The sequence below is a fragment of the Streptomyces sp. NPDC033216 genome, from assembly GCF_055577115.1.
Genome location: NZ_JBVIQK010000040.1, coordinates 1 through 42,552 on the forward strand (window position 1 = coordinate 1; position 42,552 = coordinate 42,552).

Sequence of the window (42,552 nt, forward strand, 5' to 3'; positions counted from 1 at the left end):
GGGTGTGGGGGTTTGTGGGAGTGCTCTTCCTCTTCCTTCCCTCCCCCCCCCCCCCCCCCCCCCCCCCCCCCCCCCGCCCGCGGCGCCGTCCGGACAGGCTCCGCCATATGCAACGACCCCGCACCCAGGTCGGAGACGATCGCCGCGGACGCCCGCCGCGCCGAGCGCAGCGCGCCGCGGACCGTACTGGTGTCCCGGTGGTCGCCACAGACGTACAGCCCGGCCAGCAGCCGCACCGGCCGGTGCGGGTCGTGCGGGGCCCGCATCGCCGGTACCGCCTCGGCGGTGTGATGCACGGCCAGCGTCTCCCACCGCCCGGTCGAGGTGCCGTACAGCCGCGAGAGGTGCATGCGGACGGCCGTGTCGACGCCCTCCGGTGGCGGCCCGAGCACGGTGGAGGAGATCAGCGCGCGCCCGGCGGGCGCCCGGCTCGGGTCGACCTGGCTGGTCACCGTCGTGTGGGCGACCGGCCCGCCGCGGTCGGCGTCCAGCAGCAGCGAGGCCCCGGTCGTCGGCGGCTCGTCGGTGGTGTGGTGGAGGACCGTGACCGGGTGGAAGCCGGGCACCCGCAGTCCGGGCAGCAGCTCCGCGGCGGTGCGCGCGTCGGTCGCCACCAGCACCGCGCGGCAGCGGAACTCCCCGTGCTCGGCGGTGGTCACGGAGGTCGTGGAGACCGCGGTGGCCCGCACCCCCGTGTGCACGGTCCCCGGCGGCAGCGTCCGCGCGAGCAGCTCGGGCAGGACGTCGGCCCCGCCCTCCGGCAGACACAGCCGCCCGGCCGCGAAGGCGCGCAGCGCCAGGTCCGCGCACCGACTGGACGTGGTCAGGTCCGGGTCGCAGAGCAGCGCGGCGAGCAGCGGCCGCAGAAAGCCGTCGATCGTGCCGGCGGGCAGACCGCGCGCCGCGAGCGCCTCCGCGGCGGGCGCCTCGGGCCGGCGCAGCAGCCGTTCGGCGGGTGTGGCCGCGAGCCGGGTGAGTGCGGCGCCGAGCCGGGCCTGGTCCACGGCCGAGCCCAGCGGCGCCCCGGCCCGCACTCGGGGTGGTGCGGCGGTCGAGCCGGTGCGCGGTCGCGGCAGCCCCCCGCTCCGGGGGGCGCCGGCGAGGGCGCGTACGGCGTGGAGCGCGCCCTTCGCGCCCCCCGCGAGCGTTTGCGCGCCCGCGCGATGGTGGCGTCCGTCGCTGTGCAGCAGGATCCCGGGGGCGAAGGGACGCAGGGTGAGCGCGTCCAGTCCGGGCGTCCGGGCCAGTTCGGGACACGAGGTGGACAGCAGCTGTCCGATGCGGTCGAGCCGGAAGCCGTCGACCTTCTCGGTCGCCATGCGGCCGCCCACGCACGGGGCGGCCTCCAGGACCGTGGTTGTCACTCCTGCGCTGGTCAGCCGATGCGCCGCGGCGAGTCCGGCGATCCCGGCTCCCACGATGACGACGTCCGCCTGGTACGCGGGCTCAAGCACGTGCCCCTCCTCGAGGTTGCGCGGCCGGTGGAGACGTCATGCCCCCGACTGGCGTCCGGGATACCCGAGTTCGGATCGAGGGTAGGGCCCGGACCGGTCGGGAACAGTCGCGCATGGACAGGGCACGGTCGCACGGCGGTCGCATACGGTCCCGACAGCGGGTCAGGCGGCTCGGAGGGCGTCCTCGATCCCGGGGAACGCGAAGGTGAATCCCGACTCCAGCAGCCGCTTCGGCACCACCCGCGCGCTGCCCAGCACATCCCCGGCCATCTCGCCCAGCACCCCCCGCAGCACCGCCGCCGGCACGGGGAACAGCGTCGGCCGGCGCAGCACCCGCCCCATGGCCGCCGTGATCTCACGGTTCGTCAGCGGCTCGGGCGCGGTCAGATTGAACGGCCCCGACAGATCGTCACGGTCCAGGAGATGCCGGATCGCGGCCACCTCGTCGTGCAGCGCGATGTACGACCAGTACTGACGCCCGTCGCCCATCCGCCCCCCGAGGCCCGCCGTGAACAGCGGGAACAGCCGCCCCCAGGCGCCGCCGCCGCGCGCCACGACCAGCCCGGTCCGGGTGAACGCCGTCCGCACCCCGGCCGCCCGCGCCGGTTCCGCCGCCGCCTCCCACTCCACGCACAGCTCCGGCAGGAAGCCCCGGCCGGCCGGGGCGCTCTCGTCGACGACCCGCCGGCCCGTCTCGCCGTAGTAGCCGGTCGCGCTGCCGTTCACGAACACCCGCGGCCGCTCGTCGAGCGAGGCGACCGCCTCCGCGAGAGCGGCCGTCCCGTGCACCCGGCTGTCGTGGATCCGGCGCTTGTACGCGTCCGTCCAGCGCTGGTCGCCGACCCCCGCACCCGCCAGGTTCACCACGGCGTCGCATCCGGCGAGCCCGGCCGCCTCCACCCGCCCCCGCTCGGGATCCCAGCGCACCTCGTCGGCCCCTCGGGGCGCGTGGCGCACCAGGCGGACCACCTGGTGCCCGTCGGCGGTCAGGGACCGCACCAGGGCGCTGCCGATGAGACCGGACGCGCCGGCCACCGCGATTCGCGTACGTTCCATGCGCCCATCCTGCCGCGTGACGGCACAAAATCCCCGCCTGGCCGGCGCGCCCGCGTCGTAGGGTGCCGCGCATGACCCATGCGCTGAAGCAGACCGACGCCCGCATACGCCCCGCCCGGCCCGAGGACGCGGAGACGCTCGCCCTCATCGACCGTCTGACCTGGTCGCACCTGCACGCCGTCATGCCCCGACCGGAGCCGCCGTACGGCTCCTTCTTCGACGAACGGCACCACCCCGAGGAGCACCTGGTCGCCGAGATCGACGAGCGCGTCGTCGGCTACGTCCGCCTCGGCCGCCCCACCGAACTCGCCGTCAACGCGCATGTACGTCAGATCCAGGGCCTCGCCGTCTCCGACGAGGCCCGCGGCCGGGGCGTCGGACGCGCACTGGTCCGGGCGGCCGTCGAGGAGGCCCGGCGGCTCGGCGCCCGCCGTGTCACCCTGCGCGTCCTCGGCCACAACACCCCCGCCCGGCGCCTCTACGAGTCCGAGGGCTTCACGGTGGAGGGCGTCCTGCCGGAGGAGTTCCTCCTCGGCGGCACCTACGTGGACGACGTGTTCATGGGCCGCCCCCTCCCGCGGACCCCACCCGAGGCCCTATGAGCCGACCAGTTCGCCGGTGTCCACGGCCGCCGTCGCCGCCGCCGCGCGCTCGGCGTCCTCGGCGACCTCCGCGGCCGTCAGGACGTACCCCGTCTCGGCGTCGGAGGTGGAACGGGCGAACACGACACCGAAGACCCGGCCGTCGGTGGTCAGCAGCGGACCGCCGGAGTTGCCCGGTCGGACGGTGGAGCGGATCGAGTAGATCTCGCGGGTGACGGTGCCGTCGTTGTAGATGTTCCGCCCGGTCGCGTCGACCCGGTTCGCCACCGTCGCCGCCTGGAGATCCAGACCGCCGGCCTCCGGATAGCCCGCGACGACCGCGGAGTCCCCGCGCGAGGCGTCGTCGTCGAACCGCAGCACCGGCGCCCGCAGTCCGGGAACATGGAGCACGGCCACGTCCTTGGCCGGGTCGAACAGCACCACGCGCGCCTCGTAGGACCGCCCCACGCCACCGATCCGTACGGTGGGGTCGTCGATGCCCGCCACCACGTGCGCGTTGGTCATCACGTGTTCGCGCGCGTACACGAACCCGCTGCCCTCGCGGCCCTGGTCGCCCGAGACGCCCTCGATCTTCACCGTGCTCAGCTTGGCCGCGTTCGTGGCGGCCGGGGTGACGCTGTCGCCGGTGGGCCTGGCGACCTTCGCCGTCGACTCGTTCTCGAACGGGTTGAAGACCTGCGGGAAACCCGCCTCGGTGAGCGCGGACGTGGCGCGCGAGAACCAGGCCGGGGTGGTGTCCGGCATCGTGTTCTGCACCGTCTCCAGCAGCCGGGAGTCCCGGATCGCCGACGTCACCACCGGCGTCGAGGACACGGCCAGCACGCTCGCCGCCACCCAGGCCACGATCAGCACCGCCACCGAGTTGGCCACCGCCCCGCCGACCCCGTCGGCCACCCTGAGCGGCCCCCGGTCCAGCTCCCGGCGCAGCCGCGACGCCAACCGCCCCGCCAGCTCGTGTCCCCCCGCCGCCGGGACCAGCACGGTGAGCACCGCGGTGACCGTCGCCGCCGTCGTCCCCGGCGTCACCAGGCCCATCACCCACGGCAGGATCCACACCCCCACCACCGCGCCGCCCACGAAACCGGCCAGCGAGACACAGCCGGCCACCAGTCCGCGCCGGTAGCCCGAGCCGGCGTACACCACGATCACCAGCACCAGCAGGATGTCGAGCAGGTCCACGGAGCCGCCTTTCTCTCGGACCCCTCAGTACGCGGGGGACGGGCCCGGTGATCAGCCTCGCGCGCGCGGCCCGCCCACGACCGGCCACGCACGCGTGTACCCCGGAAACGCCCTGGACCGGGAGGTTGGTTCCACCGGGTGGCACAGCACACATCGCGGGCGGAACGGAACCGTCCGACAGTGGGCTCATGCGTGCCATCCGACAGGTCCTCCTCCGCGCGCGGAGGGTCGCGGCGAGGTCGTGGGGACGGCGCCCGGCGCGGCTGCCGCGCCCGCTCCTCGTGGCCCTGGCCTGCCTGCCCGGCCTCGCCGCCGTCGCCGCCCTGGTGCTGTGCGCCGGTGCCGTGGAACACGCCGCCAGCGCGTCCCTGGCCTCCCGCCCCGTGCAGCGCGGGGCACAGCCCCCGGCGCACTCCGCCGCCCGGCCGCGCATCGTGCCCCGCTCCGTCTGGGTCGCCGACGCCGTGCGCGCCCAGCCGCCCCCGCGGTACGACGACGAGGTCGTCGCCGTCTTCGTCCACCACACCGACTCGCCCAACGGCTACGACTGCGCCGACGCGCCCCGCATCATCCGCCATCTCTACGCCGGCCAGACCGGTGGCCGCGACTGGGACGACATCGGCTACAACTTCCTCGTCGACCGCTGCGGCACCATCTACGAGGGCCGCGCGGGCGGCATCGACCGGGCCGTCACCGGCGCCCACACGCAGGGCTTCAACCACCGCACGACCGGCATCGCCGCCCTCGGCACGTTCACCTCCGGCGTCCCCGTCCCGCAGGCGATGGTCGACGCGATCGCGGCCCTCGCCGCATGGAAGCTCGGCCCGGCGGACATCGACCCGCGCGGGAAAGTCCGTCTGACCTCCAGCAACAGCGGCAGCCGGTACGCGACGGGCGCCACGGCCGCCCTGCCCGCCCTCGCCGGCCACGAGAAGGCCTACATGACCAGCTGCCCCGGCGCGGCCCTCAGCGCCCGGCTGCCGGAGATCCGGCGGACGGCGGCCCGCCTCCAGGGCCGGACGGTCCAGAGCCGGGCCTCCACAGGAACGCCTTAGGCGCCGTTCAGGGTCCTCCCATCCCCCTACGGTCATGCGCACCACGAGCCGACCGAGGTGGGAGTCATGAACGGCACCACGAGCACCACGAGCGAGCAGCACGAGCACCACGAGCGAGCAGCACGAGCACCACGAGCAGCACCGACAACACCCCGAGCAGCCCGAACCCCGCGAGCGTCCCGGACAGGGGGCGGAGGGCGGCGGCCGGCCGGCGGCGGGCCGCCCGCGGCCCCTGGACGGTGGTGTGCGCCGTCGCCGCCGAGGTCCTCCCCGGCCCCGGCCGCGGCCACCGCGTCAGCCCTGGAGCAGGCCAACAGGGCACCGCTGCACCACCTCGCGCGGGCCGAGCAGCAGGCCTGCATCCCGACGGAGGCGAACCGCCGCCGTACCGCCGTCTGATCCCGGCCCCGCCCCGTTCGCGGCTCCCCGAGGGGAATCAGCCCCTGAAGCGCGCCCACAGCCGCGGATACCGCTCCGCGAGCGCCCGCTCGTTCTCGAAGTCGACCGGGGAGCCCTCGGGTTCCGCCGGAGGGGGCGCGATGCCGAGCTCCGGGGCGACGGTCCCGGTGAGCTGCTCGTAGGCCTCGTCGGCCGCGTAGCCCAACTCCTCGCCGTCGCCGTCGATCTCCTCGTCGAACTCGCCCAGCAGCTCCGCGAGCGCGTCCGGGTCGTGCACGGCACCCTCGTACGCCTCCCGGCCCTGACCGATCAGCCAGCACCGGAAGAAGTCGAAGGCGTCGTCGCTGGCCCCGTCCAGCAACACCCAGGCCGCGCCCCACAGATCCCAGGTGTACGCCCGGTTGTAGCGGGCCTCGAAGTGACGGGCGAAGTCCAGGACCATGTCGGGGTCCAGCTCGAGCAGCCGCCGCACCAGCAGGTCGGCCTGCTCCTCCGGGTCGCCCTCGGCGGCCTCGCGGGTGGCGTCGACCAGCTCCCAGAACTCCGTCTCGTCCATCACGCGTCCCAGCATCGTGCCTGGACGGGTGGGCCGCACCTGGAGTGCGGACGATTGTTATGGCCGGTACAGCGCCGCCAGCCGGGCCGCGTCCTCGGCGAAACGGCGGCGCAGCGGCTCGGGGCCGACCACCTCGACCTCCGGCCCCAGCGCGGTGAGCTGGCCGTGCGCCACCTCCTCGGACTCGACGCGCAGGGTGACCGTGACCCACCCCCGTGCGTCGGGCCGCCCGGTCGCCGCCAGCGCGTCCCGCGCGGAAACCGGGTCGACGGCGTACGGCAGCCGGCGCACCCCCGCCGGCGAGAGCCGGACGACGACCTCGGCGCGCAGGATCGACCGAGCGAACCGCTCCGCCTGTCCCGCCCAGAAGCCGGGCAGATCGAAGTCCTCGGCGCGGCTGAAACGATCCTCGAGCGGTCGCGTGTGCGTGAACCGGTCGATCCGGTACGTCCGGAAGGCTCCCGCGCCGGTCACCCTCGCGCACAGGTACCAGACACCCGCCTTGAGAACGAGCCCGTACGGCTCCAGCTCCCGCAGGGCCTCCGTCCCGCCCCGCCGATACCGGGCCGTGAGCCGTCGGTCGTCCCACACCGCGTCCGCGATCACGGGCAGCAGCGGGGGAGTCTCCGGCTCCTGGAACCAGGCCGGCGCGTCCAGATGGAACCGCTGTGCCGCCGTCCTCGGTGCGTCCCTGAGGGACGGCATCAGGGCCGCCGACACCTTCAGGCGCGCCGCCGACGCCGTGTCCTCCAGGCCCATGTCCCTGAGCGCCCCCGGTACGCCGCTCAGGAACAACGCCTCCGCCTCACCGCGGGCCAGACCGGTGAGGCGGGTGCGGTAGCCGTCGACCAGGCGGTAGCCGCCGGTTCGCCCGCGCTCGGCGTACACCGGGATGCCCGCCTCCGACAGGGACTGGGCGTCCCGGGTGACCGTCCGCTCGGAGATCTCCAGTTCACGCGCCAGCTCGGCGGCGGTCATGCCGGGCCGGGCCTGGAGGAGCAGCACCATCTTGATGAGCCGGGCAGCACGCATACCCGCATGATGCCGGGTGCCACCGACAGGCGGCTCCCGCCCCCCCCGGGCCTCCCGGCCTGGCGGCTGCCGCACCCGGACGCCCGCTGCCGGCCGAACGGCCGCGTCCCCGATCGCCGGACGGGCGGGGACACCGGCACAGGCCGGGACGCCGGGGGCGGCAGCCCCCGGCGCCGTACCGCCCCGGGCCTACAGCCCGTACCGCTCGCGGGCTTCCTTCACCGCCGTCGCCCTGACCTCGCCGCGGCGGGCCAGCTGGGCGAGGGCCGCGACCACGATGGACTCCGCGTCGACGCCGAAGTGGCGGCGCGCGGCGTCACGGGTGTCGGACAGGCCGAAGCCGTCCGCGCCCAGCGACGAGTAGTCCTGCTCGACCCACTGCGCGATCTGGTCCGGGACCTGGCGCATGTAGTCGGAGACCGCGAGGACCGGCCCCTCGGCGCCCTGGAGCGCCTGACGGACGTACGGCAGCCGCTCCTCGCCGCGCAGCAGCGCCGCGTCGGCCTCCAGCGCGTCGCGCCGCAGTTCGGTCCAGGAGGTCGCGGACCAGACGTCGGCGGCCACGCCCCATTCCTCGGCGAGCAGCTTCTGCGCCTTCAGCGTCCAGTGGATCGCGGTACCGGAGCCCAGCAGCTGGATGCGCGGCGCGTCGGCCACCGGGGTCAGGCCGGCCGACTCCGCCGTGTTGAAGCGGTACAGGCCCTTGACGATGCCCTCGTCGATGCCGGGGACGGCCGGCTTCGCCGGCTGCGGCATCGGCTCGTTGTAGACGGTCAGGTAGTAGAAGACGTCCTGGTCCTCGCCCGGGGCCGCCTCGCCGTACATCCGGCGCAGCCCCTCCTTGACGATGGCCGCGACCTCGTAGGCGAACGCCGGGTCGTACGTCAGCGCGGCCGGGTTGGTCGCCGCGATGACCGGCGAGTGGCCGTCGGCGTGCTGGAGGCCCTCGCCCGTCAGCGTGGTCCGCCCGGCCGTGGCGCCGACGAGGAAGCCGCGGCCGAGCTGGTCGCCGAGCTGCCACATCTGGTCGGCCGTGCGCTGCCAGCCGAACATCGAGTAGAAGATGTAGAACGGGATCATCGCTTCGCCGTGCGTGGAGTACGCGGTGGACGCGGCGATGAAGTCGGCCATCGAACCGGCCTCGGTGATCCCCTCGTTGAGGATCTGGCCGTTCTCGGCCTCCTTGTAGTACATCAGCTGGTCGCGGTCGACCGGCTCGTACGTCTGGCCCTTGGGGGAGTAGATCCCGAGCGAGGGGAACAGCGACTCCATGCCGAAGGTGCGCGCCTCGTCGGGGACGATCGGCACCCAGCGCTTGCCGGTCTCCTTGTCGCGGACCAGGTCCTTGACCAGACGGACGAAGGCCATGGTGGTGGCGACGTTCTGCGTGCCGGAGCCCTTGTCGAAGGACGCGAACGCCTTCTCCGCGGGGGCCGGCAGCGGGGCCGACGCGTGGGTACGGCGGGCCGGGGCCGGGCCGCCGAGGGCGGCGCGGCGCTCCTGGAGGTAACGGACCTCGGGCGAGTCGGCGCCGGGGTGGCCGTACGGCACGACCCCGTCGACGAACTGGCTGTCGGAGATCGGCAGGTCCAGCAGGTCGCGCATCGCCTTGAACTCGTCCACCGAGAGCTTCTTCATCTGGTGGTTGGCGTTCTTCGACGCGAAGCCCTCACCGAGGGTGTGGCCCTTGACCGTCTGGGCCAGGATGGCCGTCGGGGCGCCCTTGTGCTCGACGGCCGCCTTGTAGGCCGCGTACACCTTGCGCGCCTCGTGGCCGCCGCGGGAGAGGTGGAAGCACTCGAGGATCTTGTCGTCGCTCAGCAGCTTCGCCATCTCGACGAGCGCCGGGTCGGCGCCGAAGAAGTCCTGGCGGATGTAGGCGGCGTCGCGCGTCTGGTACGTCTGCACCTGGGCGTCGGGCACCTGGCGCAGGCGGCGTACGAGCGCGCCCGTGGTGTCGAGCCGGAACAGCTCGTCCCAGGCCGTGCCCCACAGCGTCTTGATGACGTTCCAGCCGGCGCCGCGGAACTGGGCCTCCAGCTCCTGCACGATCTTGAAGTTCGCGCGGACCGGACCGTCGAGGCGCTGGAGGTTGCAGTTGATGACGAAGGTGAGGTTGTCCAGCTCCTCGCGGGCGGCGAGCGCGAGGGCCGCCGTCGACTCGGGCTCGTCCATCTCCCCGTCGCCGAGGAACGCCCAGACGTGCGAGCTGGAGACGTCCTTGATGTTCCGGTTGGTCAGGTAACGGTTGAACCGCGCCTGGTAGATCGCCGAGAGCGGGCCGAGGCCCATCGACACCGTGGGGAACTCCCACAGCCAGGGCAGCCGCCGCGGGTGCGGGTACGACGGGAGGCCGTTGCCGCCCGCCTCCTGGCGGAAGTTGTCCAGGTGGCTCTCGCTCAGTCGGCCGTCGAGGAAGGCGCGGGCGTAGATGCCGGGGGAGGCGTGGCCCTGGATGTAGAGCTGGTCGCCCGAGCCGTCGGCCTCCTTGCCCTGGAAGAAGTGGTTGAAGCCGGTCTCGTACAGCCAGGCCGCGGAGGCGAAGGTGGCGATGTGGCCGCCGACGCCGTGCTTCGCGCCGCGGGTCACCATGGCCGCCGCGTTCCAGCGGTTCCAGGCGGTGATCCGGGCCTCCATCGCCTCGTCACCCGGCGTCGCGGGCTCGGCGGCGGTGGGGATGGTGTTGACGTAGTCCGTCTCGAGCAGCTTGGGCAGCGCGATGCCGTTGCCCTCGGCGCGCTCCAGGGTGCGCCGCATCAGGTATGCGGCACGGTGCGGCCCGGCCGCCTGGGCGACCGCGTCCAGCGAGGCCTGCCATTCGGCGGTCTCCTCCGGGTCCCGGTCGGGGAGCTGGTCGAGCGCGCTCGGCTGGATGGCGTGGGGGTCGGTCATGTCGCCGCCTTCCTCAGTCGAAGGGGGTTCCCTCATAAGGGTTCGGGGTTGCCCTTTGTCTTTGGCAGGACAGGGCGGTGGGCTCCGACGTGGCGTCGTTGTACGAACACCGCGGCGCGGCCCGTCGGCGACTGTAACCCCCTGATCGATGATCGATCAAAGGGTTGAGGGGCAAAACCTCTTGATCGCGAGAAAGTCGGCACGCGGTGTCTCGGGCGAAGGCACCGGGTGCCGCGACGGGGGAAGGGTTTTCGCAGGTGGGACGACGTATGAGCGAGCCTGCGCTCAGGGGCTCAGGCGCGCTCCGCCCTCGACGGTCACCACTCAGGCCCGCGGCGCGCAGCCGAGCACATGCGCCTTGACGATCTCCGCGATCCGCGGATCCTCCCGCTTGAAGGCCGCCACCAGTTCCTCGTGCTCCTCCGCGTAGGACTGCTGCACCGTGCCCAGCCAGCGGATCGACAGCGCCGTGAACACCTCGATGCCGAGTCCCTCCCAGGTGTGCAGCAGCACGGAGTTGCCGGCCGCGCGGACCAGCTCACGGTGGAAACCCACCGTGTGGCGCACCTGGCCGGTCCCGTCCGACGCCCGGTCGGCCTCGTACAGCGCCGCCACGTGCGGCTCCAGCGCCGAGCAGTCCTCGGCCAGCCGCCGTGCCGCGAGCTCCGCGGCGATCGCCTCCAGACCGGCCCGGACCGGATAGCTCTCCTCCAGGTCGGCCGCGGTCAGGTTCCGTACCCGTACGCCCTTGTTCGGCGCGGACTCGATCAGACGCAGCGACTCCAGCTCGCGCAGCGCCTCCCGGACCGGTGTCTGGCTGACCTCCAGCTCGGTGGCGATGCGTCGCTCCACGATCCGCTCGCCCGGCTTCCAGCGCCCGCTGACGATCCCCTCCACGATGTGCTCGCGGATCTGCTCGCGCAGCGAGTGGACGACGGGCGCGGTCATGAAGGCTCCTTAAGGAGGGGCCGCCCATCGGCCCCGGGGGCGTTTGACGTTTAGACAATAAGGCCGGTCCGCTCCCCGGGTGGAGCACGCGGGCACGCTTCGGCGCAGGTGAGACGAGACTTACACGTTCATTACGCCGCGCCCCGCCGGAGGGCTCCGCCCCAGGCCCAGGCCTGGGCGCGCCCAGGGGGAGGGCAGCCCGTCCGGCAGGTGAGGGCGAGGCCGTTCAGGGCGAACGGCGGGGTCCGGGGCTACGGCGCCCTGGGCTCCGGACGGGAAAAGCGGCGGGGGAGAACGCCACTTGGCGCACCACACACGGCGCCCCCGCCCGGAAGACCCGGGCGGGGGCGCGTAGGACTCTGCGTGCTGACTACAGGCCGAGCTCGACCTCGAACTCGCCCGCCTCCAGAATCGCCTTCACCGCGGTCAGGTACCGCGCCGCGTCGGCGCCGTCCACCAGCCGGTGGTCGTAGGACAGCGTCAGGTACGTCATGTCGCGGACGCCGATGGCCGTACCCTCCTCCGTCTCGATGACGGCCGGACGCTTCACCGTGGCCCCGATACCGAGGATCGCGACCTGCCCCGGCGGCACGATGATCGTGTCGAAGAGCGCACCGCGCGAACCGGTGTTGGAGATGGTGAAGGTCGCGCCGGACAGCTCGTCCGGGGTGATCTTGTTGCCGCGGACCTTGCCGGCCAGCTCGGCCGTGGCCTTGGCGATACCGGCGATGTTCAGGTCGCCCGCGCCCTTGATGACCGGGGTCATCAGGCCCTTCTCCGAGTCCACCGCGATACCGACGTTCTCGGTGTCGAAGTAGGTGATCGTGCCCTCGGCCTCGTTGATCTTGGCGTTGATGACCGGGTGGGCCTTCAGCGCCTGCGCGGCCGCCTTGACGAAGAACGGCATCGGCGAGAGCTTGACGCCCTCACGCGCCGCGAAGGAGTCCTTCGCCCTGGCGCGCAGCCGCATCAGACGGGTGACGTCGACCTCGACGACCGACGACAGCTGGGCCTGCTCGTGCAGCGCCTTGACCATGTTGTCGCCGATGACCTTGCGGATGCGCGGCATCTTGACGGTCTGACCACGCAGCGGGGAGGCCTCCAGCGCGGGGGCCTTCTTCGCGGCGGCCGGGGCGGCGGCGGCCGGAGCCGGGGCGGCGGCGGCCTTCGCTTCCTCGGCGGCGGCGATGACGTCCTGCTTGCGGATGCGACCGCCGACGCCGGTGCCCTTGACCGAGCCCAGGTCGACGCCGTTCTCGGCGGCGAGCTTGCGCACCAGCGGGGTGACGTAGGCACCCTCGTCGGTGGCCTGCGCGGCGACGGGAGCCGGGGCGGCCGGGGTGACCGGAGCGGGGGCGGCCGGCGCGGGCGCCGGAGCGGCCTGAGCCGGAGCGGCGGCCGGGGCGGGCGCGGGTGCCGGAGCGGCGGGCGCGGGCGCGGGGGCGGCCGGAGCCGGAGCCGGGGCCGGAGCGGCGGGCGCGGGGGCGGCCGGAGCCGGGGCCGGGGCAGCCGCGGCGGGGGCCTCGGGAGCCGGGGCGGCGGGGGCGGGGGCCTCGGGAGCCGGGGCAGCGGCGGGAGCCGCACCCGGAGCGCCGATGACGGCCAGCTTGGCGCCGACCTCGGCGGTCTCGTCCTCACCGACCGTGATCTCGAGCAGCACACCGGAGGTGGGCGCCGGGATCTCGGTGTCCACCTTGTCCGTGGAGACCTCGAGCAGCGGCTCGTCGGCCTCGACGGAGTCGCCGACCGACTTCAGCCACCGGGTGACGGTGCCCTCGGTGACGGACTCGCCGAGCGCGGGCAGGACGACGTCCGTGCCCTCGGCGGAGCCGCCGCCGGCGGCGGCCTCCGCGGTGGGAGCAGGGGCCGGGGCCGCCTGCTCGGTGGAGGGCTGCGCGGCCGGGGCCGGCTCGGGGGCCGGCGGGGCGGCCTGCTCGGCGGCCGGGGCCTGCTCGGCCGCGGGGGCCTGCTCGGCGGCCGGAGCCTGCTCGGCCGCGGGGGCGCCGGTGCCGTCGTCGATGACGGCCAGCTCGGCGCCGACCTCGACGGTCTCGTCCTCGGCGACCTTGATGGACGCCAGGATGCCGGCGGCGGGCGAGGGGATCTCGGTGTCGACCTTGTCGGTCGACACCTCGAGCAGCGGCTCGTCGGCCTCGACGCGCTCGCCCTCGGCCTTCAGCCAGCGGGTGACAGTGCCCTCGGTGACGCTCTCACCGAGCGCCGGAAGGGTTACGGAAACCGCCATGGTTTCGGTTGCTCCTTACGAATTGCGGAAGTCTGTGTCGTCGCGGAGTCGCTTCGTCGACCGAGGGTCAGTCGTGCGAGTGGAGCGGCTTGCCGGCCAGGGCGAGGTGGGCCTCGCCGAGCGCCTCGTTCTGCGTCGGGTGGGCGTGGATGAGCTGCGCGACCTCGGCCGGCAGCGCCTCCCAGTTGTAGATCAGCTGGGCTTCGCCGACCTGCTCGCCCATGCGGTCGCCCACCATGTGGACGCCGACCACGGCACCGTCCTTCACCTGGACGAGCTTGATCTCGCCCGCGGTGTTGAGGATCTTGCTCTTGCCGTTGCCCGCCAGGTTGTACTTGAGAGCGACGACCTTGTCCGCGCCGTAGATCTCCTTGGCCTTGGCCTCGGTGATGCCCACGGAGGCGACCTCCGGGTGGCAGTACGTCACCCGCGGGACACCGTCGTAGTCGATCGGGACGGTCTTCAGACCGGCCAGACGCTCCGCCACCAGGATGCCCTCGGCGAAGCCGACGTGCGCGAGCTGGAGCGTCGGCACGAGGTCGCCGACGGCGGAGATGGTGGGGACGTTCGTCCGCATGTACTCGTCGACCAGGACGTAGCCGCGGTCCATCGCGACGCCCTGCTCCTCGTAGCCGAGACCGGCGGAGACGGGCCCGCGGCCCACCGCGACCAGCAGCAGCTCGGCCTCGAACTCCTTGCCGTCGGCCAGGGTGACCTTGACGCCGTCGGCGGTGTACTCGGCCTTCGAGAAGAAGGTGCCCAGGTTGAACTTGATGCCGCGCTTGCGGAACGCGCGCTCGAGGAGCTTGGAGGAGTTCTCGTCCTCGAGGGGGGCGAGGTGCTTGAGACCCTCGATGATCGTGACGTCCGAGCCGAAGGACTTCCACGCGGAGGCGAACTCCACGCCGATGACACCGCCGCCCAGGATGATCGCGGACTTCGGTACGCGGTCCAGGACGAGCGCGTGGTCGGAGGAGATGATCCGGTTGCCGTCGATCTCCAGGCCCGGCAGCGACTTCGGCACGGAACCGGTCGCCAGGAGCACGTGGCGGCCCTGGACACGCTGTCCGTTGACGTCGACGGAGGTCGGGGAGGACAGGCGGCCCTCACCCTCGATGTACGTCACCTTGCGGGAGGCGACAAGCCCCTGGAGGCCCTTGTACAGGCCGGAGATGACACCGTCCTTGTACTTGTGGACCCCGGCGATGTCGATGCCCTCGAAGGTGGCCTTCACGCCGAACTGCTCGCTCTCGCGGGCCTGGTCGGCGATCTCGCCCGCGTGGAGCAGAGCCTTGGTGGGGATGCAACCCCGGTGCAGGCAGGTGCCGCCGACCTTGTCCTTCTCGATCAGGGCGACGTCCAGGCCCAGCTGCGCCCCGCGCAGGGCCGCGGCGTAACCGCCACTACCACCGCCGAGGATCACTAGGTCGAAAACGGTGCTGGCGTCGTTCGCCACGTCACGTCCTCCATGCATGTGCGCCGTACGCCGGTCTCCAGTGACCGGGCGGCGGCTGGTGTCCGGCCGCTCTTTCTTCGGCCCTGTGGTGGGGGCCCTGTCCTGCCGAGCCCCATCTTCGCACTTGTGGGAGGCGAACGAGACGCCGGGCTGCGGTGTGAGACACCCCACGTGCACCCGCCCCGGTGCGCGGGGCCGTGCCGATCCGCGGCCGCACCGCGCGGGCGGGCCCGGCCGAGTGATCGGTCGCACCGTCCGCGCGAGTCGGTGCGGAGCCCTGGCGTCCGGCCACGATGCGGCCGGACGCCAGGGGCCCGCGAGCCCGGCAGGCTCTCCGGACGAGAAGGCCCTGAGGCTGGTCGCGACCGTCCCGTCCGCCCCGTGACGCCTCCTGGCACGCACTCCCCCGGAGGGGGCGCCCCGGTACAACCGGTACCGGGGCGCCCCCTCCGCCTCGCGATCGCCCGCGCCGGACGCCGCCGGGGCAGCCCTGCGGGCGGGCGACGCTACGGTCGAAACACGCCCTAGCCCAGATCGCCCGCCGCGGTCAGCTCGGCCAGCCGGACCAGCGTCCGCACGGCCGTACCCGTACCGCCCTTGGGCGTGTAGCCGAACGGCCCGCCCTCGTTGAACGCCGGCCCCGCGATGTCGAGGTGCGCCCAGGTGATGCCCTCGCCGACGAACTCCCGCAGGAAGAGACCGGCGACGAGCCCGCCGCCCATCCGCTCACCCATGTTCGCGATGTCGGCGACGGGGGAGTCCATGCCCTTGCGCAGGTGGTCCGGCAGCGGCATCGGCCAGGCCGGCTCGCCGACCTCCTCGGCGGCCTCGTGCACCGCGGAGCGGAACGCGTCGTCGTTCGCCATGATGCCGAACGTCCGACTGCCGAGCGCCAGCATCATCGCGCCGGTCAGGGTCGCGACGTCCACGATGGCGTCCGGCTTCTCCTGGGAGGCGGCCCACAGCGCGTCCGCGAGGACCAGTCGGCCCTCGGCGTCGGTGTTGAGGACCTCGACCGTCTTGCCGCTGAACATGCGCAGCACGTCTCCCGGCCGGGTGGCGGAGCCGGACGGCATGTTCTCGGCGAGTGCCAGCCAGCCGGTGACGTTGACGTTCAGGCCGAGACGCGCGACGGCGACCACGGCGGCGAACACCGCCGCCGCGCCGCTCATGTCGCACTTCATCGTCTCGTTGTGCCCGGCCGGCTTGAGGGAGATGCCGCCCGAGTCGTAGGTGATGCCCTTGCCGACGAAGGCGAGGTGCTTCTTGGCCTTGGAGGAGGTGTACGACAGCTTCACCAGGCGCGGGGCCGCCGCCGAGCCGGCCCCGACGCCCAGGATGCCGCCGTAGCCGCCCTTGGCGAGGGCCTTCTCGTCGAGGACCTGCACCTTGATGCCGTGTTCCTTGGCCGCGGTCCGGGCGACGGCGGCGAAGGCCTCGGGGTCGAGGTCGTTGGGCGGGGTGTTGACGAGGTCCCGGGCGCGGTTGAGTTCCTCGGTGACGGCGGCGGCGCGCACCAGGGCGGCCTTGTGGGCGGCGTCGCGCGCCTTGCCGCCGAGCAGGACGGCCTCGGCGAGCGGGGCCTTGCCCTTCTTCGCCTTGGCGTCCTTGCCCTGTTCCTTGTAGGCGTCGAACGAGTAGGCGCCCAGCGCGACGCCCTCGGCGATCGCGCCGAGGTCGGCGGCGTCCGCCACGGGCAGGGCGAAGGCGGCCTTCTTGGTGCCGGCGAGGGCGCGGGCGGCCACACCGGCGGCGCGGCGCAGCGCCTCGGCGTCGTACGAGGAGTCCTTCTCGGGCTCCGCGCCCAGCCCCACCGCCAGCACGAGAGGCGTCTTGAAGCCGGCCGGGGCCGGCAGCTTCGTCACCTCGCCCTCGGCGCCGGCGGCACCGAGGGTTTCCAGGACGCCGGCGAGGCGGCCGTCATAGGCCTTGTCCACGGCCTCGGCGCCCGATGTGACGACGGGGCCGTTGGCGCCCTTGGCGACACCGATCACGATCGCGTCGGCCCGCAGGCCGGGCGCCGCGGCGGTGCTGAGAGTGAGAGCAGTCACGGTGGTGATTTCTCGCTTCCGATGTGGAGTTGCTGTGGCCGATGGGTGTGGGTCGACCGGGCCCGACAGCCGACCCTAGATCCGGGCTGGGGGTGCGGTCGTTACCGGGGTCGGCCTCACCGGCGCGGCGAACCGGCGCGGCAACCCCGCAACGAGCGTACGCGTGCGTGAGCGTGCGCTCATGCACGGGAGTGTTCACCTGTCGGTGGCGTCGTGGCCACTGTCTGATCCTCGCATCCGACGAACGGGGTCACCTCTCTCGGGTGCGGTCGAGGGCGGCGGGGCGCGTCGGCGGCAGCGGGAGATCATGCCGGCATCCGCCGTCGCCCGTCCGGAGCCCGTCCGTGAGACGCCTGCGCCGACGGCCGCCGACCAGCTCCGCCGCACCCCGCTGATCGCCGAACTCGCCCACGAACGGGGCCTGTCCGCCGGCCCGAGGAACGACCTGACCGGATCCCCGGACTCGTCGACGACTTCCGGCTTCGCATCGACGAGCAGTGCGCCCGGTACGGCGAGTGCGCGCAGACGACCCCGTCGTCGAGGCGGGCAAGGCCGTCTTCCACGGCGAGTACGCACTCCCCGCGAGTCGCTTCTGCGCCGAGTCCCGCCGACCGGGGCCGAGTTCCGGTGCTGAGGAAGTACGAACCCACCGCGTGGCGGGAGACCTGTTGACCAGGGTCTTTCGTGCGGCTCTGGCCGAGGGCGGCAGCATCCGGACGACAGGCGCTAGCCGAGGCAGAGCGCCACGAGTGCCGTCGTGGCCGCCGTCTCCGCCAGGCCGCCGAAGACATCGCCGGTGACCCCGCCGAAGCGGCGCCCGCAGTGGCGCAGGAGCAGTTCGGCGGTGACGAGGGCGAGGCCGAGGGCGAGGGGTGTGCGGACGGCGTCGTACGGGCCGAGGAGGGCGCCCCCGGCCGCCGCGGCGGCGAGGCAGCCCGCCGCCACGGTCAGCGCGCCGCGCACCGGGACCGCCCCGGCGACCGCCGCGCCGAGCCCCTCCGGCCGGGCGGCCGGGACCCCGGTGCGGGCGGCGAGGGTGAGGGCCAGCCGGGCGGCGACCGCGGAGGCGACGGCCGCGAGGGCGCCCCGGCCCCACGAGGCGTCGTACAGCTGGGTCAGCGCGGCCACCTGGGCGAGCAGGACGAGGACGAGGGTGATGACGCCGAACGGGCCGATGTCCGACTGTTTCATGATCCGCAGGGCGTCGTCCGCGGGCTTGCCGCTGCCCAGCCCGTCCGCGGTGTCCGCCAGCCCGTCGAGATGCAGACCACGGGTCAGGGCGGCCGGTGCGGCGACGGAGGCCACGGCGGCGAGCGGCGCGCCCGCGCCGAGGGTCAGGAGCAGCAGCCCGATCCCGGCCGCGCAGCCGCCGACGACCAGCCCGGCCAGCGGGGCGCCCAGCATGCCCCCGCGCGCGGCCTCGCGGTCCCAGCGGGTCACCCGGACCGGGAGCACGGTGAGGGTGCCGAAGGCGAAGCGGAGACCGTCGAGCGGGGACGACGGGGACGACGGGGAGGACGGGGAGGACGGCGTCGTGGACACCGGCGCAGGTTACCCGGCAGTCGGACGGGCGCCCCCGGCGGTCGGGGAAGAAAATGCCCCTATGGGAGATTGGTTGCAGCGGAACATCGTCGAGCCGGGGAAACTTCCGCTGCTCATCGCCCTGACCTCCTTCGTCCTGACGTTCCTGATCACCCGGGTCATCACCCGCCTGATCCGCGCGGGCAAGGGCCCGTTCGGCAACGTCAGCTCGGGCGGGGTGCACATCCACCACGTGGTTCCCGGCGTCGTCCTGACCGTCGTCGGCGGCTTCGGCGCGGTGGCCAGCGGCAGGCACGGCTTCGGCTCGGCCGCCTGCGCGGTGGTCTTCGGCGTCGGCGCGGGCCTGGTCCTGGACGAGTTCGCGCTGGTCCTGCACCTCGACGACGTGTACTGGACGGAGGCCGGCCGCAAGAGCGTGGAGGCCGTCGTCCTGACGGCGGCCCTCGTCGGCCTGGTCCTGGTCGGCTTCGTGCCGTTCGGCGTGAACGACCTCAGCGACGAGGAACTCCAGGACCGGGGCAGCGTGATCTCGACCGTGGTCGTCAACTTCCTGTTCGCCCTGGCCGTGCTGAGCAAGGGCAAGGCCAAGCTGGCGATCTTCAGCGTGATCATCCCGTTCGTCGCCCTGTTCGGCCTCGTCCGGGTGGCCCGCCCCGACTCCCCGTGGGCCCGCCGCTTCTACCGCAGGCGCCCCCGCGCCCGCGCCAAGGCCGTCCTGCGGGCCTACCGTCACGACCGCCGCTGGGCAGGCCCCCGCCGGGTGCTGGGCGACTGGCTGGGCGGCAAGACCGACGCCGAGCTGAGCCGGGCCGCCGACCACCGCTGACGCGCCTCCGCCACCGCTGACGCGCCTCCGCCACCGCTGACGCGCCTCCGCCACCGCTGACACCTCCACCGGCGCGCGCACCTCCACCGGCGCGCGCACCTCCACCGCGCGCGCACCTCCACCGGCGCGCGCACCTCCACGGGCGCGTGCGGCACCGCCGCCGACGCGATCGCCGCCAGACGCTCCGTACCGGTCGGGTTCCCCTTCACCGGCACCTCGGCCACGATCGCCACAACCACCGTGCCCGCCGTGACGTACGCCCGGTGGCGCGTGCGACGGGAACACGGTGAAGGGTGACCGCCGTCGACGCGATCGTGTCGCCCGTCCCGCCTACTCCGTGCCGAGCGCCTCGTCCGATTCCACGGCGGACTCGTCCTCGGCGGCCTTCTCCGGCTGCCGGGGCTTCTCGGGCAGTTCGGCGGCCAGGGCGGCGGCCGCCTGCACCAGCGGGAGCGCCAGCAACGCCCCCGCGCCCTCGCCCACGGTCACGCCCTGGTCCAGCAGCGGCTCCAGCGCCATCCGGTCCAGCGCCTTCGCCTGCCCCGGCTCCCCGCTGCGCTGCCCGGCCAGCCACCAGTCCGGCGCCCGGAACGCGATCCGCTGCCCGACCAGCGCACACGCCGCCGCCACGACACCGTCCAGCACCACCGGCATCTTCCGTACGGCGCACTGGAGCAGAAAGCCCGTCATCGCGGCGAGGTCCGCGCCGCCCACGGTCGCCAGCAGTTGCAACTGGTCCCCGAGCACCGGCCGCGCCCGCCGCAACGCGTCCCGGATAGCGGCGCACTTGCGCATCCACGCCAGGTCGTCGATCGCCAGGCCGCCCCGCCCGGTCACCACGGACGCGTCGGTCCCGCACAGCGCGGCCACCAGCACGCCCGCCGCCGTCGTCCCGCCCACGCTGACATCCCCGAGCACGACCAGATCCGTACCGGAGTCGGCCTCCTCGTCGGCCACCGCGACCCCGGCGAGGAAGGCGGCCTCGGCCTCCTCCGCGGTCAGCGCGTCCTCGACGTCGATGCGACCGCTGCCACGCCGCACCCGGTACCGTGCGACGCCCTCGGGGAAGGTGTCCGGCTCGCAGTCCAGCGCCATGTCCACGATCCGCACGGGAACGTCGAGCCGTCGGGCGAGCACCGACACCGGCCGACCGCCCTCCAACACCTCCCGCACCAGCTCCGCCGCGCTGCCCGCGGGCCGCGCCGAGACGCCCAGTCCGGCGATCCCGTGATCGCCGGCGAACAGCACCACCCGCGGCCGCACGACGGGCCGTACGGGGACCGAACCCTGCGCCGCCGCCAGCCACTCACCGAGGTCGTCGAGGCGGCCCAGCGATCCGGGCGGCACGACCTGGCGTTCCCGGCGCGCCTCCGCGTCGCGGCGCACCCCGCCGTCGGGGCGCTCGATCAGATCGGTGAAGTCGTCGAGATTCAGCGAGCTCATTCGCCGAACAGTACCGGCACCGATCGAACGGTCCGGCGCCACATCGGCACCACACCCCCATGACGTCTTTGCACCCAAGATCGGTATCCCATACGTTCCGTTTTGCTGTGAATTGCCGCATCCCTCGACGCCCTCCACGGAGCCGCTCATGCCCCCCAGGCCCATCCACGAGCCGCGCCGCGACAACTGTCCCTGGTGCGGCTCGACACGCCTGCGCACCCGTCTGCGCGCACCCGACCTGCTCCATCACCGGCCGGGCACCTTCGCCATGGACGAATGCCTGGACTGCGCCCACACCTTCCAGAACCCGCGGCTGACCGCGGAGGGGCTCGCCCTCTACCACCGCCCCCCGGCCGGCGGCCTGCCCGGCAGTTCCGCCGAACGCGTCCTCGCCACCCGCACCCGCAGGCGCCGGCTGGTGGCCACCGCCCGCGCGATGCTGCCCTTCCCCGAGCCGGAGAGCTGGCTGGACGTGGGCACGGGGCACGCGCTGTTCCCCGCGGCGGCGAAGGAGGTCTTCACCTACACCTCCTTCGACGGCCTCGACCCCACCCCGCGGGTCGTCCGGGCCCAGGAGGCCGGCCGTGTCGAGGAGGCCCACCAGGGACAGCTCACCCACCCCGCGACCAGCGCACGGCTGCGCGCCCGCTACGACGTCGTCAGCATGCTCAGCCATGTGGAGCACACCCTCGACCCGCGCGCGGAACTCCGTGCCGCCCTCGTCGCGCTGCGGCCCGGCGGGCATCTGCTCCTCGAACTCCCCGATCCGCACAGCGCGTTCGCCGCGCTGCTCGGCAAATGGTGGGTGGCCCACGGGCAGCCGCGGCACCTCCACCTGATCCCGCTGCCCAACCTCCGCGTCGAACTCGAGGCCCAGGGCTGCACGATCGTCACGGCCGACCGCAGCGGGGCCCATGTCCCGCACGACCTCGCGGCGGCCCTCGCCCTGTCCCTGTCCCTGTCCCTGTCCCGGTCGATCCCCTCCCCCCGTACGGCCCTCCTGCGAGCCGTCAGCCCCCTGGTCACCGCGGCGACCGCCCTGGACCACGCCCTGGCCCCCCTCCTCCGCCACACCCGCTTCTCGAACACGTACCGAGTCATCGCCCGCAAGAACTGACCGTCGGGACCGGTGCGGGCCCACCGGGGGGCGCCGCCGGGGCCGCCGCACCCGCCCCTGCCCACTCACCGTCCGACCCGGCCGGCCGAGTCCGGCCCGCAGCCCGCGCCCAGCGGCTGCCGTCCGCGGGCCTGCGCGGAGCCGTTCGGCGTGCGCCCACCGGCCGCCCCTTCGGGGGCATCCACGTCCCCCCCCGGAGGGGCACGGGCGGCGCCGAGGCGGCACGGCTCGGCGCTCGGGCCCCGCTCCACCGAAGCCGAGAGCGGGGGAGGCGCCCCGCGGTGCCGGGTCGCGCGGCCCACCCTCCGGGCACCGGCCGGCCGCAGGGCCACCTCACCCCCGAAGCGCCACGACCTGTCCCGCCACCACCAGCAGAACCTCCTCGCACTCGCCCGCGACCGCCGCGTTCAGCCGTCCCAGCTCGTCCCGGTAGCGCCGTCCCGACGCCGTGGCCGGCACGATCCCGGACCCCACCTCGTTCGACACCAGCACCACCGTGCGCCGCGCCCCCCGGACCGCCCCGGCCAGGTCGGCCACCCGGGAGCGCAGCTCCCGCTCACCCCCGTCCGCCCACACCGCGTCGTCCCACGCACCGACCGAGTCCATCGCCTCGGTCAGCCACAGCGACAGACAGTCGATCAGCAGGGGCGGCGCCCCCTCCTCCGCGAGCAGCGGCACGAGGTCGCACGTCTCGACCGTCCGCCACGACCCCGGCCGCCGCTCCCGGTGCGTGGCGACCCGCGCAGCCCATTCGCCGTCCCCGCCCCGCGAGCCGCCGGTCGCGACGTACAGCACGTCCGGGAAGGACTCCAGCCGCCGCTCGGCCTCCACCGACTTCCCCGACCGCGCCCCGCCCAGCACCAAGGTCCGCCGTGGCACGTCCGGCACCTCCTCGTACACCCCGACCGTCAGCGTCGACCCGTCCGGCACCGCCCGCGCCCCCGCCGCGGCCAGCCGCCGCCGCAACTCCGCGCCCGACGGCACGTCGTGGTCCAGATGGACGGCGACGACGTCCGTGGTGGGCCCGACCGCGCCCACCGCCCGCAGCTTCGCCAGCGCGTCCGGCCGCCCCACCACGTCGCAGAGGACCATGTCGTACCGCTCGGCCGGCTCCCCGCCTTCCTCCAGACCGGCAGGCGCGCCGCCCGGCGGCAGGTACAGCAGCCGCTGCCCGCCCGGGCCGGTCACGGCGTACCCCGTGCCGGGCGCGTCCATCGCCACCGCCCGCACCCGATGTCCCGTCAGCTGCGTCAACTCCCGCCCGTCCGCCGCCCGGCCGGGTTGCGGCAGCCCGGCCGGCACCTCGACGGCGGGCCCGTCGTGCGGATGCGACAGCAGTACCTGCCGTACGCCGCCCAGGGAGTGCCCGGAGCGCGCCGCGGCGAAGGCCGCGCCCGGAGTGAGGTCCAGCAGCAGCGCCCCGTCCAGGAGCACCGCGGTCGCCGCCCGCGCGTCCGCCCCGAGGGAGGTCGCGCAGACGGCACAGGGACAGTCGGGGCGGGGGAGTCCCGCGGGGGCACCGGTACCGAGCAGAGTCACTTCCACGGACCTGATTTTCGCCCGTCCGATCAGGTCTTGCGCATCCGGCTAGGCTGCGTGCCAGGAGCCGGACCGAGATCCGGCTCCTGCTCTGCATGTGCTCACACGTTGGAGGCGTACATGGCGGCATGGACGTGGCGGTTCGAGAAGGCCGACGGGACGGAGGTCCAGCCCGCGGTGCAGCCGGAGGAGTTCACCACGCAGGGGGACGCCGAGTCCTGGCTCGGGGAGCACTGGAAGGCCCTGCTCGAAGGCGGCGCGGACCAGGTACGGCTGTTCGAGGACGCCACGGAGATCTACGGCCCGATGAACCTGCACGCGGACGAGGCGTAGGACAGGCCCCGGCCCAGGGGTGGCCGGTCCACGGCCACCCCGCTCACCGCCGCGCCGCCCCTCGTCAGCGCCGCCGCGACTTCGACGGGCCGCACGAGCACGCCGTGGCGAGGGGCCCTCAGCCCCGCACCCCGCACAGGTGCAGCAGCGCCGCCACGCCGCGGTACGGGTCCGAGCGGCCCGCCCGCTCCTCCGCGGCCAGCAGCGGCTCCAGGTCCTCGGGGACGTCCGCGTCGTCCACCGCCGTGTCCGTGAAGACCCGTACGCCGTACCAGGCCTGGAGCGGTGCCCCGATGCCCGCGAGGGTCGCGGTCAGGGTCTCCCGGCGGTCCGCGCGGACGTCGAGGCCCAGACGGTTGCGGTACGCCGTCGTGTCGAAGGCGCCCAGCGCTCCCGCCCAGTCCCCGGCCAGTCCGGGCCGCATGGCCAGCGCGTCGGCGTTGCGGACCAGGAGGGACAGCAGCCCGCCGGGGGCCAGCACGCGCGCGAGGCCCGCGAGAACGGGATCCGGCTCCTGGACGTACATGAGCACGCCGTGACAGAGCACCACGTCGAAGCTGCCGGGCAGGAAGTGCACACCGGTGTCCCGGCCGTCGCCCTCCATGATGCGCATCCGCTCCCGGATGCCCTCGGGCTCGCCGCGCAGGGCCTCCCGGGCAGCGGCGATCATCGTCGCGTCCTGCTCGAGGCCGGTCACCTGATGACCGAGCCGGGCCAGCCGCAGTGCCTGCGTGCCCTGGCCCATCCCCACGTCGAGCACGCGCAGCCGCCGCCCGACCGGATACCGCCCGGCTATCTGCTCGTCGAGCTGCCGGGCCACCAGCTCCTGCCGTACGACATCACGCAGTCCACCCAGCCTGCTCAGCCAGGCCTTCGCCGCGCCCCCGGAGAAAGAAGCGGCGCTCAGAGTCGCTCTCCGCGCTTGACCTGCGGCTTGGGCAGCCGGAGCCGACGCATCTGGAGGGAGCGCATGAGCGCGTAGGCCACCGCGCCCCGCCGGTTGTGGTCCGGGAAGCGCTCGGCGAGCCGCTTCTTCAGCCGGAGTCCGGTGACGAGCGAGTCCAGCACGATCAGCACGATCACCACGAGCCACAGCAGCAGCGCGATCGACTGGAGCGAGCCCACCCGGACCATGCTCAGCACGAGGATGACCACGGCCATCGGCAGGAAGAACTCCGCCACGTTGAACCGCGAGTCGATGGTGTCGCGCGCGAACTTGCGCACCGGCCCCTTGTCGCGGGCCGGCAGGAAGCGTTCGTCACCACCCGCCAGCGCCTGACGCTGGCGCTCCAGCTGGGCTCGGCGCTCCTCGCGCTGACGCTTGGCGGCGTCCTTGCGCGACGACGACGTGTGGGCGACGCTGCGCCGCTGGGACTGGGCCTCACTGCGCTTGGGCGTGGGCCTGCCCTTCGGGGCCTGCGGGTCGCGGGTCTGCTTGGAGTCGGTCAGCGGCGCCTTGTCGGCGACCGGTGCCTTCTCGTCCTTGGCACGGCTACGGAACACAAAACCCAAGGGTAAGCGCTCCCCGGGCATGGACCCCAGCCCGGCGGGGAACGATCCGGCAACACCACTCGTCTGTTATGAGGACGGGCCCGGGACAGACCGGTGGAGAGGGGACAGGCGGTGGCGCAGCGGTCACCCTGAAGGTCACCTACTCCTTACGCCGGAGCAAGGCCCGGGTCAGTCGTCCTTGGGGATGAGCGCATCCGTCCCCGAACAGTGCGTCAATGGATGCAGGGCCCGTACTGTGGGTTCTGTCGCAGAGCTGGAGCTGGACGTCAGAAGGGGGCGCGCGAAGCCCATGAGCGGTGTCATGAAGCGTATGGGGATGATCTTCCGCGCGAAGGCGAACAAGGCCCTTGACCGGGCCGAGGACCCGCGCGAAACCCTCGATTACTCGTACCAGAAGCAGCTGGAGCTCCTCCAGAAGGTCCGCCGCGGAGTCGCGGACGTGGCCACCTCCCGCAAGAGGCTGGAACTCCAGCTGAACCAGTTGCAGTCGCAGTCCTCGAAGCTGGAGGACCAGGGCCGCAAGGCGCTCGCGCTGGGCCGCGAGGACCTGGCCCGTGAGGCGCTCTCCCGCCGCGCGGCCCTCCAGCAGCAGGTCACCGACCTGGAGACGCAGCACTCGACGCTCCAGGGCGAGGAGGAGAAGCTCACCCTCGCGGCCCAGCGCCTCCAGGCCAAGGTCGACGCGTTCCGCACCAAGAAGGAGACCATCAAGGCCACCTACACGGCGGCGCAGGCGCAGACCCGGATCGGCGAGGCCTTCTCCGGCATCTCCGAGGAGATGGGCGACGTCGGCCTGGCGATCCAGCGTGCCGAGGACAAGACGGCCCAGCTCCAGGCCCGTGCCGGCGCCCTCGACGAACTCCTCGCCTCCGGCGCCCTGGACGACCCCACCGGCTTGGCCAAGGACGACCTCCAGGCCGAGCTGGACCGGCTCTCCGGTGGTACGGATGTAGAGCTGGAACTTCAGCGCATGAAGGCGGAGCTGGCCGGTGGCACCTCCTCCGGGCAGCAGGCCATCGAAGGTGGCACCAACCCGTCGCAGAGCCGGCAGCAGCCGCAGGACACCCCGCGCTTCGACAAGCAGTAGCTTCGGCGCCGGGGCCGGAGCCGAGGAGGCCGACATGATCGTTCGGATCATGGGGGAGGGCCAGTGGACGCTGGCCGACTCCCACTTCGCCGAGCTGAACAAGCTGGACGACGAACTGCTGTCCGAGATGGAGGGCGGCGACGAGGACGGCTTCCACCGCACCCTCGGCGCCCTCCTGGACGCCGTCCGCCGCCTGGGCGAGCCCCTTCCGGACGACTCCCTGGAACCTTCGGAACTGATCCTCCCGGCCTCGGACGCGAGCCTGGAGGAGGTTCGGGAGATGCTGGGCGACGACGGGCTGATCCCCGGGTGAGGACACACCGGGCCGAGGCCGTCTTCCCCCGCTGGGACGTGGACGAACGGCGGGCCCTGCGGCCCGTCCCGGGTGACGGCGCGCGATCCGACCCGTCCGACGGCTGAGGACGTGGCCGTCCGGGCCGACAGCCGGGTGTGAGGGCGGCAACCCCGGAAGCAGCCCCAGGTGACGGCCACGAAAGCGACGGTACGGAACAGTGACCCCCCTCGCCCGCGCCCGGCGCCGGCTGACAGCCCACCCCCTCGCCCTGGACTCCGCTCTCGCCGCCGCCGTACTGCTGTGCATGCTGGCCGGATCCTTCGTCGACCCGCACGGCGAGCGGGGCGTCAGCTGGAGCGTCCGCACCCCGGACCCGCTCAGTCTGCTGCTGATCACCCTCGGCGCCGCCGCCCTCGTCCTCCGCCGCAGCGCGCCCATGACGGTCCTCGCGCTCACCGGCACCTGCTCCGTGGCCGAGAGCGTCACCGGCGACCCCCGCGCGCCCGTCGCGATGTCCGCCGTCATCGCCCTCTACACCGTCGCCTCCACCACCGACCGCACCACCACGTGGCGGGTCGGCCTGCTCACCATGACGGTCCTCACCGGCGCCGCCATGCTCGCCGGGCCACTGCCCTGGTACGCCCAGGAGAACCTGGCGATCTTCGCCTGGACCGGCATCGGCGCCACCGCCGGGGACGCCGTGCGCAGCCGCCGGGCCGTCGTGCGGGCCATCCGGGAGCGGGCCGAGCGAGCCGAACGCACCCGTGAGGAGGAGGCCCGCCGCCGGGTCGCCGAGGAGCGCCTGCGCATCGCCCGCGACCTGCACGACGTGGTCGCCCATCACATCGCCCTGGTCAACGTGCAGGCCGGGGTGGCCGCCCACGTCATGGACAAGCGCCCCGACCAGGCCAAGGAGGCCCTCGCGCACGTCCGCGAGGCCAGCCGCTCCGCGCTCAACGAACTACGCGCCACCGTCGGCCTGCTGCGACAGTCCGACGACCCGGAGGCTCCCACCGAACCGGCCCCCGGCCTCGACCGGCTCGACGAACTGGCCGACACCTTCCGCAATGCCGGACTCCCGATCGCGGTGGCCCGCGCCGACCACGGCACCCACCTTCCCGCCGCCGTCGGACTGGCCGCCTACCGCGTCGTCCAGGAAGCCCTCACCAACGTGCGCAAACACGCGGGACCCGGCGCCAAGGCCGAGGTCAGCGTCGTACGCGTCGGACCGCACATCGAGGTCACCGTCCTCGACGACGGCGCTGGGGACGCACCCGCGTCGGAGGACGGCGGAGGACACGGCCTGCTCGGGATGCGCGAGCGTGTCACCGCCCTGCGCGGCACCCTCACCACCGGTCCCCGCTACGGAGGCGGTTACCGCGTCCATGCGATCCTGCCCGTCAAGGCCCGCTCCAGCGCTCACGAGGACTCCGCATGACCATCCGTGTCCTGCTCGCCGACGACCAGGCGCTGCTGCGCAGCGCGTTCCGGGTGCTCGTCGACTCCGAGCCCGACATGGAGGTGGTCGGAGAGGCGTCCGACGGGGCGCAGGCGGTCCGGCTCGCCAAGGAGGAGCGTGCCGACGTCGTCCTGATGGACATCCGCATGCCCGGCACCGACGGTCTCGCCGCCACCCGCCTGATCAGCGCCGACCCCTCGCTCGCCCACGTCCGGGTGGTGATCCTGACGACCTTCGAGGTCGACGACTACGTGGTGCGGTCGCTGCGGGCGGGCGCCTCCGGCTTCCTCGGCAAGGGCAGCGAACCGGACGAACTGCTCAACGCCATCCGGGTAGCCGCGGGCGGGGAGGCGCTGCTGTCGCCGGCCGCGACCAAGGGGCTGATCGCCCGCTTCCTCGCGCAGGGCGGCGCCGCGGGCGACGGCGACGAGCCGGACCGCGCGCCACGGCTATCGGCGCTCACCGGCCGGGAGCGCGAGGTCCTCGTCCAGGTCGCCGGCGGTCATTCCAACGACGAGATCGCCGAGCGCCTGGAGGTCAGCCCGCTGACCGTGAAGACGCACGTCAACCGGGCCATGGCCAAGCTGGGAGCGCGCGACCGGGCGCAGCTCGTGGTGATCGCGTACGAGTCCGGGCTGGTCCGTCCAAAGGTGGACTGATCTCCACCCGGCCGTACTGCACCCGGAGTATGCGCCGGATAAGGAAATCGACCTGGCGCCTACGGATCGGGCTCTGTCGATGGCTCAGGGTGTAGGGGAGGGCGCTCACATGTGCTCGCGCCACCCTGTCCATCCCTGCCATGCCGCTTCTGCCGCTCACAGAAGAGAGACCCGTAACCCATGTCCTGGCTGTCCAAGTTCAGCCTCGCGCAACGGGCCCTGATAGGCCTCATGTCCATCATCGCGATCGTGTTCGGCGCGATCGCGATCCCGCAGCTCAAACAGCAGCTCCTGCCGACCATCGAACTGCCGATGGTGTCGGTGCTCGCCCCGTACCAGGGCGCCTCCCCCGATGTCGTCGAGAAGCAGGTCATCCAGCCGATCGAGGACAACCTCGAAGGGGTCGACGGCATCACCGGCGTCACCTCCACGGCGAGCGAGGGCAACGCCGTCATCCTGGCCTCCTTCGACTACGGCAATGACACCAGGCAGCTCGTCGCGGACGTCCAGCAGGCCGTCAACCGGGCCCGCGTCCAGCTCCCGGACTCGGTGGACCCGCAGGTCGTCGCCGGTTCCACGGACGACATCCCCACCGTGGTCCTCGCCGTCACCTCGGCCGGTGACCAGCAGGCCCTCGCGGACCGTCTCGACACGACCGTCGTGCCCGCGCTGGAGGACATCGACGGCGTCGGTCAGGTCACCGTCGACGGCGTGCGCGACCTGCGCGTCACCGTCACCCCGGCCGACGCGAGGCTGGCGAGGGCCGGGCTGACCACCCAGTCCCTCGCCCAGGCCCTCCAGGCGGGCGGCGTGACCGTCCCGGCCGGCTCCTTCGACGAGGCCGGCAGCAACCGCACCGTCCAGGTCGGCGGCGGCTTCACGTCCCTGAAGCAGATCCAGGACCTGGTGATCCCCGCACCGGCGGGCGGCAAGCCGGTCCGCCTCGCCGACGTGGCCACCGTGAAGCAGGAAGAGGCCCCGGCCGACTCCATCACCCGCACCGACGGCAAGCCCAGCCTCGCCGTCGCCGTCACCATGGACCACGACGGCAGCGCGGTCGCCATCTCGGACGCTGTCGAGGACAAACTGCCCGGCCTGCGCGAGGACCTCGGCGCCGGCGCGTCGATCACCGTCGTCAGCGACCAGGGCCCCGCGGTGTCGAAGTCCATCAAGGGCCTGACCACGGAAGGCGCGCTCGGCCTGCTCTTCGCGGTCCTGGTCATCCTGGTGTTCCTGGCCTCGATCCGTTCGACCCTGGTGACGGCGGTGTCCATCCCGCTGTCCGTGGTCCTCGCCCTGATCGTGCTGTGGACCCGTGACCTGTCGCTCAACATGCTCACCCTGGGCGCGCTGACCATCGCCATCGGCCGGGTCGTCGACGACTCGATCGTGGTCCTGGAGAACATCAAGCGACACCTCGGCTACGGAGAGGAGCGTCAGAGCGCGATCCTCACCGCGGTCCGCGAGGTGGCCGGCGCGGTCACCTCCTCCACCCTCACCACGGTCGCCGTGTTCCTGCCGATCGGCCTGGTCGGCGGGATGGTGGGCGCCCTGTTCGGCTCGTTCAGCCTGACCGTCACGGCGGCCCTGCTGGCCTCCCTGCTGGTGTCGCTGACGGTCGTGCCGGTCCTGTCGTACTGGTTCCTGCGGCCCCCGAAGGGCACCCCCGAGGACGCCGAGGAAGCCCGCCGCGCGGCCGAGGAGAAGGAGGCGCGGAGCCGCCTCCAGCGCTTCTACGTCCCCGTCCTGCGGTTCGCGACCCGGCGCCGTCTGACGAGCGTGGCGATCGCGGTCGCCGTCCTGGTCGGCACCTTCGGCATGGCCCCGCTGCTGAAGACCAACTTCTTCGACCAGGGCGAGCAGCAGGTCCTGACCGTCAAGCAGGAGCTGAAGCCGGGCACCAGCCTGGCGGCGACCGACGCCCAGGCCAAGAAGGTCGAGCGGCTGCTCGCCGGCACGGAGGGCGTGAAGGACTACCAGGTGACCGTCGGCTCCTCCGGGTTCATGGCGGCCTTCGGCGGCGGCACCGACACCAACCAGGCCTCGTACCAGGTGATGCTGGAGGACTCGGCGTCCTTCGAGAACGTCCAGGAGCACATCGAGGACGGCCTGAAGGAGCTGTCCGGCATCGGCAGCACCACGGTCGCCGCCGGGGACGGCTTCGGCAGCCAGGACCTCAGCGTCGTCGTGAAGGCGGCCGACGGCGAGGTGCTGCGCACGGCGGCCGAGCAGGTCCGCGCCGCGGTGGCCGGCCTGGACGACGTCACGGACGTCACCAGCGACCTCTCGCAGAGCGTGCCGCGCATCTCGGTCAAGGCGAACGCCGAGGCCGCGGCGGCCGGGTTCGACGAGCAGACGCTGGGCGCGGCGGTCGCCCAGGCGGTCCGCGGGACGACGGCCGGCAAGGCGATCCTGGACGGCACCGAGCGCGACGTCGTCATCACCTCCGCCGCGCCGGCCACCACGCTGGCGCAGCTCAAGGCCCTGCCCCTGGGCCCGGTGAAGCTCGGTGACATCGCCACCGTGCAGCTCGTCGACGGCCCGGTCGCCATGACCCGCATCGACGGTCAGCGCGCGGCCACCGTCACCGCGCGGCCGACCGGCGACAACACGGGCGCGGTGAGCGCGGACCTGACGTCCAAGCTCGACGCGCTGAAGCTCCCGGCGGGCGCGACGGCGGAGATCGGCGGTGTCTCGCAGGACCAGGACGACGCGTTCGAGAACCTCGCCCTGGCGATGCTCGCGGCGATCGCGATCGTCTTCATGCTGCTGGTGGCGACGTTCCGGTCGCTGGTCCAGCCGCTGATCCTGCTGGTCTCCATCCCGTTCGCGGCGACCGGGGCGATCGGCCTGCTGATCGCCACCGGCACCCCGATGGGCGTCCCGGCGATGATCGGCATGCTGATGCTGATCGGCATCGTGGTGACCAACGCCATCGTGCTGATCGACCTGATCAACCAGTACCGGCGCCAGGGTCACGGCGTCGTGGAGGCAGTGATCGAGGGCGGTCGGCACCGGTTGCGGCCCATCCTCATGACGGCGCTGGCGACCGTCTTCGCCCTGTTGCCGATGGCCCTGGGCGTCACCGGTGAGGGCGGCTTCATCGCCCAGCCGCTGGCGGTGGTCGTGATCGGCGGTCTGATCACCTCGACCCTGCTCACCCTGCTGCTCGTCCCGACCCTCTACGCGATGTTCGAACTGCGCAAGGAACGGCGGGCGGAGAAGCGGGCGGCGAAGAAGCGCGCCGCCGAACCGGAGAAGACGCCGGAACCGGCCGGGGTCTGACGCCGCCGCGCCGGTGTCCCTTCCCCCGTACGGGTTCCATATCCTGTCAGTCCGAACTGCTCGGCGGGGGAAGGGAACCGGGGCGTTGGCGCTGTACAAGGACGACCCGAAGGCGCTCGGCGGATACCGGATCCTCGACCGCATCGGATCCGGCGGCATGGGCGTCGTCTACCTGGGCCGGTCCCGTTCGGGGCGTGAGGTCGCCGTCAAGGTGGTGCACGCCCAGTACGCGGAGGACACGGTCTTCCGGGCCCGCTTCCGGCAGGAGATCGAGGCCGTCCGCAAGGTGAGCGGTGCCTTCACCGCCCCGGTCGTGGACGCCGACGCGGAGGCCGTACGGCCCTGGATGGCCACCCAGTTCGTTCCCGGACCGGCGCTCTCCGCCCGGATCAGGGGAACCGGCCCGTTGAAGGGGGCTGAGCTGCGCCGGCTGGCCCTGGGTCTGGTGGAGGCACTGCGGGACATCCACCGGGCCGGGGTCGTCCACCGTGACCTCAAGCCCGCCAACGTCCTGATGGCGGAGGACGGCCCGCGGGTCATCGACTTCGGCATCTCCCGCGCCACCGAGAACCAGACCCTCACCGAGACCGGCCACGCGATCGGCACACCGCCGTTCATGTCCCCGGAGCAGTTCAAGGACGCACGGTCGGTCGGCCCTGCCTCGGACGTCTTCTCCCTCGGTGCGCTGCTGGTGTTCGCCGCGAGCGGTCGCGGCCCCTTCGACGCCGACAGCCCCTACCTGACGGCGTGGCGGGTGATGCACGAGGAACCGAGGGTGGACGAGGTGTTCGAGCCGCTGCGCGCGATCCTGACCCGCTGCCTGGCCAAGGACGCTGCCGACCGGCCCGGACTCGACGAGCTGGCCGTGGAGTTCGCGGAGGCGCTGCCCGAACCCGCGGCGGGCGACAGGGCGACGGTGACCCTGCGTCTTCCGCCCCCGCCCGCGCCCGCGGCGGGGGAGGAACCGGGGCCGGCCGCCGCCGCGCCCCGCACGGACCGTCGCTCCCGGCTGCGCCGGTGGCCGGTCCTGACCGCGGTGGCGGGCCTGCTGTCCCTGACGCTCACCGGCTACCTGCTCGACTTCGCCCCGTTCACCAGGAGCGCGGCGTCGGGGGAGTCGGACAGCACCGGCCCCGGGGCCATCGCCTGGGATCCCCTGCCAGCAGGCTGGGAGCCGTGGCGGACCTCGGTGTACGGCACGGCCGTGAGCGGGGTGGCGAAACCGCTGGGCGGCGGGGCCTCGGACAGCGGCAACGCCTCGGTGTCCTGCGCCATGGGCGAGGGCGCCTTGTACTGCGGCGGCAACGGCATCCTCCCGGTCCGGGTCGACGCGACGACGGGCCGGCTCGCCTGGCGGGCGGACTCCCTGCCCTCCGGCGTGGCACAGGAGGCGTACGGCAGCCTGGTGCTCGGGGTGCGCGACGGCGTGCTGCTGGTCTCCCAGTCGGTCCTGAACAGCGCGGGCAACGACCAGACCGCCACTGTGGTGGCCCTCGATGCCGGCACCGGCAAGCAACTCTGGGCGGACACGGACGACCAAACGGGCTCCGTCACCCCCGCGGTCGTGGGCGATCTGCTGCTGACCTCGGACGGCTCGCGCGTGACGGCCCGCGAACCGCGCCGCGGCAAGGTGCGCTGGACGGCCACCGTGCCGGCCGGGTCCAGTTACGCCTGCCGGTTCCACGAGGTCGACAGCGTCCCGTACGTCGGCTGCACCGACGCGGGAACGCCGTCGCGCACCGTGTTCTACGCCGTCGGCCCGGACGGCTCGACCCGGAAGGTGAGCGTGCCGGACGGCGACGGCGTCCACGTCGGCGCCGTCGGCGGCGATCTGGCCTTCGTCATGGGCGTCCCGCGGGACGCCGCGAGTTCCGCGGAGCCGGCGTACGGCGAGGTCCTGCTGATCGACCCGGTCACCGGAACCGTTCGGAAGAAGAAGCTGGCGGGCAGCCCGCGCGGCAGGCCGGCGCTGGTGGGCGGAGTGCTCTGCTTCGCCGCCTCCAGCGGCCAGGTGAGCGCCCACTCGCCCGAGACGGGTGAGCGGCTGTGGCAGACCTCGACGACCCTTCAGCAGCCCGGCGCACCCGTCGCCGACGGGCAGGGGCAGGCGGTGTTCGCGGCCAGCGCCTCCGGGCGGGTCGCCGCCCTCGACCTCGAGACGGGCGGCCTGCTGTGGGAGTCCCCCGCGCGGGCCGACCAGGTCGTCGGGGCCGGCTATGCCACGGCACAGGTGCTTCCCGACCGGGGCGCCCTGGTGGTGCTCAGCCCCGACGGGACCGTCTTCACGCTGGACCCGGCCCACCCCGACCAGGAGCCGCTGTCGAGGTGATCCGGGCCCACGGCGGCACGGCTACGGCAGCGCCAGCATCCGCTCCAGTGCCAGCTTCGCGAACGCCTCGGTCTCCCTGTCGACCTCGATGCGGTTGACCAGCTTGCCCTCGGCCAGGGACTCCAGGGTCCACACGAGGTGCGGCAGGTCGATGCGGTTCATGGTCGAGCAGAAGCAGACCGTCTTGTCGAGGAACACGATTTCCTTGCCCTCGGGCGCGAAACGGTTCGCCAGTCGCCGGACCAGGTTCAGCTCCGTGCCGATGGCCCACTTCGAGCCGGCCGGAGCCGCCTCCAGCGCCTTGATGATGTACTCCGTCGAGCCGACGTAGTCGGCCGCGGCCACGACCTCGTGCTTGCACTCGGGGTGGACCAGCACGTTCACGCCGGGGATGCGGGCGCGGACGTCCTCCACCGATTCCAGGCTGAAGCGCCCGTGCACCGAGCAGTGGCCGCGCCACAGGATCATCTTCGCGTCGCGCAGCTGCTCCGCGGTCAGCCCGCCGTTCGGCTTGTGGGGGTTGTAGAGGACGCAGTCCTCCAGGGACATCCCCATGTCCCGGACGGCCGTGTTGCGGCCCAGGTGCTGGTCGGGCAGGAACAGCACCTTCTCGCCCTGCTCGAACGCCCACTCCAGGGCCTTCTTGGCGTTGGAGGAGGTGCAGATCGTGCCGCCGTGCTTGCCGGTGAAGGCCTTGATGTCCGCGGAGGAGTTCATGTACGAGACGGGCACGACCTGCTCGGCTATGCCGGCCTCGGTCAGCACGTCCCAGCACTCGGCGACCTGCTCGGCCGTGGCCATGTCGGCCATCGAGCAGCCGGCCGCCAGGTCGGGCAGGACCACCTTCTGGTCGTCGGACGTCAGGATGTCCGCGGACTCGGCCATGAAGTGCACACCGCAGAACACGATGTACTCGGCCTCCGGGCGGGCGGCCGCGTCCCGGGCCAGCTTGAAGGAGTCGCCCGTGACGTCGGCGAACTGGATGACCTCGTCGCGCTGGTAGTGGTGCCCGAGGACGAAGACCTTGTCACCGAGCTTCTCCTTGGCGGCGCGGGCCCGCTCCACCAGGTCCGGGTCGGACGGGGAGGGCAGGTCGCCGGGGCACTCGACGCCCCGCTCACTCTTCGGGTCGGCCTCGCGGCCGAGCAACAGCAGGGCGAGCGGAGTCGGCTGTACGTCGAGCTCCGTGGTCTGGGCGGTGGTCACGACACGCACCCTTTCTACTTTTCGTCGATCTGACGTTATCTATCATAACCCGCTTCACGTCACTTTGACGATGGTCATTGCGTCGATGTGACATGAATCCCGTGCGCCGACGCGTGCGCCGACGCGTGTGCTTGTCCACAGGCGGCGAGGGCCGCTGTTCGCCGCTGCGCGCGTGTGCGAGCATGAAAGAACGGGGGCGAAAGAGAAGTCGCCCGGCCCGCGGAATGAATCCGCGGCCCCGCCGGTTGAAACTGTCGACAAGCAGTCTCCGTACAACCCGGGAGAGATGTAGATGTCCGTATCGGACGAGACCAGCACCGTCACCGACGGCATCATCCTGTCCGACGCCGCCGCGGCGAAGGTCAAGGCCCTGCTCGACCAGGAGGGCCGTGACGACCTGGCCCTGCGTGTCGCCGTCCAGCCCGGCGGCTGCTCCGGCCTGCGCTACCAGCTCTTCTTCGACGAGCGTTCCCTCGACGGTGACGTGGTCAAGGACTTCGACGGCGTCAAGGTCGTCACCGACCGTATGAGCGCCCCGTACCTGGGCGGCGCGTCCATCGACTTCGTGGACACCATCGAGAAGCAGGGCTTCACGATCGACAACCCGAACGCGACGGGCTCCTGCGCCTGCGGCGACTCCTTCAGCTGAGGGTCCCGTGTTCCACGTGGAAGGCGGCGGCCCCCTCCGAGGGGCCGCCGCCTTCCACGTGTCCGGCGCCTACCGGGGCAGCCGTGCTCCCGGCTTCTCCAGGGGGACCGGCGCGCCGTCCGAGCCGACGACCGTCCGGGCGCCCAGCGCCTCGTCGAGCTTCACCGTCCGGTGGAAGAACTTGGCGATCTTGATGCAGATGGCGTCCGGCCACGGCGTCTCGGTCACGGTGACCTTCACCCGGTCCCCGTTCTCCACCGCCGTCGCCTTGTAGTCGGAGCACACCCCGCCCGTGAAGCCGACGACCAGGTCGTCGCCCTCGGCCGTGTAGCCGTCGACCTTCACGTCACGCGTTTCGGTGCCGGAGGCCGGCGCGGACGGCGTGGCGGCCGGCGGCGCGCTCAGGAAGTCCGGCTCGACCGCCGGATACGTCACCGTGTAGTCGTCCCCGGCGCCGGTCCCGCGCACCGAGAACAGCCAGGACGGCACCAGTACCTGCCGGCCGCCCGAGGCGTGCGGCGCGAGCCCGAACACCGCGTCCTCGACCGTGAGTGTCTCCTTCCGCTGCCCACCGCCCGACCCCTCGCAGGGGCTCTCCAGCCGGTCCTTCGCCGGCACGGGCGTGGCACAGCCGCCGATGCCCCTACGGTGACCGGTCCCCGGCGCCGCGTTCATCCGGTCCAGCGTCTCCTGCGCACCCAGCACCGGGTACGTCTCTCCCGCGGCCGGCGCCTTCACCTGGCCGCTGCCGCCGACGATCTCGCCCTGGACGCCGACGGTCACGCCGGTCGTCCAGCCGTAGGTCGGCAGGCCGCCGATCTCGGGGTCGGCGTTCACGATCCGCCGCGCGCCCATGACCTGGCTCGCGTCGATCTTGGCGTCGTCCTGGCCGACCGCCTTCAGCACCGGGGCCGCCGCCTTCCTCGCGGCCGCCTCACCGACGGGGTCCGCCACCGAGTCCGTCGCGTCCGGGGCGCAGACGTCGCTGCCGCTCTTGCAGGCGTCGGTGCCGGAGGCGTACCGGCTGAACGTCCACAGGCCGGGCGCCCCCTTCTCCACCCGGAGCACCGGCCCGGACCCGTCCGTCCCGGAACCGACCCTCCAGGCTCCGCCCTCGGCCACCGGAGTCCCCTCGACCCCCAGCGCACCCGCCAGCCGGGCCACCTCGGCCTGCGTGACCTCGCCCTTCGCCCAGTACACGGAGGCCGAGCCGGGACCGTCCGGCAGGACGCCGTCGGCCCGGTAGGTCACCCCGTACGGGTTGGGCTCACCGGGCGCGATGCCGTTGCCGCTCTCCTCGGCGGACGCCGGGGCGTAGTCGTCCAGCACGAGCGCCGGGGGAGTACCGCCCCCCGAGGGCGCCCCGGCGCCGCCGTCGGCGCCCCCTCCCGCGCCGGCGGCGAGATAGGCCCCGCCCCCGCCGACGATCAGCACGGCGGCGGCGACGGAGGCGACGAGCACGGAGGAACGCCGTCGGCCGCCTTCGGGGGCGCCGTCGCCGGGGAAGCCACCGACGACACCTGCTTCGGAGCCCTCGTCCGCCCCGGTCACGGGCTCCTGAGCCCCGGCCGGTGCGACGGGGCCCGCCGACTCACGCTTCGCGGAGCCGGACGCCGGTTCGGGGGCGTCCGGCGCAGACGGTTCGGAGGCCGCTTCGGGCTCCCGGATCTCGGGCGGTGGTTCGGAGGCGTGGGGCGCGGCCGGGTCGGCGGCCGCTTCGGGTTCCCGTGCCTCGTCCGCCGGGCCGGCCGCGGGAGCCTCCGGGCCGGGAGCGGGCGCCTCCGCACCCGCACCCGCTCCCGGCCCGGCACCGGTCACGCCGGTCTCGCCGGACCCGCCGGGTTCCTCGACCGTGACCCCATCGCCGTGCCGGCCCCCGGCAGCGGCACCCCGGTGCTCCGGCACACGCCGGTCGTGTGGGCCGCGCCCGTCCGACGGCGTACCCGGGTCCTGCGGGCCGCGCCCGTCCTCCGGCCCGCGTGCGGCGTCGTCGTTGTCGGGTCGCTCGGTGTTCACCGCATCGCTCCTTCGGCTGCTCTGCTGTCGTATCCCAGATCCCCTTCACGGGGGACAGCGATGGGACGCAGCGGGGGAGCGCACGGTTCCCCTACGGGCGCCGCGGCCGAAAGAGGGGCCGCGCGAGCTGCCGGGGCCGGCTCGCGCGCCCGTGCTAGTTGCCGTACTCCGGCATCGCCTCCAGCAGGCGCGCCGAGGCCGCCGGGACGGTCACGCCGTGGATCAGGGACAAGGGCACGGGACGGGCCGCGCTCTTCCGCGGGGCGGTCCAGTGCGGAACCATCCGCGCGCAGTCACCCCGGAGCGACGCCAGGTCGCCTTCGAGATCGGCCGGAGCGGGCGAGTGGACCTCGTGGTTTGTCATAGGTCGCACGGTACGCAGGGAGGAGCCCGCGAAGAAAGATCTACTATCGGGTAGTTTCGTCCGCTTCAGTGGTGGCGGCCGACCGGGTAGCGTGAACTGTCAATCCCCCTCCCACAGGAGAGTCCACGCCGTGCGCATCGCAGTCACCGGCTCCATCGCAACCGACCACCTCATGACGTTCCCCGGCCGCTTCGCCGACCAGCTCGTCGCGGACCAGCTCCACACGGTCTCGCTCTCCTTCCTGGTCGACAAGCTGGACGTACGGCGCGGCGGGGTGGGCGCGAACATCGCCTTCGGTATGGGGCAGCTCGGCACGAAGCCCATCCTGGTCGGGGCCGCCGGCTCCGACTTCGACGAGTACCGGGCCTGGCTGGACCGGCACGGCGTCGACACCGCCTCGGTCCGCATCTCCGAGACCCTGCACACCGCCCGTTTCGTGTGCACCACGGACTCCGACCACAACCAGATCGGCTCCTTCTACACGGGCGCGATGAGCGAGGCCCGCCTCATCGAGCTGAAGACCGTCGCCGACCGCGTCGGCGGCCTCGACCTGGTCCTGATCGGCGCCGACGACCCCGAGGCGATGCTGCGCCACACGGAGGAGTGCCGCTCCCGGAACATCCCCTTCGCCGCCGACTTCTCCCAGCAGATCGCCCGCATGGCCGGCGAGGAGATCCGCATCCTGCTGGACGGGGCGACGTACCTCTTCTCCAACGAGTACGAGAAGGGGCTCATCGAGTCCAAGACCGGATGGAGCGACGAGGAGATCCTCGGCAGGGTCGGCCACCGCGTCACCACCCTCGGCGCGCGGGGCGTGCGCATCGAGCGGGCCGGTGAGGACCCGATCGAGGTCGGCTGTCCGCAGGAGGAGCGCAAGGTCGAGCCCACCGGCGTCGGCGACGCCTTCCGCGCCGGGTTCCTCTCCGGCCTGGCCTGGGACGTCTCCCTGGAGCGCGCCGCCCAGGTCGGCTGCATGCTCGCCACCCTGGTGATCGAGACCATCGGCACCCAGGAGTACCGGCTCCTTCGCGCCCATTTCATGGACCGTTTCGCGAAGGCGTACGGCGACGAGGCCGCGGCCGAGGTGCAGAAGCACCTGAGCTGACGCGCGGCAGCCGCTACCTCGGCCGGCTCAGTGGAGCCGGCGGACCAGATGGGCCGAGCCCCGGTCCGCCGGCTCCTCACCGACGTACTCCTGCCCCCGCATCTGACACCACGCGGGGATGTCGAGCCGGGCGGCCTCGTCGTCGGCCAGGACCCGCACCGTGCCGCCGACCGGCACGTCCCCGATGACCTTCGCCAGCTCGATGACGGGGATCGGGCAGAGCTTGCCGAGGGAGTCCACGACCAGCTCGTCCGCCCCGGCGACGGCCGTGGGCGTGGGCGTGGGCGTGGGCGCTCCGAGCTTCTCCCGGACCCCCGCCACCGCGCCCGGCAGCACGGCGAGGAGCCGCTCCACGTCCTCCTCGGCCGTCCCCGGCGGCAGCGACACCCGCACGTTCCCCTCGCTCAGCACCCCCATCGCCTTGAGTACATGACTCGGCGTGAGCGTGCTGCTCGTGCAGGACGAACCGGACGAAACGGAGAAACCTTCCCGGTCCAGCTCATGCAGCAGGGTCTCCCCGTCGACATAGAGACAGGAGAACGTGACGATCCCGGGCAGCCGCCGCTCCGCGTCCCCCACCACCTCCACGTCCGGCACGGACCGCGCCACCCCCGCCCGGATCCGCTCCGTCAGCTCCCGCAGCCGGGCCGCCTCGGCCGCCGCCTCCGCCCGCACCGCCCGCAGCGACGCCACGGCGGCCACGATCGCCGGGATGTTCTCGAACCCGGCCGCGCGCCCCGACTCCCGCTCGTCGGAGGGCCCCTGGGGAGCGAACCGGACGCCCTTGCGCACCACCAGCAGCCCCACCCCCGACGGGCCGCCCCACTTGTGCGCGCTCGCCGCCAGCAGCGACCAGGGCCCCGCGACCGGACCCCACCCCAACGACTGGGCCGCGTCGACGAACAACGGGACCCCCGCCTCCCGGCACGCCTCGGCCACCTCCGCCACCGGCTGCTCCGTCCCCACCTCGTGATTGGCCGACTGGAGGCAGGCCAGCGCGGTGTCGGACCGCAGGGCCCCGGTATAGGACTCGACGGTCACCGCGCCGGACCGCAGTACCGGCACCCGGGTCACCGTCCCGCCCGCCGACTCGAAGACCTCGGCCGAATGGAGCACGGAGGAGTGTTCGACCGCTGACACGATCAGGTGGCGTCCGGTGCGCCGCCGGCCCGCCGACGCCCCCGCGACACCGCTGTGCACGGCCCGCGTCCCGGACGGGGTGAACACCACCTCGTCGGGCCGGCACCCGACCGCCTCCGCCGCGGCCTCGCGGGACGCGTCGAGCAGCATCCGGGCCCTGCGGCCCTCCCGGTAGAGCCGTGCGGGATCGGCCCACCCCTCGTCGAGCGAGGCCAAAAGGGCCTGACGGGCCACGGGGTGGAGAGGGGCGGCGGAGGCGGCGTCGAAGTAGGGCACACGGCAACGGTAGAACGCGGGGGAGCCGGACGGCGGCCGGGGAACCACGCGACCGGCCACAAACCCTCCCGCACGCTCTCAACAAGCCCCATCCCCGAGCGATTAGGCGCCTCCTCCCACCCTTGGGCATGACCCCCGGCGCGTTGCCCACCCCTCCCCGCGCGACCCCAAAACGCGTCCAGTAGGGTTTGGTCCGCATAAACATCCAAACCCCTGCCCGACGCAGGGCGGCGACCTACCAGCGAGAAGGCCGCAGCCGACCGCGCGGGCGAGACTCTCGGGAAGGCGCTACGTGAGTCCCAACGGCTCCGACCGCTCGCCGCGGCGCCCGATGCGGCGGAAGCTGCTGCAGGCACTGACCGCGGGCCTGGTCCTTGCGACCGCAACCGGTTGCACATACGAGGACTTCCCCCGCCTTGGTATGCCCACCCCCACCACCGAAGAGGCTCCGCGGATCCTCTCCCTGTGGCAGGGCTCGTGGGCTGCCGCGCTGGCCACCGGCGTGCTGGTGTGGGGCCTGATCCTGTGGAGTGCTTTCTTCCACCGGCGCAGCCGCACCAAGGTCGAGGTACCTCCGCAGACCCGGTACAACATGCCCATCGAGGCCTTGTACACGGTGGTTCCGATCATCATCGTCTCGGTCCTCTTCTACTTCACGGCCCGCGACGAATCGAAGCTGCTCAGCCTCGACAAGAAGCCCGACGTCACGGTCAACGTGGTCGGCTTCCAGTGGAGCTGGTGCTTCAACTACATCGAAGGCGTCGACGGTTCCACCGGTGACGCGAAGTCCGACAAGGACCTGGCCGCGATCCCGGACCGGTACAAGAAGGACTTCCCGGCCGACGCGGGCGGTGTCCACACCTGCGGCACCCCCGGTGAGCGGAACCCGCAGACCGACAACCCCGGTCCGACCCTCTGGCTCCCCGAGGGGAAGACGGTCCGCTTCGTCCTCACCTCGCGTGACGTCATCCACTCCTTCTGGGTGGTGCCGTTCCTGATGAAGCAGGACGTCATTCCGGGCCACACCAATGCCTTCCAGGTGACCCCCAACAAGCAGGGCACCTTCCTGGGCAAGTGCGCCGAACTCTGCGGCGTCGACCACTCCCGGATGCTGTTCAACGTGAAGGTGGTCTCCCCCGAGCGTTACGAGCAGCACCTCAAGGACCTGGCCAAGAAGGGGCAGACCGGTTACGTTCCGGCCGGCATCGAGCAGACGAGCCCCGAGAAGAACCGGGAGTCGAACATCCTGTGAGCATCCTCAACGAACCCCAGGGTGCCGCCGCAGCAGGGTCCCACTATGAGGACGAGCTGCCGGTCCGGCGCCAGCGCCGCGGCGAAGTCGTCGTCAAGTGGCTGACCACGACGGACCACAAGACGATCGGCACGCTGTACCTCGTGACGTCGTTCGCGTTCTTCTGCATCGGTGGCGTGATGGCGCTCTTCAT

General features: G+C 73.0%; 32 protein-coding genes and 3 pseudogenes. 16 read left to right on the top strand and 19 right to left on the bottom strand.

Annotation, left to right across the window (positions count from 1 at the left end; genetic code table 11):
• Positions 1-74 precede the first annotated feature (74 nt).
• A pseudogene (locus ACZ5Y0_RS35125) lies at positions 75-1,454 on the bottom strand (NAD(P)/FAD-dependent oxidoreductase); the annotation flags it as partial.
• A gap of 162 nt (positions 1,455-1,616) precedes the next feature.
• A complete protein-coding gene (locus ACZ5Y0_RS35130) occupies positions 1,617-2,510 on the bottom strand; it encodes a TIGR01777 family oxidoreductase (protein WP_469132705.1) in 894 nt (297 codons plus the stop codon).
• A 71-nt stretch (positions 2,511-2,581) separates the two neighbouring features.
• Here ACZ5Y0_RS35130 and ACZ5Y0_RS35135 point away from each other — a divergent pair, with 71 nt between their 5' ends.
• Positions 2,582-3,112 carry a GNAT family N-acetyltransferase gene (locus ACZ5Y0_RS35135; RefSeq protein WP_469132706.1) on the top strand — a complete coding sequence of 177 codons (531 nt, stop codon included), beginning with the start codon at positions 2,582-2,584 and terminating at the stop codon, positions 3,110-3,112.
• On the opposite strand, the gene ACZ5Y0_RS35140 is transcribed toward ACZ5Y0_RS35135, so the two are convergent.
• Positions 3,107-4,291: a MarP family serine protease gene (locus ACZ5Y0_RS35140; protein WP_469132707.1), complete on the bottom strand. Its 1,185-nt coding sequence runs from the start codon at positions 4,289-4,291 to the stop codon at positions 3,107-3,109. The two genes, ACZ5Y0_RS35135 and ACZ5Y0_RS35140, sit on opposite strands and share 6 nt — an antisense overlap.
• Positions 4,292-4,479: 188 nt before the next feature.
• On the opposite strand from ACZ5Y0_RS35140, the gene ACZ5Y0_RS35145 reads away from it, so the two are divergent.
• Positions 4,480-5,346: a peptidoglycan recognition protein family protein gene (locus ACZ5Y0_RS35145; RefSeq protein ID WP_469132708.1), complete on the top strand. Its 867-nt coding sequence runs from the start codon at positions 4,480-4,482 to the stop codon at positions 5,344-5,346.
• Between the two features lie 436 nt (positions 5,347-5,782).
• Here the strand turns inward: ACZ5Y0_RS35145 and ACZ5Y0_RS35150 are convergent, their stop codons facing one another.
• The 7 genes from ACZ5Y0_RS35150 to ACZ5Y0_RS35180 form a co-directional block, all read right to left on the bottom strand.
• Positions 5,783-6,301: a DUF4240 domain-containing protein gene (locus tag ACZ5Y0_RS35150; protein ID WP_469132731.1), complete on the bottom strand. Its 519-nt coding sequence runs from the start codon at positions 6,299-6,301 to the stop codon at positions 5,783-5,785.
• A 57-nt stretch (positions 6,302-6,358) separates the two neighbouring features.
• Positions 6,359-7,333 carry a helix-turn-helix transcriptional regulator gene (locus tag ACZ5Y0_RS35155; protein WP_469132709.1) on the bottom strand — a complete coding sequence of 325 codons (975 nt, stop codon included), beginning with the start codon at positions 7,331-7,333 and terminating at the stop codon, positions 6,359-6,361.
• Between the two features lie 189 nt (positions 7,334-7,522).
• Positions 7,523-10,225: a pyruvate dehydrogenase (acetyl-transferring), homodimeric type gene (gene aceE, locus ACZ5Y0_RS35160; protein ID WP_469132710.1), complete on the bottom strand. Its 2,703-nt coding sequence runs from the start codon at positions 10,223-10,225 to the stop codon at positions 7,523-7,525.
• Between the two features lie 324 nt (positions 10,226-10,549).
• Positions 10,550-11,173 (bottom strand): GntR family transcriptional regulator, encoded by a 624-nt coding sequence (locus ACZ5Y0_RS35165; RefSeq protein WP_467513844.1) that lies wholly within the window; start codon positions 11,171-11,173, stop codon positions 10,550-10,552.
• A 370-nt stretch (positions 11,174-11,543) separates the two neighbouring features.
• On the bottom strand, positions 11,544-13,418 hold the full coding sequence (sucB, locus tag ACZ5Y0_RS35170) for a 2-oxoglutarate dehydrogenase, E2 component, dihydrolipoamide succinyltransferase (protein ID WP_469132711.1): 1,875 nt from the start codon (positions 13,416-13,418) through the stop codon (positions 11,544-11,546).
• Positions 13,419-13,485: 67 nt separating this feature from the next.
• A complete protein-coding gene (gene lpdA, locus ACZ5Y0_RS35175; protein WP_467513848.1) occupies positions 13,486-14,874 on the bottom strand; it encodes a dihydrolipoyl dehydrogenase in 1,389 nt (462 codons plus the stop codon).
• A gap of 524 nt (positions 14,875-15,398) precedes the next feature.
• Positions 15,399-16,925, bottom strand: coding sequence for a leucyl aminopeptidase (locus tag ACZ5Y0_RS35180; protein ID WP_469132712.1), 1,527 nt, complete (start codon positions 16,923-16,925; stop codon positions 15,399-15,401).
• Positions 16,926-17,286: 361 nt separating this feature from the next.
• Here ACZ5Y0_RS35180 and ACZ5Y0_RS35185 point away from each other — a divergent pair.
• Positions 17,287-17,597: pseudogene (locus ACZ5Y0_RS35185) on the top strand (endo alpha-1,4 polygalactosaminidase); the annotation flags it as partial.
• A gap of 54 nt (positions 17,598-17,651) precedes the next feature.
• Here the strand turns inward: ACZ5Y0_RS35185 and ACZ5Y0_RS35190 are convergent.
• Entirely contained in the window at positions 17,652-18,467 is an 816-nt protein-coding gene (locus ACZ5Y0_RS35190; RefSeq protein WP_469132713.1) for an adenosylcobinamide-GDP ribazoletransferase, read from the bottom strand.
• 61 nt (positions 18,468-18,528) lie between these two features.
• On the opposite strand from ACZ5Y0_RS35190, the gene ACZ5Y0_RS35195 reads away from it, so the two are divergent.
• Positions 18,529-19,293: a hypothetical protein gene (locus ACZ5Y0_RS35195; protein WP_469132714.1), complete on the top strand. Its 765-nt coding sequence runs from the start codon at positions 18,529-18,531 to the stop codon at positions 19,291-19,293.
• 330 nt (positions 19,294-19,623) lie between these two features.
• Here the strand turns inward: ACZ5Y0_RS35195 and cobT are convergent, their stop codons facing one another.
• Positions 19,624-20,736 (bottom strand): nicotinate-nucleotide--dimethylbenzimidazole phosphoribosyltransferase, encoded by a 1,113-nt coding sequence (cobT, locus tag ACZ5Y0_RS35200; protein ID WP_469132715.1) that lies wholly within the window; start codon positions 20,734-20,736, stop codon positions 19,624-19,626.
• Between the two features lie 148 nt (positions 20,737-20,884).
• Here cobT and ACZ5Y0_RS35205 point away from each other — a divergent pair, with 148 nt between their 5' ends.
• Complete coding sequence (locus ACZ5Y0_RS35205) at positions 20,885-21,853, top strand: class I SAM-dependent methyltransferase (RefSeq protein WP_469132716.1); 969 nt, start codon at positions 20,885-20,887, stop codon at positions 21,851-21,853.
• A gap of 333 nt (positions 21,854-22,186) precedes the next feature.
• On the opposite strand, the gene ACZ5Y0_RS35210 is transcribed toward ACZ5Y0_RS35205, so the two are convergent.
• The gene (locus tag ACZ5Y0_RS35210) at positions 22,187-23,398 is read right to left on the bottom strand and encodes a bifunctional adenosylcobinamide kinase/adenosylcobinamide-phosphate guanylyltransferase (protein ID WP_469132717.1); all 1,212 of its coding nucleotides are present in this window, start codon (positions 23,396-23,398) and stop codon (positions 22,187-22,189) included.
• Between the two features lie 114 nt (positions 23,399-23,512).
• On the opposite strand from ACZ5Y0_RS35210, the gene ACZ5Y0_RS35215 reads away from it, so the two are divergent.
• On the top strand, positions 23,513-23,725 hold the full coding sequence (locus ACZ5Y0_RS35215) for a hypothetical protein (RefSeq protein WP_086772654.1): 213 nt from the start codon (positions 23,513-23,515) through the stop codon (positions 23,723-23,725).
• A 118-nt stretch (positions 23,726-23,843) separates the two neighbouring features.
• Here the strand turns inward: ACZ5Y0_RS35215 and ACZ5Y0_RS35220 are convergent, their stop codons facing one another.
• Both ACZ5Y0_RS35220 and ACZ5Y0_RS35225 read right to left on the bottom strand, forming a co-directional pair.
• Positions 23,844-24,545, bottom strand: a complete 702-nt coding sequence (locus tag ACZ5Y0_RS35220; protein ID WP_469132718.1) for a methyltransferase domain-containing protein — start codon at positions 24,543-24,545, stop codon at positions 23,844-23,846.
• Positions 24,546-24,628: 83 nt separating this feature from the next.
• Positions 24,629-25,258, bottom strand: a complete 630-nt coding sequence (locus tag ACZ5Y0_RS35225) for a DUF3043 domain-containing protein (protein ID WP_469132719.1) — start codon at positions 25,256-25,258, stop codon at positions 24,629-24,631.
• Positions 25,259-25,553: 295 nt separating this feature from the next.
• On the opposite strand from ACZ5Y0_RS35225, the gene ACZ5Y0_RS35230 reads away from it, so the two are divergent.
• The 6 genes from ACZ5Y0_RS35230 (at position 25,554) to ACZ5Y0_RS35255 (ending at position 34,351) form a co-directional block, all read left to right on the top strand.
• Positions 25,554-26,324, top strand: coding sequence for a PspA/IM30 family protein (locus ACZ5Y0_RS35230; protein WP_469132732.1), 771 nt, complete (start codon positions 25,554-25,556; stop codon positions 26,322-26,324).
• A gap of 34 nt (positions 26,325-26,358) precedes the next feature.
• Positions 26,359-26,637, top strand: coding sequence for a PspA-associated protein PspAA (gene pspAA / locus ACZ5Y0_RS35235; RefSeq protein ID WP_469132720.1), 279 nt, complete (start codon positions 26,359-26,361; stop codon positions 26,635-26,637).
• A 199-nt stretch (positions 26,638-26,836) separates the two neighbouring features.
• On the top strand, positions 26,837-28,057 hold the full coding sequence (locus tag ACZ5Y0_RS35240) for a sensor histidine kinase (protein WP_469132721.1): 1,221 nt from the start codon (positions 26,837-26,839) through the stop codon (positions 28,055-28,057).
• The gene (locus tag ACZ5Y0_RS35245; protein WP_469132722.1) at positions 28,054-28,737 is read left to right on the top strand and encodes a response regulator; all 684 of its coding nucleotides are present in this window, start codon (positions 28,054-28,056) and stop codon (positions 28,735-28,737) included. Before ACZ5Y0_RS35240 ends, ACZ5Y0_RS35245 begins: the two co-directional genes overlap by 4 nt.
• A 180-nt stretch (positions 28,738-28,917) precedes the next feature.
• On the top strand, positions 28,918-32,022 hold the full coding sequence (locus tag ACZ5Y0_RS35250; RefSeq protein ID WP_469132723.1) for an efflux RND transporter permease subunit: 3,105 nt from the start codon (positions 28,918-28,920) through the stop codon (positions 32,020-32,022).
• 85 nt (positions 32,023-32,107) lie between these two features.
• Entirely contained in the window at positions 32,108-34,351 is a 2,244-nt protein-coding gene (locus ACZ5Y0_RS35255; RefSeq protein ID WP_469132724.1) for a serine/threonine-protein kinase, read from the top strand.
• 21 nt (positions 34,352-34,372) lie between these two features.
• Here ACZ5Y0_RS35255 and nadA read toward each other — a convergent pair whose 3' ends face one another.
• Positions 34,373-35,557 carry a quinolinate synthase NadA gene (gene nadA / locus ACZ5Y0_RS35260; RefSeq protein WP_469132725.1) on the bottom strand — a complete coding sequence of 395 codons (1,185 nt, stop codon included), beginning with the start codon at positions 35,555-35,557 and terminating at the stop codon, positions 34,373-34,375.
• 292 nt (positions 35,558-35,849) lie between these two features.
• On the opposite strand from nadA, the gene ACZ5Y0_RS35265 reads away from it, so the two are divergent.
• On the top strand, positions 35,850-36,206 hold the full coding sequence (locus ACZ5Y0_RS35265) for a HesB/IscA family protein (protein ID WP_030794551.1): 357 nt from the start codon (positions 35,850-35,852) through the stop codon (positions 36,204-36,206).
• A gap of 69 nt (positions 36,207-36,275) precedes the next feature.
• Here ACZ5Y0_RS35265 and ACZ5Y0_RS35270 read toward each other — a convergent pair whose 3' ends face one another.
• Both ACZ5Y0_RS35270 and ACZ5Y0_RS35275 read right to left on the bottom strand, forming a co-directional pair.
• On the bottom strand, positions 36,276-38,222 hold the full coding sequence (locus tag ACZ5Y0_RS35270; RefSeq protein WP_469132726.1) for a hypothetical protein: 1,947 nt from the start codon (positions 38,220-38,222) through the stop codon (positions 36,276-36,278).
• 154 nt (positions 38,223-38,376) lie between these two features.
• A complete protein-coding gene (locus ACZ5Y0_RS35275) occupies positions 38,377-38,586 on the bottom strand; it encodes a hypothetical protein (RefSeq protein ID WP_469132727.1) in 210 nt (69 codons plus the stop codon).
• Between the two features lie 130 nt (positions 38,587-38,716).
• On the opposite strand from ACZ5Y0_RS35275, the gene ACZ5Y0_RS35280 reads away from it, so the two are divergent.
• Positions 38,717-39,691 carry a carbohydrate kinase family protein gene (locus ACZ5Y0_RS35280; protein WP_469132728.1) on the top strand — a complete coding sequence of 325 codons (975 nt, stop codon included), beginning with the start codon at positions 38,717-38,719 and terminating at the stop codon, positions 39,689-39,691.
• Between the two features lie 27 nt (positions 39,692-39,718).
• On the opposite strand, the gene ACZ5Y0_RS35285 is transcribed toward ACZ5Y0_RS35280, so the two are convergent.
• Positions 39,719-41,107 carry an aminotransferase class V-fold PLP-dependent enzyme gene (locus ACZ5Y0_RS35285; RefSeq protein WP_469132729.1) on the bottom strand — a complete coding sequence of 463 codons (1,389 nt, stop codon included), beginning with the start codon at positions 41,105-41,107 and terminating at the stop codon, positions 39,719-39,721.
• Positions 41,108-41,399: 292 nt separating this feature from the next.
• On the opposite strand from ACZ5Y0_RS35285, the gene ctaC reads away from it, so the two are divergent.
• Both ctaC and ACZ5Y0_RS35295 read left to right on the top strand, forming a co-directional pair.
• Complete coding sequence (gene ctaC / locus ACZ5Y0_RS35290; RefSeq protein WP_469132730.1) at positions 41,400-42,359, top strand: aa3-type cytochrome oxidase subunit II; 960 nt, start codon at positions 41,400-41,402, stop codon at positions 42,357-42,359.
• Positions 42,356-42,552: pseudogene (locus ACZ5Y0_RS35295) on the top strand (aa3-type cytochrome oxidase subunit I); the annotation flags it as partial. The gene ctaC and the pseudogene ACZ5Y0_RS35295, both read left to right, overlap by 4 nt.

Bases quoted from the DNA above. Each gene is read 5' to 3' on its own strand.
- ACZ5Y0_RS35165 (WP_467513844.1), bottom strand. From the start codon at position 11,173: ATGACCGCGCCCGTCGTCCACTCGCTGCGCGAGCAGATCCGCGAGCAC.
- ACZ5Y0_RS35225 (WP_469132719.1), bottom strand. From the start codon at position 25,258: ATGCCCGGGGAGCGCTTACCCTTGGGTTTTGTGTTCCGTAGCCGTGCC.
- cobT (WP_469132715.1), bottom strand. From the start codon at position 20,736: ATGAGCTCGCTGAATCTCGACGACTTCACCGATCTGATCGAGCGCCCC.
- aceE (WP_469132710.1), bottom strand. From the start codon at position 10,225: ATGACCGACCCCCACGCCATCCAGCCGAGCGCGCTCGACCAGCTCCCC.
- ACZ5Y0_RS35215 (WP_086772654.1), top strand. From the start codon at position 23,513: ATGGCGGCATGGACGTGGCGGTTCGAGAAGGCCGACGGGACGGAGGTC.
- ACZ5Y0_RS35135 (WP_469132706.1), top strand. From the start codon at position 2,582: ATGACCCATGCGCTGAAGCAGACCGACGCCCGCATACGCCCCGCCCGG.
- ACZ5Y0_RS35245 (WP_469132722.1), top strand. From the start codon at position 28,054: ATGACCATCCGTGTCCTGCTCGCCGACGACCAGGCGCTGCTGCGCAGC.
- ACZ5Y0_RS35275 (WP_469132727.1), bottom strand. From the start codon at position 38,586: ATGACAAACCACGAGGTCCACTCGCCCGCTCCGGCCGATCTCGAAGGC.
- ACZ5Y0_RS35250 (WP_469132723.1), top strand. From the start codon at position 28,918: ATGTCCTGGCTGTCCAAGTTCAGCCTCGCGCAACGGGCCCTGATAGGC.
- sucB (WP_469132711.1), bottom strand. From the start codon at position 13,418: ATGGCGGTTTCCGTAACCCTTCCGGCGCTCGGTGAGAGCGTCACCGAG.
- ACZ5Y0_RS35205 (WP_469132716.1), top strand. From the start codon at position 20,885: ATGCCCCCCAGGCCCATCCACGAGCCGCGCCGCGACAACTGTCCCTGG.
- ACZ5Y0_RS35155 (WP_469132709.1), bottom strand. From the start codon at position 7,333: ATGCGTGCTGCCCGGCTCATCAAGATGGTGCTGCTCCTCCAGGCCCGG.
- ACZ5Y0_RS35130 (WP_469132705.1), bottom strand. From the start codon at position 2,510: ATGGAACGTACGCGAATCGCGGTGGCCGGCGCGTCCGGTCTCATCGGC.
- ACZ5Y0_RS35265 (WP_030794551.1), top strand. From the start codon at position 35,850: ATGTCCGTATCGGACGAGACCAGCACCGTCACCGACGGCATCATCCTG.
- ACZ5Y0_RS35150 (WP_469132731.1), bottom strand. From the start codon at position 6,301: ATGGACGAGACGGAGTTCTGGGAGCTGGTCGACGCCACCCGCGAGGCC.
- ACZ5Y0_RS35145 (WP_469132708.1), top strand. From the start codon at position 4,480: ATGCGTGCCATCCGACAGGTCCTCCTCCGCGCGCGGAGGGTCGCGGCG.
- pspAA (WP_469132720.1), top strand. From the start codon at position 26,359: ATGATCGTTCGGATCATGGGGGAGGGCCAGTGGACGCTGGCCGACTCC.
- ACZ5Y0_RS35230 (WP_469132732.1), top strand. From the start codon at position 25,554: ATGATCTTCCGCGCGAAGGCGAACAAGGCCCTTGACCGGGCCGAGGAC.
- ACZ5Y0_RS35195 (WP_469132714.1), top strand. From the start codon at position 18,529: ATGGGAGATTGGTTGCAGCGGAACATCGTCGAGCCGGGGAAACTTCCG.